The 47,833-nt window shown below is 61.6% G+C and carries 42 protein-coding genes, 2 tRNA genes and 1 other RNA gene; 16 read left to right on the top strand and 29 right to left on the bottom strand.

Annotated elements, in window-relative coordinates:
• Nucleotides 1-94 precede the first annotated feature (94 nt).
• Nucleotides 95-637: an RNA polymerase sigma factor gene (locus QP908_RS07175; RefSeq protein ID WP_023025019.1), complete on the top strand. Its 543-nt coding sequence runs from the start codon at nt 95-97 to the stop codon at nt 635-637.
• A 260-nt stretch (nt 638-897) separates the two neighbouring features.
• Nucleotides 898-2,256: a YkvI family membrane protein gene (locus QP908_RS07180; protein WP_284771987.1), complete on the top strand. Its 1,359-nt coding sequence runs from the start codon at nt 898-900 to the stop codon at nt 2,254-2,256.
• 101 nt (nt 2,257-2,357) lie between these two features.
• On the opposite strand, the gene QP908_RS07185 is transcribed toward QP908_RS07180, so the two are convergent.
• Together QP908_RS07185 and QP908_RS07190 are read right to left on the bottom strand one after the other, a co-directional pair.
• Complete coding sequence (locus QP908_RS07185; protein WP_284771988.1) at nt 2,358-3,389, bottom strand: aspartate-semialdehyde dehydrogenase; 1,032 nt, start codon at nt 3,387-3,389, stop codon at nt 2,358-2,360.
• A gap of 25 nt (nt 3,390-3,414) precedes the next feature.
• Nucleotides 3,415-4,680 (bottom strand): aspartate kinase, encoded by a 1,266-nt coding sequence (locus QP908_RS07190; RefSeq protein ID WP_023016575.1) that lies wholly within the window; start codon nt 4,678-4,680, stop codon nt 3,415-3,417.
• Nucleotides 4,681-4,920: 240 nt separating this feature from the next.
• On the opposite strand from QP908_RS07190, the gene QP908_RS07195 reads away from it, so the two are divergent.
• Nucleotides 4,921-5,763 carry a DMT family transporter gene (locus QP908_RS07195; RefSeq protein WP_284771989.1) on the top strand — a complete coding sequence of 281 codons (843 nt, stop codon included), beginning with the start codon at nt 4,921-4,923 and terminating at the stop codon, nt 5,761-5,763.
• On the opposite strand, the gene QP908_RS07200 is transcribed toward QP908_RS07195, so the two are convergent.
• Nucleotides 5,760-6,845 (bottom strand): mannosyltransferase family protein, encoded by a 1,086-nt coding sequence (locus QP908_RS07200; protein WP_284771990.1) that lies wholly within the window; start codon nt 6,843-6,845, stop codon nt 5,760-5,762. The genes QP908_RS07195 and QP908_RS07200 overlap by 4 nt on opposite strands.
• Nucleotides 6,846-7,079: 234 nt before the next feature.
• Between QP908_RS07200 and leuA the strand changes: the two genes are divergently transcribed.
• From leuA to QP908_RS07230, 6 genes are all read left to right on the top strand, one after another.
• Entirely contained in the window at nt 7,080-8,897 is a 1,818-nt protein-coding gene (gene leuA / locus QP908_RS07205; protein WP_005276465.1) for a 2-isopropylmalate synthase, read from the top strand.
• Between the two features lie 34 nt (nt 8,898-8,931).
• Nucleotides 8,932-9,714 (top strand): hypothetical protein, encoded by a 783-nt coding sequence (locus QP908_RS07210; RefSeq protein WP_239268963.1) that lies wholly within the window; start codon nt 8,932-8,934, stop codon nt 9,712-9,714.
• A gap of 423 nt (nt 9,715-10,137) precedes the next feature.
• Nucleotides 10,138-11,250, top strand: coding sequence for an exonuclease domain-containing protein (locus tag QP908_RS07215; RefSeq protein WP_370657788.1), 1,113 nt, complete (start codon nt 10,138-10,140; stop codon nt 11,248-11,250).
• Between the two features lie 27 nt (nt 11,251-11,277).
• On the top strand, nt 11,278-12,555 hold the full coding sequence (locus QP908_RS07220) for a Mur ligase family protein (RefSeq protein WP_284771991.1): 1,278 nt from the start codon (nt 11,278-11,280) through the stop codon (nt 12,553-12,555).
• Nucleotides 12,548-13,321 (top strand): type 1 glutamine amidotransferase, encoded by a 774-nt coding sequence (locus QP908_RS07225; RefSeq protein WP_239268969.1) that lies wholly within the window; start codon nt 12,548-12,550, stop codon nt 13,319-13,321. The genes QP908_RS07220 and QP908_RS07225 overlap by 8 nt, the downstream gene beginning before the upstream one ends.
• A gap of 124 nt (nt 13,322-13,445) precedes the next feature.
• Nucleotides 13,446-14,528: an HNH endonuclease signature motif containing protein gene (locus tag QP908_RS07230; protein ID WP_239268971.1), complete on the top strand. Its 1,083-nt coding sequence runs from the start codon at nt 13,446-13,448 to the stop codon at nt 14,526-14,528.
• A gap of 4 nt (nt 14,529-14,532) precedes the next feature.
• Here QP908_RS07230 and QP908_RS07235 read toward each other — a convergent pair whose 3' ends face one another.
• The 6 genes from QP908_RS07235 to ffs all read right to left on the bottom strand — a co-directional run bounded on the left by QP908_RS07235 (nt 14,533) and on the right by ffs (nt 20,213).
• Entirely contained in the window at nt 14,533-15,189 is a 657-nt protein-coding gene (locus QP908_RS07235) for a recombination mediator RecR (protein ID WP_239268973.1), read from the bottom strand.
• 72 nt (nt 15,190-15,261) lie between these two features.
• Nucleotides 15,262-15,630, bottom strand: a complete 369-nt coding sequence (locus QP908_RS07240; protein WP_005276451.1) for a YbaB/EbfC family nucleoid-associated protein — start codon at nt 15,628-15,630, stop codon at nt 15,262-15,264.
• A gap of 56 nt (nt 15,631-15,686) precedes the next feature.
• Entirely contained in the window at nt 15,687-18,215 is a 2,529-nt protein-coding gene (locus QP908_RS07245; protein ID WP_239268975.1) for a DNA polymerase III subunit gamma and tau, read from the bottom strand.
• An 18-nt stretch (nt 18,216-18,233) separates the two neighbouring features.
• Entirely contained in the window at nt 18,234-18,827 is a 594-nt protein-coding gene (locus QP908_RS07250) for a suppressor of fused domain protein (RefSeq protein ID WP_239268977.1), read from the bottom strand.
• On the bottom strand, nt 18,781-20,052 hold the full coding sequence (locus QP908_RS07255) for an aspartate aminotransferase type Ic (protein ID WP_239268979.1): 1,272 nt from the start codon (nt 20,050-20,052) through the stop codon (nt 18,781-18,783). The genes QP908_RS07250 and QP908_RS07255 overlap by 47 nt, the downstream gene beginning before the upstream one ends.
• A 64-nt stretch (nt 20,053-20,116) precedes the next feature.
• Nucleotides 20,117-20,213, bottom strand: an RNA gene (gene ffs / locus QP908_RS07260) — signal recognition particle sRNA small type.
• A gap of 198 nt (nt 20,214-20,411) precedes the next feature.
• On the opposite strand from ffs, the gene QP908_RS07265 reads away from it, so the two are divergent.
• The 3 genes from QP908_RS07265 to QP908_RS07275 all read left to right on the top strand — a co-directional run bounded on the left by QP908_RS07265 (nt 20,412) and on the right by QP908_RS07275 (nt 22,444).
• Nucleotides 20,412-20,500: transfer RNA gene (locus QP908_RS07265), tRNA-Ser, on the top strand.
• Between the two features lie 128 nt (nt 20,501-20,628).
• Nucleotides 20,629-22,170: a molybdopterin-dependent oxidoreductase gene (locus QP908_RS07270; protein WP_284771992.1), complete on the top strand. Its 1,542-nt coding sequence runs from the start codon at nt 20,629-20,631 to the stop codon at nt 22,168-22,170.
• Nucleotides 22,171-22,195: 25 nt separating this feature from the next.
• Nucleotides 22,196-22,444, top strand: a complete 249-nt coding sequence (locus QP908_RS07275; RefSeq protein ID WP_284771993.1) for a hypothetical protein — start codon at nt 22,196-22,198, stop codon at nt 22,442-22,444.
• Here the strand turns inward: QP908_RS07275 and QP908_RS07280 are convergent.
• From QP908_RS07280 to gluQRS, 3 genes are read right to left on the bottom strand one after another with little or no spacing between them, the layout of a single operon-like run.
• Nucleotides 22,441-22,776, bottom strand: a complete 336-nt coding sequence (locus QP908_RS07280; RefSeq protein ID WP_023029973.1) for a hypothetical protein — start codon at nt 22,774-22,776, stop codon at nt 22,441-22,443. The two genes, QP908_RS07275 and QP908_RS07280, sit on opposite strands and share 4 nt — an antisense overlap.
• A 3-nt stretch (nt 22,777-22,779) precedes the next feature.
• Nucleotides 22,780-24,372: a cation:proton antiporter gene (locus tag QP908_RS07285; protein ID WP_284771994.1), complete on the bottom strand. Its 1,593-nt coding sequence runs from the start codon at nt 24,370-24,372 to the stop codon at nt 22,780-22,782.
• Nucleotides 24,373-24,385: 13 nt separating this feature from the next.
• Entirely contained in the window at nt 24,386-25,279 is an 894-nt protein-coding gene (gene gluQRS, locus QP908_RS07290; protein WP_239270017.1) for a tRNA glutamyl-Q(34) synthetase GluQRS, read from the bottom strand.
• A 24-nt stretch (nt 25,280-25,303) separates the two neighbouring features.
• Here gluQRS and QP908_RS07295 point away from each other — a divergent pair, with 24 nt between their 5' ends.
• Nucleotides 25,304-25,996: a queuosine precursor transporter gene (locus tag QP908_RS07295; protein ID WP_239270018.1), complete on the top strand. Its 693-nt coding sequence runs from the start codon at nt 25,304-25,306 to the stop codon at nt 25,994-25,996.
• Here QP908_RS07295 and tgt read toward each other — a convergent pair.
• The 9 genes from tgt to QP908_RS07340 form a co-directional block, all read right to left on the bottom strand.
• Entirely contained in the window at nt 25,972-27,228 is a 1,257-nt protein-coding gene (tgt, locus tag QP908_RS07300; protein ID WP_023029970.1) for a tRNA guanosine(34) transglycosylase Tgt, read from the bottom strand. The two genes, QP908_RS07295 and tgt, sit on opposite strands and share 25 nt — an antisense overlap.
• A complete protein-coding gene (locus QP908_RS07305; RefSeq protein ID WP_239270019.1) occupies nt 27,225-29,882 on the bottom strand; it encodes an MMPL family transporter in 2,658 nt (885 codons plus the stop codon). The genes tgt and QP908_RS07305 overlap by 4 nt, the downstream gene beginning before the upstream one ends.
• A gap of 228 nt (nt 29,883-30,110) precedes the next feature.
• On the bottom strand, nt 30,111-30,971 hold the full coding sequence (locus QP908_RS07310) for an HtaA domain-containing protein (RefSeq protein ID WP_239275837.1): 861 nt from the start codon (nt 30,969-30,971) through the stop codon (nt 30,111-30,113).
• A gap of 87 nt (nt 30,972-31,058) precedes the next feature.
• Nucleotides 31,059-31,700 (bottom strand): biliverdin-producing heme oxygenase, encoded by a 642-nt coding sequence (locus tag QP908_RS07315; RefSeq protein WP_239270021.1) that lies wholly within the window; start codon nt 31,698-31,700, stop codon nt 31,059-31,061.
• Nucleotides 31,701-31,932: 232 nt separating this feature from the next.
• Complete coding sequence (locus QP908_RS07320) at nt 31,933-32,991, bottom strand: HtaA domain-containing protein (protein ID WP_284771995.1); 1,059 nt, start codon at nt 32,989-32,991, stop codon at nt 31,933-31,935.
• A complete protein-coding gene (locus QP908_RS07325; RefSeq protein WP_239270023.1) occupies nt 32,984-33,778 on the bottom strand; it encodes a heme ABC transporter ATP-binding protein in 795 nt (264 codons plus the stop codon). The genes QP908_RS07320 and QP908_RS07325 overlap by 8 nt, the downstream gene beginning before the upstream one ends.
• On the bottom strand, nt 33,778-34,827 hold the full coding sequence (locus QP908_RS07330) for a FecCD family ABC transporter permease (RefSeq protein WP_239270024.1): 1,050 nt from the start codon (nt 34,825-34,827) through the stop codon (nt 33,778-33,780). Before QP908_RS07330 ends, QP908_RS07325 begins: the two co-directional genes overlap by 1 nt.
• Nucleotides 34,808-35,854, bottom strand: coding sequence for a heme/hemin ABC transporter substrate-binding protein (locus QP908_RS07335; protein WP_239270025.1), 1,047 nt, complete (start codon nt 35,852-35,854; stop codon nt 34,808-34,810). Before QP908_RS07335 ends, QP908_RS07330 begins: the two co-directional genes overlap by 20 nt.
• Before the next feature lie 10 nt (nt 35,855-35,864).
• On the bottom strand, nt 35,865-37,745 hold the full coding sequence (locus tag QP908_RS07340; RefSeq protein WP_239270026.1) for an HtaA domain-containing protein: 1,881 nt from the start codon (nt 37,743-37,745) through the stop codon (nt 35,865-35,867).
• A gap of 120 nt (nt 37,746-37,865) precedes the next feature.
• Here QP908_RS07340 and QP908_RS07345 point away from each other — a divergent pair, with 120 nt between their 5' ends.
• Nucleotides 37,866-38,327, top strand: a complete 462-nt coding sequence (locus tag QP908_RS07345; protein WP_239270027.1) for a hypothetical protein — start codon at nt 37,866-37,868, stop codon at nt 38,325-38,327.
• A gap of 72 nt (nt 38,328-38,399) precedes the next feature.
• Here the strand turns inward: QP908_RS07345 and QP908_RS07350 are convergent.
• From QP908_RS07350 to QP908_RS07365, 4 genes are all read right to left on the bottom strand, one after another.
• Nucleotides 38,400-38,487, bottom strand: a tRNA-Ser gene (locus QP908_RS07350).
• A gap of 93 nt (nt 38,488-38,580) precedes the next feature.
• Nucleotides 38,581-38,781 carry a CsbD family protein gene (locus QP908_RS07355; RefSeq protein WP_239270028.1) on the bottom strand — a complete coding sequence of 67 codons (201 nt, stop codon included), beginning with the start codon at nt 38,779-38,781 and terminating at the stop codon, nt 38,581-38,583.
• 41 nt (nt 38,782-38,822) lie between these two features.
• The gene (locus tag QP908_RS07360; protein ID WP_370657800.1) at nt 38,823-39,287 is read right to left on the bottom strand and encodes a nucleoside deaminase; all 465 of its coding nucleotides are present in this window, start codon (nt 39,285-39,287) and stop codon (nt 38,823-38,825) included.
• A 4-nt stretch (nt 39,288-39,291) separates the two neighbouring features.
• Entirely contained in the window at nt 39,292-39,771 is a 480-nt protein-coding gene (locus QP908_RS07365; protein ID WP_239270030.1) for a tRNA adenosine deaminase-associated protein, read from the bottom strand.
• A gap of 39 nt (nt 39,772-39,810) precedes the next feature.
• Between QP908_RS07365 and QP908_RS07370 the strand changes: the two genes are divergently transcribed.
• Nucleotides 39,811-40,839 carry a prephenate dehydrogenase gene (locus tag QP908_RS07370; protein ID WP_239270031.1) on the top strand — a complete coding sequence of 343 codons (1,029 nt, stop codon included), beginning with the start codon at nt 39,811-39,813 and terminating at the stop codon, nt 40,837-40,839.
• Here the strand turns inward: QP908_RS07370 and QP908_RS07375 are convergent.
• The 4 genes from QP908_RS07375 to istA all read right to left on the bottom strand — a co-directional run bounded on the left by QP908_RS07375 (nt 40,836) and on the right by istA (nt 46,900).
• Nucleotides 40,836-41,951 (bottom strand): trypsin-like serine protease, encoded by a 1,116-nt coding sequence (locus QP908_RS07375; RefSeq protein ID WP_239270032.1) that lies wholly within the window; start codon nt 41,949-41,951, stop codon nt 40,836-40,838. The genes QP908_RS07370 and QP908_RS07375 overlap by 4 nt on opposite strands.
• A 1-nt stretch (nt 41,952) precedes the next feature.
• Entirely contained in the window at nt 41,953-42,882 is a 930-nt protein-coding gene (locus tag QP908_RS07380; RefSeq protein WP_239270033.1) for a DUF418 domain-containing protein, read from the bottom strand.
• Between the two features lie 1,675 nt (nt 42,883-44,557).
• Nucleotides 44,558-45,325 carry an ATP-binding protein gene (locus tag QP908_RS07385; RefSeq protein WP_239270034.1) on the bottom strand — a complete coding sequence of 256 codons (768 nt, stop codon included), beginning with the start codon at nt 45,323-45,325 and terminating at the stop codon, nt 44,558-44,560.
• Nucleotides 45,326-46,900 (bottom strand): IS21 family transposase, encoded by a 1,575-nt coding sequence (gene istA, locus QP908_RS07390; protein ID WP_284771996.1) that lies wholly within the window; start codon nt 46,898-46,900, stop codon nt 45,326-45,328. It lies immediately after the preceding gene.
• Nucleotides 46,901-47,068: 168 nt separating this feature from the next.
• On the opposite strand from istA, the gene QP908_RS07395 reads away from it, so the two are divergent.
• Nucleotides 47,069-47,488 (top strand): helix-turn-helix domain-containing protein, encoded by a 420-nt coding sequence (locus tag QP908_RS07395; protein WP_349819922.1) that lies wholly within the window; start codon nt 47,069-47,071, stop codon nt 47,486-47,488.
• The last annotated feature ends 345 nt before the right edge of the window (nt 47,489-47,833 follow it).

A 47,833-nucleotide genomic window follows, 5' to 3' on the forward strand; every position in this document is an offset into this window, starting at 1 on the left:
TGCGCTACCTTTTCCGCACATTTGCCGCTTGCCGATGCCCCAGTCACCGCAACCTTGGATAAGAAATGCAGGAGCTACTGGTAGATTCATTCAGGTGACACACCACTCCGCAGCAGACGACGCCCGCGTCACCGAGCTCGCCCTCCGGGCTGGGCGCGGCGACCGAGCAGCGCTTACGGAGTTCATCAAGGCCACCCAGGATGATGTCTGGCGCCTCCTCGCCCACCTGGGCGGCCCCGAAATCGCCGACGATCTCACCCAAGAGACCTACCTGCGCGTCATCGGCGCCTTGCCGCGCTTTGCCGCCCGCTCTTCCGCACGCACGTGGTTGCTCTCGCTGGCCCGGCGCGTCTGGGTGGATAATATCCGCCACGACATGGCCCGACCCCGCAAATCCGCCACGCAATACGAGGACGCCATGGGCTCCGCCGCGGAAAACTCCGGTTCCTGGAGCGATTGGATCGATGCCCGTGCGCTTATCGATGCCCTGCCCGCCGACCGCCGCGAAGCCCTTATCCTCACCCAGGTGCTGGGCTATACCTATGAGGAAGCGGCCAAGATCGCCGGGGTGCGCGTTGGCACCATCCGCTCCCGCGTGGCGCGCGCCCGCAAGGACCTCATCGAGGGCGCAAATTAATACCCCCGAATGTTCGAGCGCTTGGACACATACTTTCGCCGCAATACTTATCAAAGTGCAGGTACTTAGGGCAGCGCAGCGGGCGCATGCGGCCTGAGGTCGGGGTAGAAAAATACTAAAGTGACACGATTTCAGCTGTGAAGTCACGGGTGAAATGTGATTCTATTAGATACACACACGTGATAAATCGACCGTCGATCCGGGCCCGCGCGTTCCCAAAGTCGGGCCCGGCGAGTGTGAGTAAGAGAGTTTCTCCCCTCATGATTAAACGCGCAATCGGAATCTCCATGGCGTTTATTGGCATCGTTGTGGGCGCAGGCTTTGCTTCGGGCCAAGAAGCCATGCAGTACTTCGTAGCTTTCGGTGAATGGGGCCTGTGGGGCATCGCCCTCGCCGCCGCCCTCATGATGGTCACCGGCGTGTCCATCCTGCAGCTGGGCTCCTATTTCCAAGCGGTGGAACACACCGCTGTTTATAACAAGATCGCTTCGCCAATCACCGCCAAGATCTTGGACTGGTCCACGCTTATTACGCTGTTTTCCATCGGTTTCGTCATGTTCGCCGGTGGTGGCTCCAATATCAACCAGCAATTCCCCAGCATCCCCGTGTGGGTCGGCGGCACCGTCATGCTGATCCTCGTGCTGCTGGTGGGCCTTATGGATGTGGACCGCGTTACCCGCGTCATCGGTACCATCACCCCATTCATCATCTTCTTCGTGGTGCTGGCCACCGGCTATACCATCCTCACGGCCGATGTTGACTTTGCGTCCCTGAATACCTGGGCCATCGATAACGTCAATACCTCGCTGCCTAACTGGTGGCTTTCCGCCCTGAACTACACCGGCCTGAACGTTATGACGGCCGTGTCCATGTCCATCGTCATCGGCGGTAACTTCCTGGATAACCGCGCCGTGGGCATCGGCGGCCTCATCGGTGGTTTCCTCTACCTCATCCTGCTGGCCCTGCTCGTCTTCGCCCTCTTCTTCGAGGCCAAGGACGTCAACGGCGAGGACATGCCGGTGCTGAAGCTGATTACCGGCATCCACCCGGTTCTCGGTATCTTGATGACCTTCGTCATCTACGGCATGGTCTTTAACACGGCCATCGGTATGTTCTACGCCCTGGGCAAGCGCCTGACCCGCAATAACCCGAAGCGCTTCTACCCCGTCTATGCCGCATCCTGCATCATCGGCTTCATCCTGTCCTTCATCGGCTTCCAGTCCCTAGTCAGCAACGTCTACCCCATCCTGGGTTACCTTGGCCTGCTGATGATTGTCGTGATGGTTTATAACCGCATTAAGAACCGCGGCATGCTTGCCGATGAATCCGATCGCCGCATGCGCGCCCACGATCTCGTCGCCCGCAAGCTGGACCCGCGCGAGCGCTTTACCAAGAAGAACGAGCGCGAGCTGCGCATGCTAGCCGCAGCCTCCAATATGCACACGCAAGAATTCATCGATCACCTCGCCGAGGATATCCACGAGGAACTCGAAGAGGACGATGAACTCGACTACGACCGTTCGGAGCCCGCGCCTTCTGTCACCTACGTCCAGCACACGAAGCCGGAAGTACCTTCCGTCGATAGCGACCTGGACTTTGGCAAGAAAGACGAAGACTAAGGCTTAAGCCTTAGTGAAGCCAAACGCAATTCGGCTCCTCACTTCCTACTACAGGAAGGAGGAGCCGAATTTTTATGCGCCGGCGCGGTGGTGCCTTGCGGCTATACCAACAGTTCTGCGATCTGAATGGTATTGAGCGCAGCGCCCTTGCGCAGGTTATCGCCGGAGACGACGAGCACAAGGCCCTTATTGTCATCTACCGTCTGATCCTGGCGGATGCGCCCAACCAAGGAATCGTCCTTGCCGGCGGCGGCGAGGGGGGTGGGGACAGCGGCAAGCGTCACGCCTGGGGCATCGCTCAGAAGCTCGGTGGCCTGCTCCGGGGTGATGGGCTTGTCGAACTCCGCGTGGATGGTCAGGGTGTGGCCGGTGAAGACGGGGATGCGCACGCAGGTGCCGGCAACCTTGAGGTCCGGTAGGCCGAGAATCTTGCGGGATTCGTTGCGCAGCTTCTGCTCTTCGTTGGTCTCGTTGCTGCCGTCATCGACGAGGTTGCCGGCAAAGGGCAGCGCGTTATAGGCGATGGGCGCGACGAAGGGCCCCAGGTCCTCATCATCGAGCGCAGAACCATCGTGGACCAGATCCACGTTGTGATCGCCCAGGCTGTAGACCTGCGCGGCCAGTGTCTGCACGCCGGCCAGGCCGGAGCCGGATACCGCCTGGTAGGACGATACGTGCAGCTTGTTAAGCCCAGCGGCATCGTGCAGCACCTTCAGCACCGGCATGGCGGCCATGGTGGTGCAGTTCGGGTTGGCGATGATGCCCTTCGGCGGGTTCTTCGCCTCCTCGGGGTTTACCTCCGATACCACGAGCGGAACCTCCGGGTCCTTGCGGTAGGCCGAAGAATTATCCACCACGGTAGCGCCCGCGGCGGCGAAGACCGGGGCCCACTTCTCAGAGGTGGAACCGCCTGCGGAAAATACCGCGATATCGACATCGGCCACGGATTCTTCGGTGACCTCGGCCAAGTCCTCTACTTCGATCTGCTCGCCGCGGAATTCCAGCTCGGTGCCGGCGGAGCGGGCGGAGGCGAAAAAGCGCACCTTATCCGCCGGGAAATTGCGTTCTTCCAAAATGGAGCGCATCACGCGGCCGACCTGGCCGGTGGCGCCGACGACTGCAACGGTAGTCATTGTCTTCCTCTTTATTTGTTCTGGTTTAGCGTCCGGTTCCAGCATAGACGGTGGCTTCTTCCTCGCCGCCGAGCTGGAACTTATCGTGCAGGGCGCGCGCCGCCTTCTCTAGGTCCGCCTCGCGCGTCAGCATGGAGATGCGGATTTCGGAGGTGGAGATAAGCTCCATATTCACTCCCACATCGCGCAGGGCCTCGGTGAAGTCCGCCGTCACGCCTGGGTGAGACTTCATGCCGGCGCCGACGAGGGAGACCTTGCCCACCTGGTCATCGTAAAGCACATTGGACCAGCCACCCTCAGACTGCAGCTTGCTCAATAGCTCCATCGCGCGGGGACCATCGGCACGCGGGCAGGTGAAGGTGATGTCGGTGGTGCCATCCTCCAAGGAGGAGACGTTTTGCAGCACCATATCGATATTGATCTCTGCATCGGCGATGACGCGGAAAAGCTTCGCGGCCTCGCCCGGGCGATCTGGGATGCCCAGCACGGTTACCTTCGCCTCGGATTTATCAGTTGCTACACCAGTAAGTACTGCTTCTTCCACGGGGATATCCTCCATCGAGCCGGTCACCAACGTGCCGGGGTCATTTGAATAAGACGAGCGAACTCGCAACGGAACATTGAAAGCGCGGGCGTATTCCACGCTGCGCAGGACCAGAATCTTGGATCCTACGGCGGCCATTTCCAGCATCTCTTCAAAAGAGAGCTTTTCTAGCTTTTGCGCATCCGGAACGATGCGCGGATCGGCGGTATAGACGCCATCGACATCGGAGTAAATCTCACACACATCCGCCTTCAGCGCCGCCGCCAAGGCGACCGCGGTGGTATCGGACCCGCCGCGACCCAGGGTGGTCACATCGCGCGAGTCCTTATTCACGCCCTGGAAGCCGGCGACGATGCAGATCTGCCCATCCTCTAGGGCCTCGGTCAGGCGGCCGGGGGTGACGTCAACGATGCGCGCATTGCCGTGGCGCTCGGTCGTCAGCACGCCCGCCTGGGAGCCGGTAAAAGACTGGGCCTTCGCGCCCAGGGATTCCACCGCCATGGCCACTAGCGCATTAGAGATGCGCTCGCCCGCGGTAAGGAGCATATCCATTTCGCGCTGCGGGGGAACGGGATTGACTTGCGCTGCAAGGTCAAGAAGCTCATCGGTGGTATCCCCCATTGCGGAACACACCACGACGACATCATTGCCCTGCTTTTTAGTGGCCACAATCCGCTCCGCTACCGCGCGGATGCGATCTGCGGATTCGAGGGAGGAGCCGCCGTATTTTTGAACGATCAGGGCCACGGTGTGGTTGCCACCTTTCGTTTTAAAAGGCACTCCTGGGCGCAGGCGCGCCACAGAAATACCTGTCGGACACTAGTCAAATTCCTATGCTACCCCGCAAGGCGCTACACCTCATCATAATTCCGAAACAATACTTTTATTTTATTCACACCCACCCCCGTGCACGCGCGAGGCGGCGGGGCGGGGGCGGCATCGCCAAGCAAAATGCATCTCCGGGACTTTTTTACTAGCGTTGAGCGGGTGTTAAGCAACTTCCTGGCCGCATTCTTCGCGCTCGCCTCCGCGCTTACGGTTGCTTGGGGCACGGTGGTTCGCCACCGCATCGCCCTTGAAGCAGACGATTCAGTCATGCGCTCCGCTATGACCAATCCACTGTGGTGGGTCGGCACCGGCGCGGCCATCCTTGCCTATGGCCTCCAGGTCGTTGCCCTGGGCTTTGGTACTTTGCTGGTGGTCCAGCCCATTTTGGTGCTCTCGCTCATGTTTACCCTGCCGCTTTCGGCCTGGTATGCCAAGCGCCCCATGCCCGTGCACGAGACCTTCTGGTCCATTGCGCTCACGATTGCGGTCGGCGTGATGGTGGTCTACGGCCGCCCCGTTGCCGGTAACCCCCGGCCCGAGTGGAGCCAGTGGTGGCCCGCCCTGCTATTGGGCCTGGCCACCTTGGTCGCGTTGGGCGTTGCCGGCCATAAATTCCGCGAGCAGCGCCCGCTCGCCCTGGGCACCGCCTGCGGCGTCATCTACGGCTTCGTCGCCCTGCTATCCAAGGCCGTGGTCGATATCTTCACCCACGAGGGCCTGAGCGTCCTGGTGGGCAGCTGGCAGTTCTACGGCCTCATCGGCCTCGCCCTGACCGGCACCGTGGTGCAGCAGTACTCCTTCAACGCCGGCCCGCTGGCGCAGTCGCTGCCGGCCATGACCATCTTCGAGCCCATCGTCGCCTTCGGCTTGGGCTACATGGTCTTGGGCGAGAAATTCCTCATCGATTCCACCGCTGGCTGGCTGGTCATGATAGCCGCGCTCGGCGTCATGATTGCCGCGACCATCATTTTGTCCCGCAATCCTGTCAGCCAGCGCAGCTAGATGGCCCACTCGAATACGGCCAGCATATAGGCCGAAAACCAGGCCCCGAAGAGCACCCAGGCGCCCACGCTTGCCGATGCCCCCTTCTTGCCCACCCACGGCAGCAAGACCACCGCTGCGGGCAGTAAGAGGCGGGGGCGGGAGTGCATAATGCCATCGGAAAGCAGCACATTTGCCATCAGCACCGCGGCAAACAGCCAGGCAGGAAGCGGCAGGCGCCCCCAAGCCAGCAGCAGGCAGATGGGGGCGGCGATGATCACCGCGGCGCTGAGCAGATACCCGCCGTTCGTGGCGCTAGACAGCGTCTCCGCCACCCAGGTCACCGTCGCCCGGCCGCCGTCGAAACCGGAATTCCAGTGCTTTTCCTGCAGGCCAAAGTACCCACCGGCGCCGGATAAATGGCGATTCGCCCACCAGATATAGCCGGCTAAGGGCAGCGCCGATACCGCCACGCTCAGCCAAGCCCACCAAGTGCGCCGCGCCTTGAAGAGCACCATGAGCGCGAAGACCACGATGAGATCCACCGCGGTCAGGCGGACGAAGGAGGCAAGGAAAATGAGCACCCCAGCCGCGATCCAGCGCTTATCATGCAACATCACCACGGCCCAGATCGCGAGCGCGCCGAAGAGCGCCTCCGTATAGGGCATGACAAAAACGATGCTCATAGGCGCGCTGGTGACCACCGTCGCGCCGAGCACCTGGCCGCGCGTGCCCAGCCCCATCTGCCTAGCCAGCGCCATAACGCCCGCCGCCAAGGCGATGGTGAAAAAGAGGTTGAGGACCATTGCCGTGCCCGCAATATCCGCGCCCAGCAGGTTACTGACCGCCCGCACCGCCAGTGGGAAGCCGGGAAAGAACGCGAGGGCGGTTTCCCCGCCATAGCCCGCGCGGGCGATGTCGACATAGTAGTGGGCGTCCCATTTATTCAGCAGCCCCCAGAGGGAATCGCCCTGCGCCGCGGCCAGCGCCGCGAGCACGCTGAGGCGAATCGCCGTTCCCGCAACCGCCACCAGTGCAGCATAAAACCAGCAGCGCAGCGCGGGCGCGGCTGCGGGGCGGCGGGTGGTAGGAACAGTAGGCACATCAGCATGGTACGCCACGCGCCCGGGTGTCCCGCTGAATGAAATATGTTGCCACACCGTGAGATCCTCTGTAGTGTGACCGGTATGACATTGCGGAACGACCTACTCCTTATCTGCCGCGGCGGGATTTCGGCCTGAACCTACGGCCAGCGCCCCGTCGCGGAGTCTGGCAATCCTTAGCCCAGCTGGCCGTCGCACTTCCCGACACCAAACATATTAAGGACACCGCACCCCATGTCTCCCAACGATTCCTTCATTAGCGCACCCCGCGAAATCACCACCCCTGCAGGCCCTCCCCGCGAGGGACAGCCCGCTTGGAATAAACAGCGCGGCTCCTCCATGCCCTTCGACCGCTACCAGCCCTTCGCAGTAGAGGTCGAGGACATCGACCTGCCGGACCGCACCTGGCCGGGCAAGAAGATCACCCACGCCCCGCAGTGGTGCGCCGTAGACCTGCGCGATGGCAACCAGGCGCTGATCGACCCCATGAGCCCCGAGCGCAAGCACCGCATGTTCGACCTGCTGGTGCAGATGGGCTACAAGGAAATCGAGGTGGGCTTCCCTTCCGCCTCCCAGACGGACTTCAACTTCGTCCGCGAAATCATCGAGGGTGATAAGATTCCAGAAGACGTCACCATCCAGGTCCTCGTCCAGGCCCGCGAGCACCTGATCCGCCGCACCTTCGAGGCCTGCGCCGGCGCAAAAAACGTCATCGTGCACTTTTATAACTCCACCTCGAAGCTGCAGCGCCGCGTGGTCTTCCGCAAGGACAAACCGGCCATCAAGAAGCTGGCTACCGATGCCGCCGAGCTCATCAAATCCATTGCCGCCGACTACCCCGATACCAACTGGCGCTGGGAATACTCCCCCGAGTCCTTCACCGGCACCGAGCTGGATTTCGCCCGCGAGGTCTGCGATGACGTGGTCGCCATCATGGATCCCAGCCCCGAGAACCCGATGATCATCAACCTGCCGTCCACGGTGGAGATGATTTCGCCGAATGTCTACGCCGATTCCATCGAGTGGATGGACCGCAACCTGGCCCGGCGCGATTCCATCTTGATTTCGCTGCACCCCCACAATGACCGCGGCGAGGGCGTTGCCGCAGCCGAGCTGGGCTATATGGCCGGCGCCGACCGCATCGAGGGCTGCCTGTTTGGCAATGGCGAGCGCACCGGCAACGTGGACCTAGTGACCTTGGGTCTGAACATGCTCACCCAGGGCGTTGACCCCCAGATCGACTTCACCGATCTGCCCAAGATCCGCGAAACCGTGGAGTACTGCAACCAGCTGCGCGTTCCGGAGCGCCACCCCTACGGCGGCGAACTGGTCTTTACCGCGTTCTCCGGCTCGCACCAGGACGCGATTAATAAGGGCTTGGACGCGCTGGCTGCAACGGTGCGCCCAGAGGCCAATTCCACCGACGTCAGCTGGGAAGAGCTGCGCGATGCCATCTGGGAGGTGCCTTACCTGCCCATCGACCCGAAGGACGTGGGCCGCGATTACCAGGCCGTTATCCGCGTCAATTCCCAGTCCGGCAAGGGCGGCGTTGCCTACATCATGAAGACCGACCACGGCATCAATATGCCCCGCGCCATGCAGGCAGAATTCTCCACCGTCGTGCAGGAAATCACCGATACCGAAGGCGGCGAGGTCAATTCCAAGAATATGTGGGACATCTTCGCCACCGAATTCCTGGACCGCACCACCCCGCTGCAGCTGGAATCGTTCGAAATCGACAATATTTCCGCCGAAGATACCGATGCCACCGTCACCGCCACCGTGACCTACAACGGCAAGGAATCCGAGGTCACCGGCACCGGCAATGGTCCCATCGCCGCCTACGCCAATGCGCTGGAGTCCTTGGGCATCGATTTCGATGTCATCGACTACTCCCAGCAATCGCGCTCGGCCGGCGATGATGCCGAGGCCGCCTGCTACATTGCCGCCGACGTCAACCAGAACAAGGTCTGGGGCGCGGGCATCGCCGCTTCCACGACCCGCGCCTCCATCAACGCGATTACCTCCGCAGTAAACCGCGCGTTGGCATAACGCGGGCGCGGCCGGGCATGGTAGAAGATCGACTATGCCTTCTTCTACCTACCTCATCCCCCACCGCGGCCTCGGCGCGGTGCAGACCTTGCCCATTCACGGCGCATCGGTGAAGGGCACGGAGGAATTTACCGTCACCCTGGCTCCCAGCCAGGAGGGCGGTTTAAGCGTGGAAGCACAGGGCCAGATCGGCACCATCAGCGCCGCGGACCGCGCGGAATACCCTGAGATCGACCTGCTTTTCCGCGCCGGTCTCACCCCGGCCGCCACGGCCCAGCCGCATGCCGATGGCCACGTCACCCTCCTGCTTCCCCGCCCCGGGCTCTGCCTGCCGGCGAATAATCCGCCCGGCGGGCCCTATACGATGCTGGGCTACGCCCCGCCCATCGATATCACCGATCTCCCCGCGGATCTCGATATCCCTGCCCAAGCCCGGATGCACGTGCTGGTCAACCTGGTGCCTTCTACCGACGCCGTCGATGTCTTCTTCGGCCCCACATTCCTCACCACCCTATCCCCGGGCCCCTCGCTGCCCCCGCTTGCCGATGCCCCCATCCTCGCCCACGCCTACCATGCCCCGCGCGGCAACGATCGCGTGCTGAGTATCTACGCCGGCGATCCGCGGCCCGCTTCCAACGAGGATTCCGTGGCCGTTGCCACCCCGACCACGCAGGCGGCGACCGAGACCTTCGAAACCAGCAGCTTTCGCGCCGTAACGGCTACCCCGGAACCCACGCGCCACACTGGGTGGTGGGTCACGGCCATAGCCGTGGTCGCCGTCGTGGCGCTGGTGACCGTACTCATCGTCGCGGTTTAGTTTCCACTAAACCGGATTAGGCACCGAAAAGGCACGGCGCGCCCTGTCCCGCCACAGGAATTCCGGGATACTAGACTAAGGTTGATGAATAACACACCTGGCCCCTCCCCACGGTCGCCGCAGGCTCCCTCGCCGGCGACTATGGCGTCCCAGCATGCGGCTAGGACCCACGCCCAGGCGTCCCCTCACTCCGCAGCCGACTCCGCCAATCCTGACGCCGACCCCGCGCAGCCGGGCCCGCGCCGGTCTCGGCCGCGCCGCGCCGTCCGCCCCTCCGGCGGGCCGGCGAAGCCGAAAACCCCGGCCGATACAGCTGCTTCGGCCGCTCCAAGCCCCACAGCATCCGAGGCCTCCGCATCCAGCGCGGACAGCGCGCCGCAAAAGCAGCCGGACAAAACCGAGACCGTCACCAAGCACCCCTACGTGGCCCTCACGCTGCAGACCACGGGCATCCACCCCTCGACCGGGCGCATCGTCACCATCGATGCGGTGGCCTTTGATAATGCCGGCGATATTGGCCAGCGCTTCCACGCCGTGCTCAAGCCGGATATCGACGCCGGCCCGCACCACCTCCACGGGCTGACCGTCGCGGATATCGAGCAGGCACCGGCCTTTAGCAGAGTCCTCAAGTCGCTGGATAAGCTTATCGATGGCCGCACCCTCGTCGTCCACGATATCCCCTATACCTGGGGCTTTATCGTCGCCGAGGCCCGCCGCGCGATGATGACCGCCGCCCGCCAAAACCGCGCGCGCAACCGCGGGCGCAATAAGGGCAAGCGGCGCCGCCAGAAGGTGGGCCACATGCCCGCGCCCGTGCGCATCATCGATACCTTGGCCACCTCGTATGCGCAGGGGGTGCGGTCGAATGATGTGCGGCTGAGGGGCGTCGCTAAGCAGAATGGCCTGGATGCCGATCCAAAGGCAACAGTGGAACGCGCCCGCCGCCCGGAGCAGGAGACCTCGCGCGAGGAGACGGAGCTGCTCATCCAGCTCTACCAGCACCAGCAGCGCGGCCCGGTGCGCAGCTATGCCCCGGACGAGGTCCGCGCCGACCGCTTTGGCCTACAGCGCTCGCACGTGCGCGTCGATGCCGCCGAAGCTCCCGTGCAGCACCACAACCCCGGCAAGTACGAGCCCGGCAAGGAACTGCGCCGCGGCATGGAAATCGTCGTGGCCCCCGAAATCCTGGAGGACCCGGATACCATCATCTCCGCCCTCATGCGCGAGGAGCTGAACTATTCGGAAAAGCTCACCCGCGAGGCATCGCTTGTCGTGTGCAACGTCACCACGGATCTCGTGGGCAAGGCCATGCACGCCCAGCGCAAGGGCATCCCGCTGATGTCTGATGCCGCGTTTCTCGATGCCCTCACCCGCATCGAAGACCCCACTACCGCCCAGCCGCCGGCGCGGCGCCAGCCCCCGCAAAAGAGCGGCGGAAATAACCAGAGCAAGAGCCAGAAACGGCGGCGCAGGCGCGGCGGGCGCGGCCGGGGCCGGCGAAATTCTGGCGGCTCGGCGCCCAAGAACAACGCCTAGGCCACTTCCCCGGCTACCCTAGAGGGCATGAGTTTTTCAGTCCCGGGTGCCTTTAAGAAGTTGCGCACCACCGCCGCGACATCCGCCGCGAATCTGGCCACCACCGCTTCCCGCGCCACCGGCCGGGGCGCCGGCGGAATGATCGGCGGCCTTATCGCCAATGCCATTGATCCCTCCATCATGACCAACCTCGGCGGCGGGCGCCCAGCCGTGCTGGTCACCGGCACCAACGGCAAGTCCACCACCACCCGCATGCTCGCCGCCGCGGTCCGCGCCGAGCACCGCGTCGCCACCAACGACGGCGGCGATAACATGGACGCCGGCATCATCTCCGCGCTCATGGCGGGCAAGGACGCCTCGCACCTGGTCCTCGAGGTCGACGAGCTGCACGTGCCGCACGTTGCCGATAACCTCAACCCGCAGGCGCTCGTCCTGCTCAACCTCACCCGCGATCAGCTCGACCGCGTCGGCGAGATCAACAAGATCGAGCGCGCCCTCCGCGGCGCCGTGGAGGCCCACCCGGACATGCTGGTCATCGCCAATTGCGATGACGTGCTCATGACCTCGGTGGCCTATGACGCCAAGAACGTCATTTGGGTCTCCGCCGGCGCCGGCTGGCTCGGCGATTCCGTCACCTGCCCGCGCACCGGCGGCCACGTCGTGCGCACCGAGGATGACTGGTACGCGGTCAAGCCGCTTGCCGATGGCCGCGAGTTCCGCCGCCCGCAGCCGACGTGGGGCATCGACAAGCATGGCGTTATCACCCCCACCGCGAAGCGCCCGCTCAACCTCGCGCTGCCGGGCCGCGCCAATCGCGGTAACGCGGCACAGGCCATCGCCGCGGCCGTCGAGGGCTTCGGCGTGGACTTGGACCGCGCTATTGCCGCGGCGGAAAGCATCGATGACGTCGCCGGCCGGTATTCCACCATCCACTGGAAGGGCCGCGAGATTCGCCTGCTGTTGGCCAAGAACCCCGCCGGCTGGCAAGAGGCCCTGTCCATGGTGGACCGCAGCGCCGATGGGTTGGTCATCGCCACCAACGGGCAGGTTGCCGATGGCATCGACATGTCCTGGCTCTGGGACGTGAAATTCGAGGGCTTTAACGGGCTCAGCGTCAAGGCCGCCGGCGAGCGCGGCACCGACCTTGCCGTCCGCCTCGTCTACGCGGATATCACCCACGAGCTCATCCCGGACCCCATGGATGCGCTCGCCGCCTGCCCCGAGGGCCGCATCGAGGTCCTTGCCAATTACACCGCCTTCCGCGATCTGAAAAAGGCCCTGTCCAAGGAGGCTAATAATGCTTAATATCGGCCTAGTGCTTCCCGATGTCCTCGGCACCTACGGCGATGACGGCAACGCCCTCGTGCTGCGCCAGCGCGCCCGCATGCGCGGCCTCGACGCCGAGATCCACCCCATCCGGCTGGGCGAGCCGGTGCCCGAAACGCTGGATATTTATACTATCGGCGGCGGCGAAGACACCGCACAGATTCTTGCCGCAGAACACCTCATTGCCGATGGCGGGCTGACCCGCGCCGCCACCGCTGGCCGCCCCATCTTGGCCATTTGCGCCGGCTTGCAGGTCCTCGGCGAATCCTTCCGCGCTTCCGGCCGGGTTATCGATGGCGTCGGGCTTATCGATGCCACCACCGCCGGCATGCAAGACCGCGCCATCGGCGAGGTATCCTCCACCCCTACCGGCGCCGGCGTGACCGCAGACCTCACCGAGCCGCTCACCGGCTTCGAAAACCACTTAGGCGCGACCATCCTCGGCCCATCCGCCCAACCGCTGGGAACCCTCACCCGCGGAAACGGCAACGCCGACCAAGCCGCCACCGCGGATCTCGCCGACGGCTCCAGCCAGCGCACCTACGAAGGCGCCGTGCAGGGCAGCGTCATCGCCACCTATATGCACGGCCCGGCGCTTGCCCGCAACCCGCAGCTCGCGGATCTGCTCCTCGCCCAAGCCATGGGCGTCTCGCTCGCGGATCTCGATCCGCTGGACATTCCCGCGGTCGACCGCCTGCGCACCGAGCGCTTCAACGCCGCCGAGCCGCCGCGCTCCCAGCGCTAAATCTGTGGATAACTTCCCCAATTCGCGGCCTTCACAACCAAAAAGAGCCGAATTGAGCCAAGTTATCCACAGGCTGGCCGCGGTCGCCTTGTAGCTCCCCGGCCCCAACCCTAGGCTGCGGGGCATGACGTTATTGGAGCAGCTGGGGGACATCGCCAAGCGCGGCGTAGACCTGATCGAAGAGGCCTACGCCGCCGCTGACCTGCCCCTGCCTGCGGACCAAGCGCGCGAGCTGCGCCGCACCGCCGAGGCTTTCCTCGCGCCCACAAGCCACTCGCGCTATCAACGCCGCGCCCTTGCCGCCGCGCGCCGCAACCAGCACAGTCTGGCCACGCTCGCGCTCATCGCGCGCCGCTCCCGGCGGGTGAAGAATCCCACCGAGCGCTGGCGCTTCCGCGAAACCCTGTGTGCTACCGCCGGGACCACCGCCGAAGTGTCCCGGGCCGCCACCCGCCTGCTGCGCGAAATCGCCCCGCCGCCCGAGCGCGAAGACGGCGGGCGCCGCATCCTGCACGGCGAGAAAACCACGCTGAGCTTTACCGGCCCCGCCGCCGAAATGGCCGATATCTGGGCCACCGCGAAGGATAATCCCCTCGCCTGGCTCACCGGTTCCCGCGCCGTCGCGCCGGCCAGCGTGACCACCAATGTCATCATCGAGCTGCCGGATTACCTGAAAGTTCTGCGCGGCGAGGGCTCCGAAGTCCGCCTCGCCATGACTAACGGTGCCACCATCACTGGCGCCGACCTCATCCGCCGCACGCTCGCCGGCGCCGGCCTTTTCACCCTCATCCACCCCGAAGAAGGCCCCGTCAATCTCTACCGCGCCCGCCACGCCTCCGCCAAGCAGCGCCGCATGCTCGAGGCCGAAGGCGCGCGCTGCGCGTGGCCCGCTTGCCGACGTCCCGCCGCCGAATGCCAAGCCCACCACATCTTCGAATATGCCCGCGGTGGCCACACCCATCCGGCGAATATGTGCCTCTTGTGTCCATACCACAATTCCATCAACGGCCTTCCGGGGCGCGGGCGGATGGCGCGCATCAACGGGCGCATCGCCTGGCTGCCGCCGCATCCTCGCCACGCGAATCAACCAGCCGCCCCGCCGAATTCAGCGTCACCGCCGCACTCTGCCTCGCCGCCGGAGCCGAATTCGCCTCCCCCAGTCTTCACTGGCCGCGCCCCACGCGGGCCAACCGCCGACGTGCCCTAAACGCCTAAATGGTCAAGCGCCCCGAAAGCGCACGGGACAAGGTCAGCTCGTCCACGAACTCCAAATCGCCTCCGAGCGGCATGCCGGAGGCCAATCTGGTGATCTTTAAATCGGGAAAGTCCCGCAATAACCGCACCAGGTACGCCGCGGTGGCCTCGCCCTCCGTATTTGGATCGGTGGCGAGGATGACTTCGCGGATGGTGGGGGTGTCGTCGTAAAGCGGGACCTCTGGCGTGGAATCCGCCAACTCCCTATCCGGTAGCACCCCGCCGAGGCGCTGGAGGAGCGTGGAAATATTCAAATCCTTCGGCCCAACATTGGCCAGCGGATCCAGCGCACCGCCGAGCACGTGGTAGCGGCCCTCGTACTCACCCGTGCGCTCGATAACCTGGATGTCCTTCGGCTCCTCCACGACGCAAATGGTGGAGGCGTCGCGCTGCGAATTGATGCAAATCCGGCAGACGTCCTCGCGCGAAATATTGCAACAAATGCGGCAAAAAGTAACGCCGTCCCGCACCCCGCCTAAGGCATTTTGCAGGCGCTCAATATCCTCCGGTTCCATGTGCAACACATGAAACGCGATACGCTGCGCCGACTTCGGGCCGATGCCCGGCAGGCGCGAAAACTCATCAATGAGGTCCTGCAGAGGTCCTTCAAACACCACAACTCCCAAAATTACGTCAAGGCCGCGGCCCCACTATCGGGACAACGGCCTTTTTAGAATATCGCGCAGCTAGAAATTGCCGCCGAACATGTCATCCATCGACGGTCCACCCTGGCCGCCCATGCCCTGCGAGAGGGGACCAATCTTTTCCTGTGCCAGCTTGCCCGCAGCGGCGTGGGCATCCTTAAACGCGCCCATGACCAGGTCTTGCAGCGTGTCGATGTCCTCAGGATCAACCACAGACTTATCAATCTGCAGGTCTACTAGCTCGGCGCCGCCGGTCATGGTCACCTTAACCAGGCCATTGCCCGCGCTGCCCTCAACGTTGGTAGCCAGGATCTCTTCCTGCGCCTTCTGCAGCTCGGCCTGCACCTGCGCGGCCTGCGCGATGAGGTCGTTCATGTCATTGGGTTGTGGGGTGGAATCTTGTTCAGCCATAGCTTTCGTCCTTTCTCAATAGCTTTGCTACCGCCCGAGTCTACCGTGCCACAGTCCTATACACGGCGTGCGCCTAGTTCCTTTTCCACGAGCTCTATCGCAATCTCGGTGGCGCTGCGATGGTCCATTTCGCCTGCGGACTGCGCGGCTTCGACCATGTCGCGTTCTTCGTCATCGCGCGTATAGGCCGGTTCCGGCGGCGGCTCGTCCGCGGGGCCCTCCGGCTCGGGCGGCAGCGGCACCCCGTTGCTAAATTGCGGCGTGCGCGCGAATTCTTCATCGCGTTGCTTCGCCACCTCGCTTGCCTTGGCAATGCGCGAGCGCCACCCGGGCTTACTCTCCGCCTCCTTGTCGTCGCTCGGCTCCCGCTCGGGCGCGTTGGGGTTCCATTCGGGTTTGGCCTGCGGAGCCCGCGGCGCATCGAACCCGGCGCTCTTAGGATCCGTGCCCACCACGCAGTTGACCTGAATATCGCGCTGGAATTCCTCCCGCAGCACGTCCACAATGACGGAATTATTCGCCGGCGCATTGATGCGTTCTGCCAGCGCACCGGTGGTATGCCCCAGCGTCAGCGTATTATCGCGGAATCCGAGCACGCGGGCTTCGGCAAGCATGATTTCGGCGACCTTATTACGCTTGCCGACGCTCCCCCTCAGCTCCACCCATTTCCTCTTCACCGCATCCACGAAGTCATCACCGCTTACCGATGCCCCCTGCGCAGGCGCCGCCGGCACCGGCTTCTCCAGCGGTTCCGCCTGGCCGTTGCCGCGGGCTGGCGCATTCTGTGGAATCTGCCGCTCCTGGCCCCATGGATCCGCGCCATCGTCAGTTTCTACGTCGCCGCCTGCCGCGGTAGCCGAAGCATCCTTTTCAGGCACATCGCTAGACTGCGAATCCGTGGACTGCTGCTCAGGCTGCCCAGCCTGTTGCTGCTGCCCCGACTGCGCATATTCCGCGCTCGGTTGCGCAGGCTGCGACGCAGATCGCTCCTGATTCTCAGCTGCTGCCGGCCCCGTTTGTGCCGGCTGTGCCGACTGCGCTGAACCCTCATGCTCGCCACGCGATTGCTGCGCAGTTGTCTCCGGTTGCTCAGGCCGAGACAATGGTGATGTCGATTGCGTCCCCTGTGCCTCGGTGCCCGCGGCCGCTTGATTCCGTTGTTGTCCAGGCGCCTCTGATGCAGTAGGGCCCGTGGCGGCCTGGTTTTGCTGGGCCTGGGACTTTGCGCGGCGCCGCGCGATGATGGCGGCCGCTGCCGACTGCGGGTCTTGGGCACCCGAAAAGGCTGGCCCGTTTCCCGCAGAGGGTGCCGCCTGCCCCGATTGTCCTGGCTGCCCTGCCTGCGCTGCCTGCGCCAGTTGTGCCCCTTGGCCGGCCTGGTTGTGCTGGCCAGACTGTGCGGATTGCGGTGCGCCGCTGGGTTGGGTGGCCTGAGGCAACTGCCCCGGCTGGCTCACGGCGCCGACAGCTGCACCCGGCGCCGCGCCGGCCGAGGTACCGATGAGCAGGTGCGCGCACATGATTTCGAGCAGCAGGCGCGGCGAGGTGGCCCCGGTCAGATCGCTGATGCGGTCATTGACGGTGGAGGCAAGGTAGGTCAGCTGCGGTCCGGAAAAGCGCTGCGCTTGGGCGGTGAGCACCTCGGCGCGGTCGGTAGGCGCGGAGACCAAGCCGGCATCGATGGCGCCCGGCACGGCCTGCAGGATCATCAGGTCGCGCAAGCGGTCGAGCAGATCCACGGCAAAGCGGCGCGGGTCGTGGCCAGCCTCGATGACGTTGTCGATCTGCGCGAAGAGGCCGGCCTTGTCGTTCTCGGCGAGGGTGGCGATGGTGTCATCGAGAAGCGTGACATCCGTAACCCCCAGCAGCGGGCGCGCAAGGTTATAGGTCAGGCCATCGGGACCCGCACCGGCCAAAAGCTGGTCCAGTAGCGACAAGGTATCGCGCGGGGAACCGCCGCCGGCCTCGATGACCATGGGATAGACGGAGTCTTCAACCTGCACGCCCTCAGAGGCGACGGTCCTTTGCAGCAGCCCCTTCATCGCGGGCGGGGTAAGCAGGCGGAAGGGATAGTGGTGCGTCCGGGAGCGAATGGTGCCGATGATCTTTTCCGGCTCCGTCGTCGCAAAGATGAAAATCACGTGCTCCGGCGGCTCCTCAACCACCTTGAGCAACGCATTGGCACCGGACGGGGAAATCATATGCGCCTCATCGATGATGAAGATGCGATAGCGCGATTCCGCCGGCGCATAGTAGGCGCGGTCGCGCAGCTCGCGCATGTCCTCCACGCCATTGTGCGAGGCGGCGTCGAGCTCCGTCACGTCCAGGTTGCCCGGGCCGCCGGGCGCGAGCGACACGCACGAATCGCACTTGCCGCACGGCGTCGAGGTGGGCCCGTGCTCGCAGTTGAGCGAGCGGGCCATAATCCGCGCCGAAGACGTCTTACCGCAGCCGCGCGGGCCGGAAAAGAGGTAGGCGTGGTTGATGCGCCCCGCGTCGAGGGCGGCAGATAGCGGCGTGGTGACCTGCTCTTGCCCCACGACCTCGGCAAACGTTGCTGGACGGTATTTCCGGTATAAAGCCACGGTTAGCCAGTTTACCGGCTAACCCTCGCGCGACCAGTCCAGCAGGTCAATGCCCTGCTCGGCCACAGCTTCCTGCAGCTTGCCGACGCCCTCTTCCACCCCAAACGCATATTCCGCATCCGTCAGCATGACCAGCTGCAGCACGAGCGTCAGGCGGTCATCCTCGCGGTACTGCGGTGTCTGCCCGCCCCAGAGGTACGGGGCAATAAGCAGCCCGTGGTGCACGGTCGGCTCGCCGGGCAGATCAAGAAGCGATGGCAGCAAGACGCCGGGTTGCGCGGGCAAGAGGCCGCCCGCCTTCTCGAGCTTCGCGGCGGCGGCCCCCACAGCGGCGGCGACTTCGGGCTGGCCCACGCGCGCCACCGTCACCAGTTCGCAGCGCACATCCAGACCTTCGGCATCGCTGCGCAGGCCGGTATCGACGGCGTTGAAGGTGGTGGTGAGGGCGAGGGATTGGGCATCGGCAAGCGTGGCTAAACCCAGCCTGCGCCCGTCGACGTACCGGAACTCCAGCGGGGCCGGGATGACCTCGCTGAGCCACACGGCGGATTCGGCGGCGTTGATTTTAGCCCTCCGCCTTTTCGATGGCCGCCAGGAGCACGCAGGTGGCAACGCCGTCGATGGCTTCCTCGATTTCCTCCTGCGGCGGCAGCGACACCGCAAGTCGGATATTGCGGTCATTCTCATCGCGGCCGTGGGGGTAGGCCGCGCCCGCCTTGGTGAGCACGATGCCGGCGTCCTTGGCCAGCTCCCACACGCGGGTGGCGGTGCCGTCCACGACGTCCATGGAAATGAAGTAACCGCCCTCCGGGTCGGTCCATTCCGCGACGCCGTACTCGCCCAGGCGCTCGTCCAAGATGCGGCGAGCGGCGGCGAACTTCGGCGCCAGCAGCTCGGCGTGGCGGCGCATCAGCTCACGCACGCCGTCCGCGGACCCGAAGAACTCGGCGTGGGCGAACTGGTTGATCTTATTGGGCCCAATGCCGCGGATGCCTGCGTGCTCCAGGTACCAATCGAGGTTCTCCGCCGAGGAGCCGAAGAAGCTCACGCCGGAGCCCGCGAAGGTGACCTTGGAGCTCGAGGACATGGCCCAGAAGCGGTTGGGGTGCCCGCCCTGCTTGGCGATGTCCAGCACTGGCAAGACTTCCGGAAATTCGTCTGTCAGCGTGTGCACGGCATAGGCGTTATCCCACACGATGCGGAAGTCGGGCGCCGCGGTATCCATTTCCGCCAGGCGGCGGGTCTTTTCCTCCGAGATGAGTACGCCGGTGGGGTTGGAGAACATGGGAATGAGCCACATGCCCTTGACCTGTGGGTCCTGGGCGAGCTTAGCGATGGCCTCGACATCCGGGCCGTCGTCTTCCATCGACACCGTCACCAACTCGAATCCGAAGAGCTCCGTGATGGCGAAGTGGCGGTCATAGCCGGGCACGGGGCAGATCCACTTGACGGTTTCTTCCTCGCTCCACGGGCGCGGCGAATCATTGGTGCCAAAGGTATAAGCCCAAGAAATGAGGTCGAACATGATGTTGAGCGAGGAGCTATCGCCGGCCAGCAAGAGCTCTGGGTCAATATTGGTAAGCTCGCCCCACAGCTCGCGCAGCTTCTTGACGCCCTTCAGGTTGCCGTAGTTGCGCAGGTCAGCGCCTTCAGAATCGGTGTAGTTTCCCTCACCCGGCAGCGACAACAGCGCATTGGAGAGATCGAGCTGCGCCTTCGAAGGCTTGCCACGGGTCAAATCCAGCTTGAGGCCCTTTGCTTTCAGGTCTGCGTATTCTTCGCGGACTTTCGCGGCAAGTTCTGCCAAGGCGGACGATTCCAGAGTGAGAAGCGACATTAGTATGTCTTACCTTCCATAGTGTGGTGCGACGTTTAGCCACCAATACTAACGCACCCTGCACAAAAAAGGGACCCCGCGCACCCGTCAGAGCCTCCTGACCCTTGCTGCATTCCTGCCCTGGGGGAGTTCAGAGGATGGACGCCACGCGGAATCCTGCCCTTACTTTAACGCCCGCAACCCGCATTAGCCAAATACGCGTCTCTCGGGGCGAGACGGAAGGCTACGGGGGCATCGGCAAGCGGCGGCAGCACAGCGATCGCCGGCCCCTGCCCCACCGAAACCCAATAATTGCCCAGAAATTACGTCTGACCAGGCGATTGGCATTCTAATTGCTACGGCTGCTAATGTTTCTTCTCGGAGGATTCGACTAGCGGCCTATGTCACACGCCTGGAACGCGTGCGGGGTTCACGCCCCTCGTGGGTTCAAATCCCACATCCTCCGCCACTGCGAATCCCGGCTCGAAAGAGTCGGGATTCTTCGCATATCTGCAGCCCGCTTGTTTAATCCGTGAAAAGCCGTCAAAATAGGGATAGCCTCTTGTCCCCATAAACTATCTCCCTAGGACGCTCCTCATGGACTATGTCTTGGCTCTCGGCGAAAATCCCGATTTCCCTCTGTGGCTTCGCGCGACGCACCTCATCAACTTTGTACTCATCGGCATGCTCCTGCGCTCCGGGCTGGAAATGCTTTCCTCCATGCCGCGGCTATGGTGGCGCAATGACTGCGCCCCAGGCACCGAATGGCTGCGTTTTACCAAGCGCAAGCTGCCGAAGGAAGAGGGCGTATATACCTCTTTGATGGACGAACTTTCGTGGTCGCCGCTGGTGACCCTGCCGGGCCGCGAAAACGTGGGCCTCGGCCGCCACTGGCACGGCCTTTCGGTCATGCTGTGGGTCCTCAATGGCTTGGTGTATGTCGTGCTGCTCTTTGCCACGGGCCTGTGGCAGCGCATCATCCCTACGTCCTGGGATATCTTCCCGGAGGCCTGGGATACCTTCAAGGTCTATATCAGCCTCAGCGCGCCCGGCATCGAGCATTTCACGCCCTACGATGCCCTCCAGCAGCTTGCCTACGCCTTCGTCATCTTCATCGTCGCACCCTTCATGATGGTGACCGGCCTGGGCATGTCGCCGGCCATCCGCGTGCGTTTCCCGTGGTTCGTGAAGATGCTGGGCGGCCACCAGGGCGCGCGCTCGCTGCACTTTATCGGCATGGTCTTGATGTCCGCGTTCATCCTGGTCCACGTGGTCCTGGTCTTCTTCGTGCACCGCGAGTACAACATGGTCCACATCGTCTTCGGCGACGTCTCCACCGAGCGCTATGTACAGGCCTTTACCACCGTCGTCATCACCATCGTGGCGGTCATCATCTTCTGGATTGCCCTGTCCTATTGGACCTTGGCGGACCGCGCCCGGGCGCATAACTTCTTGGTCTCGTTCACCGAAATCGGCCGCAAGCTTTCGCTCAACCACTTCCACCCGCGCAAGCCCAAGGAGACCAAGGACTCTCCACTGCCCATTTCCTCCTTCCACTGGACCAACGGCCTGCCGCCGACGGAGAAGGAGTCCCCGGAGTGGACCGAGTACAAGCGCAATGGCTGGGAGAATTACGCCATTACCGTGGCCGATGACGTCAACGGCACCGAAAAGACCGTCACCCTTGAGGAATTGCGAGAGCTGCCGCAGACGTCCTACATCGCCACCCATACCTGCATGCAGGGGTGGTCGGCGACCTCGAAGTGGGGTGGGCCCAAGCTTGCCGATGTCCTCGAGCTACTCTGCCCCCGCCCCGAAGGCGCCAACTACGTGCTCATCGAGTCCTATGGTCTAGCGCAAAAGATGTACGATAACCGCCCGCGCGAGCCCTTCTACGCGGCCTTCGATATCGAGACCGCCATGGAGGATCAGTCCATTTTGGCAATTTCGCGCAATGACCAGGACATCGATCTGCACTTGGGCGCCCCAGTGCGCGCCCGCGTGGAATCGAACCATGGGTATAAGGCCGTGAAGTGGGTATCGCGGATTGCCTGGATTGGTGATTACGCCGACTACGGCGATGGCCGCGGCGGCACCCGCGAGGATTCCGCGCTCCAGGCCTTCAACGGCCGCATCTAACACCGAAGGATTAGAATCTGTTTCTATGACCGATCAATCTTCTGTCACCGAAACCCGCATCGCCATCGAAGGCATCCGCAATGACAACGACGTGCGCAAGTGCCTGCAAAAACTCTACGGTATCTTTGCCGATACGGGAATGGGCCAAGCCACCTTCGAGATGACCGGGGAGGCCACCGCGGATGTCGTCATCAAGCACTCCGAGTCCGTCACGGTGGACCCAGAGGTCATCGATGCGGCGGTGCGCAAGGCGGGGCCGTACCGCCTCGCCTAGTCGATGCGCGGTGGCTCGTAGCCGTCCTCTTTGAGCCACGCGATATGCGGCGGGGTATTCATACCCCACTCGCTGCGCGCCCAGGCAAAGGTCTGGCGCACCTCGGCCTCGGAATAACCGCCGTCGCGCAGGTACTGCCGGAAACCGTTCGGCCCGGAATCCTTGATCCAGAGCCAGACGTAGTCGTCGAGGGAGTCATCGGCAAGCAAGCTTTCTAAGCCCGCCGGAACGAACTCACGCTCGGCGCGCACGCGGTCCGCCAAGTCCTCGTCGAGGAAATCGTAGAGGTAATCCATCGCGTCCTCGAGCTCGGCATAGTGTCGTGGGTCCATGAGCTAAATCTCCCGGTGATTGGTGCCGATGACCATGCGGTCGATCTCTTCCAGTATCTCATCCACGATGGCCGGACTGAAGGCCTTATCCTTGCGCAGGGCTAGGAGCTCGCTCTGCGCGGCGTTGAGCGCGGTGCGCCGGGCCTCCAGCGCGACGCGGCGGGCCTCCTCAGCGCGCTGCTTGCGCTCGTCGTTGTTCTCGGCGGGGTTTTCACCATCGCCCAAGCGGTCCTCGAACCACTGGATGACGTTGGCGGAAATTTCCGGATCGACCGTTTCGGCCTCGCCGGTGGCATCGTCCTCGGGGCGGAATCGCGATAGCGCATCGATGCTGGCGGCGCGCGCCCGCGAAACCACCGCGGCTCGCATCTTATCGTTGGCGGCCTGCGAAGCCTCCGTGAGATCGAGCTGCCTCATCAGCCACGGCAGCAGCAGGCCGGGCAGCACCATGGTGACCAGCAAGACGGTCAGGGCGATAACGGCCAGCTCGTGGTGGAAGGCGAAGACGCCGGTGGGGATGGACAGCACCAGCGCCAGCGTCACCAGGCCGCGCATGCCGGACCAAGTCATCAGCAGCACCTCCTGCATCCGCAGCGGGGCAACGTGCGGGCGCCCGCGCGAGACGTTGAGGCGGTAGTAGAAGAACATCCACACAAAACGCACCACGAAGGCCACGAGCGATAGGATCACGCCGACCATAACGGAGTGCCACAAATCCGAGCCCACCTCCGCGATGGCGGTATTAACCGTCAGCCCGATAAGGCCGAAGGCGACACCGGTAAACAGCAGCTCCATGGTCTCCCAGAAAGACTGGCCGGAAAGCCGGTCCTCGGCCTGGATATCGGCGCGCGAGTTGAGCTCGACGGCGGCGATGACCACGGCGATAACGCCAGAGGCCTCCAGCTCCTCAGCCACGAGGAAGGTGGCGAAGGGAACCACCCAGGTCAGGGCGTTGCGCGCTACCACATCGTGGACGTGGGTAATAAACAGCGCCGTCAGCCGCCCGATGAGCCAGCCAATGGCAAGCGCGACGACGGAAGAATAGAGGAAGCTCAGCACGCCGCTGCCAAAGGAAATATCGCCGCCCTGGGTCACGGCGGCGAGCGCGAGGTGGAAGGCGACGATGGAGGCGGCATCGTTAAACAGCCCCTCTGTTTGCAGGGTGGTGATGATGCGGCGCGGGATGCCGGCGGGCTCGGCCACCGCATCCACGGCCACGGGGTCTGGCGGGGCGATGGCCGCGCCGATGAGGATGGCGGCGGCGATGCTAATTCCCGGCAGGAATGCGTAAGCGGTCGCGCCCACGGCGAGGGTGGTGGCGACGACGAGGAGCACGGACAGGCTCAGGATGGTCACCCACTGCCCGCGAATCACGCCCCAGGACGTGCGCCGCGCCAGCGCCCACAGCAGCGGCGGCAAGAAGATGGGAAGGATGAGCTCGGTGGGGATGTCGAATTGCGGCAGCCCCGGCACGAAAACGGCGCAGGCGGTAATAATCGTCAGCAGCGCGGGCCACGGCAGCCCGACCCTATCGCCGATCGCAACGACGAAGACGGTCAGCAGCATGAGCCCGATGAGAACCAGTAAAACTTCCATGGGCTCGATAGTATTACGCGCGCCAAATATACGGCTCGCGGCTCAATTCCTCTGGCCGGAATTGCGCCAAGAGCTCGGCGGCGGTTTCCGCCTCATAGCCCAAAGACTGCGCCAGCTGCTTGACGATGCCCCTCTGCTCCCCCATATCCCGCATCGTCACCGCGCCATCGCGCTTGGCCAGTCGCTTGCCCGCGGAATTCAGGACCAGCGGCACGTGCACGTAGGTCGGCGGTGTGGTCCCCAAAAGGGAAGCCAGGTAGGCCTGGCGCGGGGCGGAGGATAAGAGATCGTCGCCGCGGACGACTTGGTCGATGCCCTGGTAGGCATCATCCACAACCACCGCCAGGTTATAGGCCCAGCCACCATCCTGCCCGCCGCGGCGGAGGATGAAATCATCGACGTCGCCGGTGTAGTCGCCGTGCAGGGCGTCGTGGATGGTGAAGGTGGAGACATCGGCGCGCAGGCGCAGCGCCGGCTGGCGGTTATCGGCGGCGAGCTGGGCGCGTTTGGTGGCACGTTGGGCATCGGATAGCGCACGGCAGGTGCCCGGATACTGGCCGGGGATGGCGTGCGGGGCGCGGGAGGCTTCGCGGATATCCTTGCGCGAGCAGTAACACTCGTAGACCGGCAGCTTCTCGAGCGCCGCGGCGTAGGCGGCCTCGCGATCCTGCTGGTAGATGACCTCGCCGTCCCACTCCAGCCCCAGGGCTGCAAGGTCCGCGAGCTGTCGCTCGGCCGCCGCGCGGGAGGAGCGCTGCTTATCGATGTCCTCCACCCGCACCACAAACCTGCGCCCCGTCGAGCGCGCGTAGAGCCACGCGAGAAGCGCCGTGCGGAGGTTGCCAAAGTGCAGATCGCCGGAAGGGCTCGGGGCGTAGCGGCCCGCCCCGGTGGTCGCGGAATTCATATTCCCAGCATACGGTTTGGCACAATGGTGGGCATGGAAAAATCCCCCTCCTCTCAAGTGCGCTTTATCCCCGTTCATTCCACTCTGTATCCGTGGCTCGTCACGATCTTCGTCGTGACGTTTTTGATTTCTAATATCAACGCCACCAAGGGCGTCCAGCTTGGGCCGCTCGTGACCGACGGCGCCTTCTTCCTCTTCCCGCTGGCCTATATCGTCGGCGACGTTTTATCCGAGTGCTACGGCTTCAAGTCCACCCGGCGCGCCATCTACATCGGCTTTGCGATGGCCCTGCTCGCCGTCGTGTGTTTCTATATCGCCATCTGGCTGCCTGCGGCGGATTTCTATGAGGGCCAAGAGGCCTTCGCCGCCACGCTGGGCCTGGTGCCCCGCATCGTTTTGGCTTCCCTGGCCGGTTACTTGGTGGGCCAGCTGCTCAACGCGTGGACGCTGACTGCGATGAAGAAGCGCAGCGGCGAAAAGGGCCTTTTCTCCCGGCTGATCGCCTCCACCGTGGTGGGCGAGTTTGGCGATACCTTGCTGTTTTGCGCCATCGCCGCGCCCGTCATCGGCATCGACACCACGAGCGGATTCATCAACTACGTGGTGGTGGGCTTTGTGTGGAAGACACTGATTGAGGTCGTCCTCTTGCCCATTACCTCCGCGGTTATCAAGCTGGTGAAAAAGCGCGAGGATTACCGCGCCTTCGACGCCGCGTAGTAACGGCCCAGGAACTCATCGCGGTAGTCCTCGTAGTAGCCGCCATTGATGGCGGCGCGGATATTGTCCACTAACCGCACCATGAATTCCACGTTGTGGATGGTGCACAGCGTGCCGGCCAAAAATTCCTTCGCCTTGAGCAGGTGGTGCAGGTAGGCGCGCGAGTAATTCTCCGTGACGTAGCCGCCGAACTCCTCGTCTACACCCTTAAAGTCCCGCTTGAACCGCGCATTGGTGAGGTTCAGGCGGCCATCGAGCGTGTAGACGCCGCCGCGGCGGGCTAGGCGGGTTGGCGCGACGCAGTCGAAGGTATCGGCGCCGGCCTCGACCGCGGTAAAGATGTCATCTGGCTCGGAGATGCCGAGCAGGTGGCGCGGTTTATCGTCCGGCAGTTCATCGCAGACCCAGCCCACGATGGTGCCGAGGTTCTGCTTTTCCAGCGCACCGCCGATGCCGAAGCCGCCGAAACCGCGCTGGCCCTTCTCCCGCGCGGCGCGGTCCAGGTCCAAGAGGCCGCGGGTGGCCTGGCGGCGCAAGTCCTCGTATTGCGCGCCCTGCACCACGCCCCACAGCGATTGCTTCGGGCGGTGGTAGCGCTCGCGGGTAAGCCGGTCGTGTTCTTCCAGGCAGCGCTGCGCCCACCGGTGCGTGCGGGCGACAGATTCTTCCTGGTAAGTGCGCGAATCAATGAGCGTGGTCAGCTCGTCGAAGGCGAACATGATATCCGCGCCCAGCCCGTGCTGAATCTGCATGGACTTTTCGGGCGTAAAGCGGTGCTTGGAGCCATCGATAATCGAGCGGAAGTCCACGCCTTCCTCATCCACCTTGGCCATGCGCTCCCTTTTCGCGGCGCGAATATCCTTTTCGGTGAGATCCGCCAAGTCCATGGCGATGACCTTTTTAAAGCCCACGCCCAAAGACATCACCTGGAATCCGCCGGAATCGGTGTAGGTCGGCCCGTGCCAGTTCTCAAATTTCGCCACGCCGCCGGCCTCGTCCACGATGTCGTGGCCCGGCTGCAGGTAGAGGTGATAGGCATTGGACAAAATCGCCTGCGTTCCAGTCGCGCGAATCTGCTCCGGCGTCAGGGTCTTTACCGTGGCCTTGGTCGCCACCGGGATAAACGCCGGCGTGGCGATATCGCCGTGCGGAGTGTGGATAACACCACTGCGGCCATGCTTGCCGGGGCCTTCGGGCAGGCGCTTATCGATGTCGAAACTTAAGTCCTTCATTCCTTATCTTCCTCTTCCCTGGTCTTCTGGCCATCATCCGCGTGTTGTGCTTCCCATTCTTCCTCAAGCGCGGTGCCTTCGATGTCTACGGTAGGCAGGATCTTATCCAGCCACTTGGGCATCCACCACGTAGCGCGGCCCATGAGGAACATGGAGGCGGGGACGAGGGTCATGCGGACAAAGAAGGCATCGAAAAGCACGCCCGCCGCCAAGGCAAAGCCGAAGATCTGGATGAACGGCAGCGGCTGGTTGATAAAGGCCACGAAGACCGAAATCATGATGATCGCCGCGGCCGTCACCACGCGCGCGCCCTGGGTAAAGCCAGTGATGGTGGCCTCGTCGACGGCATTATAGGGCCCCGACGTGCCCTTCGGATGCCGCGCGATGTGCTCGCGCATGCGGGTGACCAGGAAGACCTGGTAGTCCATGGCCAGGCCGAAAGTCACGCCGATGAGGAAGATCGGCATGAACGACAGCAGCGGGCCGGGGCCCGGGACGAGGCCCCACAGGCCGTCTTGCCATACCAGCACCGTCAGGCCGAAGGCGCCGCCAACCGAAAGCAGGAAGCCCAGGCCCGCCACCAGTGGCACCAGGAGGGAGCGGAAGACAACGAGCAGTAGCACGATCGCCAGCCCCACAACGATGCTGAGGTACGGTGCCATGGCATCGCGGAGGCGCTCGGTGATGTCCAGCTGCACGGCGGTCAGGCCCGTCAGGCCGATCTCGGTGCCGGTGGTGCCTTCGATCTGCTTTGTGGCAGAGCGCAGGGCGTGCGCGACATTAATGGTTGCGGCTTCCGTTGGCGAGGTTTCCGGGGTCACCATAATTTGTGCCGCGCGCTGGTCTTCGCTGACCGAAACAATTTGCGCGTGCTTTACTCCGCCAAGCGTCTTCAGTTGATCCGCGGTGTAGAGGAAGGACGCCAGTGCCGCCTTGTCCTCGGCGCTGGTCGGCGCAGCGGCCTCTTCCTTGTCCTCGACCTCTGCGACGGGGGCGATATCCGGCTCAGCAGGTTGCTCGCTGGGCTGGTCAGCAGGGTGTTCTGCCAGTTGTTCGCCGGGCTGGTCCGCTGGCTGCTCACCTGGCTGGTCGGGGGCTTCGTTGGGCGCGGGCTCAGGCGCAGGGCCAGTTGCGTCGCCGGGCGAGTCAGCGGGCGAATCGGCGGGTGCTTCGCCGGAGCCTTCTTCGGCGTCGTCGTTTCCGTCCTGGGCCGCCACCAATGGGGCGAGAGCGGCGGAATTGGCGTTGATGGTGTGGGCATCGACAACCGCGAGGAATGGCCCGTTGACGCCGGGGCCGAAGCCCTCGGCCATCAGGTCGGCGGCCTTGCGCTGAGTGGTATCGGGATTCGAGGTGGTATCGGCAGGCAGCGCCAAATCCATGTGGAGCACGGGGGCGGTCATGGCGCCGAGGGAGAGGACGACGAGGGCCATCGCCAAGCCGGGCACCTTTTGTACCAGCCGTACCCAGCGATTGCCCATGGTCGGGCCGCGGCGCACCTTGCCCTTGCGGGAGGGGTTGCCGGCCACGCCGGGGATGCGGCCGGCAAATGCCTTGTCCCCCAGAAGCCCCAGCATCGCGGGGATGAGCGTGAGGGAGACGAGGACGGCGATGGCCACGGTTGCGGCGGCGGAAAGCCCCATGGCGGTGAGGAATTCGATGCGCGCAATGAGCAGGGCAAACAGCGCGGTAAAGACGGTGGTGCCGGCAAAGACCACGGACGAGCCCGCCGTTCCTGCCGCCATGCCGGCGGCTTCTGGGGCGGACATGCGGGCGCGCTCGGCTCGGTAGCGGGACAGGATAAACAGCGCATAGTCGATGCCCACCGCCAGGCCAATCATGATGGCCAGCACCGGCGTCATGTTGTTGAGCTCTATCCAGTGCGTGGTAATCAGCATGCCGCAAGCGCCCAGGCCGACCCCGATGACGGCCGAAATCAGCGGCATTCCAGAAGCGACCAGGGAGCCGAAGGTAAAGATGAGCACGAGGAAGGCCACGCCAAGGCCGATAACCTCGGAGGTGGAATTGACCCGAATCTCATCGCCAAACCCGGCGCCGCCGGCCTCAACGGTAAGCCCCTGCTGCCTGCCGATGTCCATCGCTTCCGTCACGATGTCCTTATCGTCCTGGTCCACGCTATAGGGCGATTCGGCGTCGAAGTCGAAGGTGGTATAGGCAATGGTCTCATCCTCATTGACCATCGCGAGGTTATCGGCATCGGCACGCGCGGACGATTCCGGCAGCCCCATCTCCGTGAACTGGTGGATAACCTCATCTTGTAGCCGCGGCGAGACCTCAAGCGGATTGCCAAAGCGCATGGTATCGCCCATCTCCAGGTTGTCCTCGAGGTGGGAAATGACCGCGTTGATGGCCTTTTCATTGGCGGGATCCGAGAGCTTTTGGCCTTCCGGGGCCTGGAAGACCAGGTTCACTGACGGCGAGTTGGCGGGATTGCCGCCTTCCGGGAAGAGGTCCATCGTCTTGTAGGTGGCATCGATGGATGGGGTGCCTTTGATAGCGAACTCGCTCGTCATCGGTTTCATCAACAAGGCGGTAGCGCCGCCGGCGGCAGCAAGCAGGACCACCCAGGTAACGATGACTTTCCATTTATTAAGGAAAGACCAACGTCCGAGCCGGTAGAGGAGTTTAGCCACGGGAAATGTACCTTCGCATTCGCGTAGTCGGACGGATTTAACTTCGCCCTAGTGTAGTTGCCGTGCCCCTTATTCCCTATTACTTAGCCACCGTGCGGCCCTTATTCACAGACGATGCCAAGGCGGCGGGCCAAAAAGAACCGTGGCCGCCCAATGCAGTCAAAGACTAGATCGGGTGGCCACGGCGGAGCGGCTTAGACGATGCAGCCGCGAGAGAGCGCGCGCTATTTAAACGAACTTCGACAAGCTCAGGCCGGGAAGAACGAGGTCAGAGAAGAAGGCGCTGATTTTCTTTACCCGCGCGATAATAGCAGCGATGGTCTCGCCTAGGTTGCCTGAGGAAGAACCGTGGAAAGAAGAGCCGTCGTCTGCAGCGTCGTCGCCCGAAGGCTTCTTTTCTGGGGTTACCTGGTCAGATGGTTTAGGGTTTTCGGAGGCGCCGTCGAATGCCACGGTGAGATCCGTGTTGGCATCGTCAAGCGGTTGCCCCACCGGGTACTTGCCCAAAAAGATGTCGGAGCCCGTCTGGGTCAGCGAGGTGGGGGCATCAGTTGTGGCGTGAGTCTTGCCGGTTTCCGGTACCAAGGGCTCAGTGAGCGTGAAGGTAGAGATTGCGGCGTCATCACCGGACATTTCAACCGGCTCGTTCTTCAGCGGGCCCGAGGCGCCCGTAAGCTTATAGTCCGCAGTGATAGTGGCGTTGTGGCCTTCTACCTCCACCTTGATATCTGAGAACGTGAGGTCGACGCCGTAGGAACCATTAGGCCCAAAGCCTGGATAGCCTTGAATCTGCACGGATCCCTGAGTGCCTATAGTGCCGTTTCCCTCTGCATCCACCGTGGTGTGGGCCGCATCGACGGGGAAGGTGAAGTCCTTTCCTACCTTCTCCGCACCTCCGGTGGTATTGACTACGCCTTTGGCGAGAGGGCTGGTGTCCACGTGGTGAATGAAGGATTCCTTGATGGGCCAGTTCAATTGGCCGGATTCCACGGCGGGGACAGTGGCTGGAGCCTCATCGGCAGAGGCTACTGGGGCGGTGACGGCGCCGAGCGCAACCGCGCCAATAGCGATGACGGATGTTGTTTTCATGAATTTCTCCTCTTGAGAGCAGTGGTAAAGCTTCGCCTTAGTGAATTAGGCGAGCCTTACCTTAATTAATAAATTGGAAAAAGTAAATCAGTGGCGTTTATCAAGCTCGGCGAATATCCCCGAGTTGAAGGCGAATGCGCGCTGCGCCTCCGAGAGCAAAGACTCGCGCTGTTCCTCGGTTAGCATGAGGCTGTCAAGGCGTTCGCGGTAGCCCTTGCGGTACGGCGGAATCTTGCCAATGGCGCTGAAGTCATAAAAGTTCAGCGCATCCGGTTCGATGTCATAGAGGGTGCCGAGGCGCGCGGCAATCACCTGGCCGCCGGAGACGTCACCGAGATACCGGACATAGTGATGGGCCACCACTTCTACCGCACTGCCGGATACTTCTTCTAGGCGGGCAACGTAGGATGCTGTGGCCGGCAGGATCCGGATCTTTTCGCGCCAGTCGCCGCCGACGAGCGCCGCCAAATCCGCCTCTAGAGCGAAGCGCCGCTCCAAGCGTGGATCGGCCACCGCACCGGCGATTGAAGTTTGCGCCACGCCGCGGACGGCGCGCTCCAAAGACTCATAGACAAACCACAATTGGCCACTCAGATCGGCAGCGGCCTCAGCGCTCAGCCGACCTGACATAAGTCGCTGCATAAACGCCGAGCCCTCCGCGTTCTCATGGGCGTGAGCGGTCTCCTCGCGCAATGCGACGGATAATGGTTTCTTGAGTGTCACAGTCACTGACTTCCTCCAAAGTAACGCTTACCTAACTTCTAAATATAAATTTAAGGTTAGGCAACCCTTATTTACAAGACTTGTGGGGAGAAATCAACCAAAAGGACTAACTCCCTACCCCACCGCCTGCGGTACGCACGGCGCGGCACCGTCCTTAAAAGGGTTTTGCGCGCGGCGTTGAGATGGCTGCCGGCACAGCGTGCTTAGCTGACCCCCTATTCCTGGATCAGCGGTGCTTTTATCGGTGGAGAAGGGCACGCACGCTATCAAGGGCGCCCGACTTTATAAACGCCTGCCCAAGGATGGCAAACATGCTGCCAATGGTTACCACGCCCAAGATGTAGTTCCACACCTTGGCAAAGCTAGAACCTGAGGGAGCGTCCTCCTCTGGTTGCTGGGTTCCCGGCTTCTTAGACTCCGAAGTCTCGGGGCTCTTTGGGGTCTCCGGCTTCTTCGGCGGTGCCGGGATCTGCGAGGTCGCTGGTGACTGCGGAGCTGGATTGCCCTTCGGTGGCTGACTCTGTGGCTTCTCTTCCTTTTCCGGCGCAGCTACCGGCGGCTGCGGAGCAGGTTCGTTCTGCGGAGTTTCTTCCTTCTTCTGGCCACAGCCCGGGGAAACCCTGAGGGTTAAGTGGGCATCATCAAGCTCAGGCTTGCTCTCTGAGCTATACATGCCCATGAAAAGTTGGTCTACGCCCTCGATTTTTCCATCTTTTGTTCCCTGCTGCTCCTTGTACCGCACATCGCTGGCGGAAAGGGTGAGTGTATCGCCCTCCTTGGTCCATTGCGCCGTGCCGTGGCCAAAGATCCCGTCCCCGGTGCGCTTATTGGCGTCGATGCGGTCGTCCTCGGTGTATTGAAACATATTCTTACCCTCTACGTGATAGACCTCGTAGCCGGAACCGAGCTGGGCTTCATTTCCGGAGGTCTTGATGAAAGGTGCCACTACCGTGGAATGTAGAGCGCCGTGGTGACCGGTGAACGTGATCGAAGAGTCTTTGCTCTCGATGTTGGACGACACCACATTGCCGTCCTCATCTACCGTTACCGTAGAGGTTGCAGGATCGACGTCGAAGCCGAAAGAGAAATCCTTCCCCTTAGGATCACCGGTTTGCGTCACTGGACCACTAGTGGACCAATCACCAGCAGCGAAACCGGATTTGAGGTAGGAACGCCACGAGTGCTTAATGCCCCAATTCAAGGAACCGGATTCGATGGTGCAGGTTTCTTCCGCAGAAGCGTGTGGCACGGTAAGGGCGGTCGCCGCGAGAGCGGTGAACAGTGCTTTTTTAAACATGGAAATCCTCCAATTTATGTGAAAAGAGTGGGTTGATGGTGGGCGTGGCACGCTGTGGATGTACCCGCAGTCCATCGACGGATATTGGCCAGCCATACACTTGAGACAATGTGGGACTGGTAAAGACCTCATCTACGCGCCCTTGGGCTGCTAATCCCCCGCACGACAGGCATACGACGCGATCGCAATATGCAGCTGCAGCGTTGAGGTCATGGAGCACCACGAGGACGGCAACACCGGCCTCGCGGGCGAGGGCTTTGACTGAACCCAGCAGTTGTTCTTGGTGCCGAATATCGAGCGCGGCCGTTGGCTCATCGAGCAAGATAACCGGGGTATTTTGGGCAAGCACGCGTGCGAAGGCCGCGCGGGCGCGCTCACCGCCAGACAACGTGCTGATGTCTCGGCCAGCTAGGTGCGCAACGCCGGCGGCATCGAGGGCGGCGTGAATAAAGTCATCGTCAAGGTCTGCATAGGCAGTTCCTTCCCACGGGCGGCGCCCCATCGCAACGACATCGCGGACGAGGAATTCAAACGACACCGAGACATCCTGGAGCATCACCGCACGCGTGCGGGCGAGCTCTCGCGCTGGTGCCTTGGGCGAAAGCCCACCCACGGTGATCTCACCGGAATAATCAATGTCTCCGGCCACGGCGGCAAGTACCGTGGATTTACCGGCACCGTTCGGACCGATAAGCCCGGTAACTTCGCCCGCTTGGGCAGCAAAGGACACTTGATCCACAAGGGTATGTTCCCCCACCCGGACGGTTAAGTCTTTGACGTTTATCATCAGTGCACTCCTTTGCGCATCATGCGGCGCAGCAAGATGAAAAACGTTGGACCGCCCACCAGAGCGGTAAAAATTCCGATGGGAAGATCCGCAAAAGGAATCATCGTGCGCGCTGCCACGTCGGCGAAACCAATAAGCACAGCGCCGCCCAGGGCGGAGGCGGGCAGTAGGATGCGGTTTTCTGGCCCGACGATGCTGCGCAGCAGGTGGGGAACGATGAGCCCCACAAAGCCAATGAGGCCGGCGAAGGAGACGGCCGCTGCAGTCAGCACTGCCGATGCCACGATCGCCACGATGCGCAGACGCGGCACGTTCACGCCGGTATGCGCGGCGGCGCGCTCGCCGAGCGCGAGGACGTCTAGCTGCTTGCCTAAGCGCAGGGCCACTGCGAGGCCTACCACCACGATGGGAAGTACCGCCCACACGTGTTTCCACTGCGAGCCGTTGAGGGAGCCCATCTGCCAGAAGACGATCGCTTCGCGGTTGGCGGTCGGCGCCAGGTACACCATGAAGGAGATGATGGCGTTGCATACCGCATTGATGGCGATGCCGGTGAGAATCAGGTGCACTACGGCCACGCGCCCGTTGTACCGCGCCAGCTGATAAATAATGAAGGTAACCAGTAACGCGGTCAGGAAGGCTGCCGCGGGAACAGTAAAGGTACCGAAGAACTCGATATTGAAGACAATGACCACGGCCGCACCAACGCCCGCACCAGAGGTAACGCCGATGATGGAAGGTTCTGCAAGGGGGTTGGCAAATACCGCCTGCATCAGCGTGCCGGCCACCCCCAAGGCCGCGCCCACCACGAGCCCTAAGACCAAGCGTGGCAGGCGGATGTCCCACACCACGCTTGCGGTCAAGGAATCCTGCGCGTGCCCGGCTGCCAAAATGGGGAAGAGATCAGACAGGGGTACGTAGTATTGCCCCAGCACGACGGAAATGAGCGCCGCGAGAACGGTGAGGATCCCCAGCAGTACGAATACCCAGGCGCGCTGAGTGCGGCGGCGCGCGAAGGTATCCGTCTCCTTACTCATTGTCTGGGTCATACACAGCCTTTGCTAGCTTCACCAGCGTCTGACCGGTCATGGGACCGAATGCCAGCGATTGACCGTCCGGAATGGTCACGATGCGCTTCTTCTGGCCGGCGGTGGTCTGAGCAACACCAGGCCTCTCCAGCAAGCCATCAATTCCGCCGGTGGATTCCAGGCCATTGGTCATCATGATGATCACCTCCGGGTTGATGCGCGCCAATGCCTCCGCGTTAGCGGGTTCTGCATGAGAAAGGTTGTTTTCTGCCGCCAGATCCACGCCGCCGATGCCTTCAATCAGGTCTTGTGCACCGGTGCCGTCACCCATGATGAAGAAGACGCCGCCGTTTCCGCGCGCATAGAGGAACGCCATCCGCATCGGATCATCGGGAACGAGTTCCTTGATGGCTTCCTTTGCCTCGTCGATTTCTTTGGTGGAACGATCCGCCAGCTCGCGTGCTTCGTCGGGCAAGCCGAGGGCATCGCCAAGCGCGGTGATGTCCTCGCCCACGGAATCAATGGTGCGCTCAGGTTCCATCACCACGGTGGTGACGCCCGCCGCGCGGATTTGATCGATGGCATCGCGCGGGCCAATGGAATGATCCACAATGACGAGCGTCGGCTGGAGCTCCAGCACCGCCTCCACGTTGATGTTGTGGCCGCCTTCGGTCACTACTGGGAGATCCGCCAAGTTGGGCTCGGTAGAAGAAATCGTGCGGCCGACGATATTATCCGCAAGCCCCAAGCCGCTCAGGGTCTTGGTATAGGTGCCATAGATATCCAACGCGAGGATGCGGGAAGTATCGGTGACGGTGACGTCATTACCATCGGCATCGGTAAGTTCCACCGGAAGCGCCGGCTCTGCTTTTTCAGTAACCGGCTCGATATCGTCAAAATCTTTGACGTCACTGACACCTTCAAAGGACCTGGGATCGGAGACATCTGCAGGATCCGGTAGCTGATCGGTATAGCTTCCCTGCACACCGCACGCGGTAAGGCTGAAGATGCACAGGAGTGGTACGAGGAAACGAAGAACGAGTTTCACGGCGATCCTTCTAAGAGTTGTTCATGACAAGGCGGCTGGTGGAACCGCCGGCAATGATCAATCCGACGATGAATAGCAGGAGATAGGTAGTCGGGTTATCCATGTTTCCGCTGGGAGAAGTCGCGGACTTGACCTTGAACTTGTTCGAGCCGTCCTCGTATCCCTGCGAGGAATCACCAGCATGCGCTGGGTCCCCGGCTGCGGCATGAGCTCCGCCCTTGGAAGCAGAGCCGCCCTTTCCGTTTCCGCCCGCGCCGGCGCCACCAGATCCAGAACCGGAGCTTGCTCCGCCGCCACCGGATACGGCGCCGCAATCAGCGCTTCCGCCCAAGGTGGCGTGGAAGCTCAATGGATCCAGCTGGGTGCCCGGTTCATAGAACTCAGCGAGGGCTTGGGAGCCGGTTTCAGAAAGCGATACCTCAGCTTCACCGGACACGGCGTCCGTGCCGACGTCGAGAGAAGTAAAGCTCAAGGTGCCAATAACAGCGTGCCCAAAGTCTTTCTTCTTTCCTTCCATATTGGAAGATCGCACGTCAGCGATAAGCTCGCCGGAATTGCCGTTGAAGGTGATTTCCAGGTTGGAGATGTTGAGGTCCAACTTGCCGTGGTGCCCGGTGAACTGCATGCTCCCGCCATACTGCACGGAGCCCGCGCCATCTTTTACGGCACCAGAGTTACCAGTGAATTGGAAACGGCCATTGTCATAGCCAACACCAGAGAGATCCCACCGGCCTTGGGCAATGGATCCGGTGATATAGGATTGGAAGGATTTCTTTAAGCCCCACTGAGCGGTGGCTTGCGTAACCCCAGTAGCCTCACAGACGGCATCGCCCCCGCCAGGTGCTCCCGCGCCCGAATTACCTGAGCCCGGGGCGCCGGAGTTCGCAGATTCGGAGTGCGCAGGACCAGTTCCCGCTGCTTTGCCAGCTCCTGAGGCGCCGCCGCCTCCGCCCGAACCAGAGTTGCTCGGTGATGAATTTCCCGCTGCAGAGTTAGTAGAAGCCGAGTTTCCTCCAGCGGAGTTCGACGTACCCGAAGCAGAACCATCCGAATTCGAGTTTGATCCACCCCGGTTGTTGAAAGACTCCAACTCATCCAGAAACGCCTGGGTATTGCCCATGAACGTAGTAATCCCGTTCATCGTGTCATTGGTTTCAGACAGGATGTCCATGGCTTCCTTGTTAAAGCCCGTGAAGGAACCTGTAATGGACGTCAATGGACGCTTCTCACCCGAACCGGAACCGGAGCCAGATCCGGATCCAGAGCATGATCCGTCGAGAGCAATGCTGCCGGAGGACGGATCTAAGGCTTCACCTGGCTGGTAGAAGCCGGTGAAAAGCTTGGCCCCGCCGGAAGTCAGAGTGGTAGATCCAGACAAATCAACCTTCCCGGCACCATCGTTGACGGGGTTGGCCAGATTAATGGTGGCGATTACCTCATCATTGCCTTGGATCTTTTTACCGCGGCTGAGGTCTTGGCGGTTCATCTCATAGGAGACGTAGTCCACGGAAATCTGCGCCTGCTTACCAGAGGCCTTGACCTTGAAGTCAGACATAGTCATATCCAAGATCCCATCGTGGCCAGTAAAATTCAGCGTTCCATTGAACGGAATCGTGATGTTTCCACCGGATGCATCGGGCTTTCCTGCAGTAAAGACAAACGCGCCTTCGCCCCGTTCATCGCCCGTGAAGCCAATGCCGTTGGCCCCCCAACCACCGTGGGCGATATTGCCTTTGACGTAGCTGCGGAATGACTGCTTGATGCCCCATTTCCATGTGCAGGATTCATCTGCGTGGGCAACCGGGGCAGAAGACAAAAGTGGGGCGAATGCTGCGACGAGGAAAGCCGCGACGATGATGCCGAACGCCGACTTCCACAGTTTTCCAATCATATTGAGAACCTTGTTTTCGTGCCTAAAAATGATATAGGCTAAGCTTGCCTTAGTGAAGTAAGTGTATCCTGACCTAACTTCTTTTGATTGTCAATAAACCACCCCCTATAAGAAACAAAAATGCACAACGATCCCCGCAAAGACATCTTCAACAGCATCTATCCAGATGTCGATCCCACACAGAACTTCCCACTCACGATCGGTGAACGCTTATCCTTAGCGCTTTCCGTCGGCGTATTCATGTTCGGCGGCGTAAGCGGCAGCCTGCTCATCGCCGGCATTGGCCTGACCTTTGTGGTCGCCTGTTCCTTCGCCCTATCTCAAAAGACCCCGCGCCGCATCCGTGCGGAGGCGCGCAGCCGGTTCCCCCGGGAACCGTGGGCCGAACGGCCCAGTCTCCTCGTCCCCGCAGTATGGGCAGTCATCGCAGTAATCGCGGCCCTGGCGTGGTGGTTCACCCCCGTGAAATACCTCGCGTGGAGCGCGGGCACCATAGCCGTCATCGCCGCCGTTGCGACGTGGTTCCTCCCCACCGTGCAGCGCCGCCGCGCCCGGGCTGAACGCACAAAGCAGGACGCTTAAGTCACCCCAACACTCCTTGCCAGAGAAAACAAAAATAGGCCCCGACCTGCATTAACAGTTCGGGGCCTTGCGCGGTGGCGGCGGGATTTGAACCCGCGGTTGGGGGTTACCCAACAATCGCTTTCGAGGCGATCACCTTCGGCCGCTCGGACACGCCACCGCTTTCCAGACTACGGGAGGACCCCCGATGCAACAAAATCGCTGCGCCGGCACTAAGCCAGCGCAGCGATTTCGCTATGAAGGGACTCTAAAATTAGTCCTTCTTCAGGCCACCGATGATGTCGTTGGCCTTGTCCTTGATGCTGTCAGCAGCGTCGGACAGCTTGTCCTTAGCCTCGGAAGCGACCTGGTCGGCCTTGCCCTCGTTGGCTACGTCTTCGTTACCGGTTGCCTCACCAACAGCTTCCTTTGCCTTGCCTGCGAGGTCGTCCTTCTTGTTTTCCAAATCGCCCATTTTCTCTCTCCTTAAATGAGTCGCTTACAGTGTGACAGCTACTATACCCACTTTTCGCGCAGTGTGGTGAAGAATTTTTCTAGCAACGCCACACAGTCCTCTTCAAGCACGCCGCCGCGGACCTGTGGGGTAAAGGGGGCGGTGGGGGCACGCAGGACATCGATAAGCGAGCCGCACGCACCCGTCTTTGGCTCAAACGCGCCAAATACCAGCGAACTTATCCGCGCGGCTTGCAGGGCGCCGGCGCACATGGCGCAGGGCTCCAAGGTGACCACGAGCTCGCAGCCGGTCAGGCGCCAGCCATCGCCGTGGACGCGCACCGCCTGGCGGATGGCCTCGACCTCGGCGTGGGCGGTGGGATCGCGCAATTGCTCGCGACGGTTGACGCCGGTAGCGAGCTCGCGGCCGGTGGCATCATAAAGCACCGCCCCAACCGGCACGTCGCCGGCGGGGGTCTGGCGCGCCACCGCGAGGGCGCGCTGCATGCGTTCCTGCGCGCGCTGCAGGGGCCTAGGCGTTATCAATGACGTCTTCTAGCTCATCCCCAAAGCCCAGGTCGCCGGCAATGCGCAGGAGCATATCGGAGGGCCAATCGTCCTCATCATCGATGATGTAGCCCACCTGATCCTCGGATAGGCCCAGGTCAGCGAAGATATCGAAGTCGCCCTCGCCGTAGGGCTCGGCCTCTTCCGGGTCCACGTCTGGAATCTCATAGTCATTGAGCTCCATGAAGTCCGCGGCAAAGTCATCGTCAACGCCGTAGGTGGCATCCGAAATTAGCAATTTCACCCCGCCGGGCACGGGCCGCACGGCAATGAAGTAGGCGTCCTCGACGCAGAGAAGGGCGAAAGCTGCGCCTTCAGCGCGCAGGGCGCGCACCGCGGTGATGGAGGTTTGCGGGTCCTCAAAGTCATCATCGAAGCTGCGCACGACCCATTGTCCCTCGTTGCGGGCGACGGTAACCGCGAAAGAGTAATTTTCGTTGCTCATACCTCGTGAGATTAGTCGTGTTGTGCCACAATTGTCACCGTGAGTTCTCAAGATGTTCAACGCCCCATCTGCATTATCGGCCTCGGCCTCATCGGTGGTTCCTTGCTACGCGATCTCGCGGGCTATAACCACGACGTATTTGGATACAACCACTCGACGTCCGCCGCCCGCACCGCAGTCAAACAGGGTTTTGACGTCAATGATGATTTGCCGGCGGTGCTTAACCGCGCCGAGGTTGAAGAGGCGCTCATTGTGATCGCCGTTCCCATGACCGCGGTGGGCAGCGTCTTGGATGCCATTCAGGAACACGCCCCTAGCTGCGGCATTACGGACGTGGTCTCTGTGAAGACCCCCGTGCGTCAGCAGGTCTGTGACCGCGGCATGGAGGATCGCTACGTGGGCGGGCACCCCATGGCGGGTACCTCGAAATCGGGGTGGGATCACTCCCAGGCGGGGCTTTTCCGCCGCGCCGCGTGGGGCATTACCTACGATTACGCCGCCGAGTATGAGGCGCGCGGGGAAAAGGTTCCTAAGAAATGGATTGAGACTTTTACGGACGTCGTGCGCATGACCCAGATGGTGCATGCAGAGGCCGTGCCCATCCGCGTGGCCAACCACGATGCGGCGGTCGCCCGCATTTCCCACCTGCCGCATATCTTTGCGGAGACCCTGGCCACGGTGGGCGATAATGGCGGCATTTTGGCGCAGTCCTTGGCCGCCGGTTCCTTCAAGGATGCGACCCGGGTGGCAAGCACCCGCCCGGATCTCGTGCGGCAGATGTGCGAGACCAATGCCCCGGCCTTGGTGGAGGCCTTGGATGAGGCGCTGGAGCTGCTTCACGATGCCCGGGAGAAGCTCGCCGCCCCCAAGCCTTCCATCGCTGAGCTTGCCGATGCCGGCTACCGCGCCCGCACCCGCATCGAAGCTAGGTCGGGCGCGCGCAAGGAATCGGTCTCCCCGGTCAAGATTTCCTCCCGCCCGGTGCTGCGCCTGCACCCCGGCGGCCCGAAGTGGGTGGCGCAGCTGCGCCAGACCGAATCCTTGGGCGGGCGCATCGAGATTTTTTAGCGGCGCGACGTGCGGGCGACACCGTTGCCAGCACCGCTAGCGAAGGTGCGCGCGGCCGCCGCGGCACCGATAAGGCCAATGGCCGCTACCGTGAAGTAGATCCACGGGCGGTCGCCGCTGGTCTGTGGCGTTGCCTGCGGAGTAGGCGTGGTCTCCGCGGTCAAGATGGCGTCCTTATCCTTGCCGCTGATTACGCCGTCTACCCAGTCCTTGGCGCCTGCGAGCGTGGTGATAGCCGCGCTTGGGGAGGGCAGATCCGGGTCCGCATTGGAGGTACCCGCGGTAGCAAGGCCCGCAAGCTTTCCGCCCACGAAGAACGGTCCGCCAGAATCGCCACCCTGCATGCCGGCATTACCGGTGGAGTGGACATCGAGGATTGGGCTGCTGATCATCGGGGCCATGCCGCCTTGGCTAGGCTGCATTACTTCCCCACCGTTGCCGTCAGGCTTGACAATCTGCGGCTGCTCGGCGCCCGGCTTGGTGGCACCTGGCGAGACCACCTTGGGCTTATCCGATCCCGAACCAGATCCTGGCATCTTGACGCCCGGCATGGCTTCCTCAGCGGGCACGGACTCGTAGCCTTCTGGGGCTTCCTTGTCGGCGCCTGGCTTCTGTGCGGAGTCATCGCTTGGCCCGCCGCCCAGGATTTCGGAGACCTTCATCTCTGCCATCGGCAGCTGGCCCTTGCGCGCCATGGAGGAGCTGCTGCTCCAGCCATACAGGGTGCCAAGGTCGCCGGTCTCTGGAATATCGGTGGAGATCTTGGCTGGTTTGATATCGGTGACGGGCTCGGTGAGGTGGAGGAGTCCGGCATCGGAAAGCGGGGATAGCGCCCACGAATCCGCGTCATAGACCTTGCCTCCCAGGCGGGCCTGGGTGCCTTCGTTATTGACAGACTGCAGGCAGTGGCGGGCGGTAAGCACCCACTGCTTATCCACCAGCGTGCCGGTGCAGTCGCCGAAGTTGCCTATGCGGCCCATCTTGAGCGCAGCGACGGTCTGGGACTCGGCGTTATCGGGGGCGGGTTCGCCGTGCTCAAGGGCGCTGGCGGGGGCCGCCAGCATCCCGATGATGCCAGCGGTGGTCAAGGCGGTAGCAAATTTACGCGACATGTTAGTCCTTCTTTCCAGCAGGAACGGCGAGTTTAACGGCGATGGAGACGGCCTTTTCAAGCGGGCCTTGGCCCAGGAATTTCCGCCAGATGGTGGCAAGCACGAGGAATAGGCCAATAAATGCCCACGCCCACGCGGTGTTGTGCAGTGAGATGTGGCTTTGCCAGTAATAAGCGGAAAGCACGTGCAAGACATAGACGGTCAGGGACATCGTGCCCATTGCGGCCAAGGGGTAGACGAGCTTGGGTACTGCGCTGCCGATGAGCAGACACAGGTGCAGCACCACGGCTGCCACTGCAACGGAGAGCAGGATTTCGCCCGCGACACCGGTGTGGCCGGTAAAGCGCAGCCAGCTGGGAATATCCGGCTCGAAGCGGAAGTAGGTGCCAACCGCGGCAATCACCGCGCTGACCGCGGTAACAATCCACTGCAGCACCGTCCGGAAGCTACCTGGGCGGATGTAGACCTCAAAGAGCAGCATGCCGGCGATGAAATACGCGATCCATGCCAGCAGCGGATAGACCTGCGGCAGGGTAAACGGCGCGTAGTGCACGGTTGAGGCGATGGCGGCGACGAAGAAGAGGGCCAGCTTCCACCACACGTTCAGCGGTGGCACCCAGGAGACCACCATCATGGTGATACCCATGGCAACGAGCACGACCTGAATCTGCCCGCCAACCGGCAGCAGCGCCAGTCCGATAAGCGTAATGATGGCGCCACGGGCAATCAGGCGCAGCAGCGTCTGTACGGAATAGTTCTTGCCGATGAGCATCATCGTCACGCCGGCGACAATGGCAAATAGGGCGGCCGGAAGGCCCGACAATATGACCTTGGTGCTCCATACCAACGAGGCCATGTGCAAAATAATCATGCCAATAATGGCAAGTGAACGAGCCAAATCCAGCCCAACGATGCGCGATGATGTACTCACCTAGCACTCTCCTTCACGATGTGATGGGACGCAGCGGTCTTCACTACGGCCCATGTTTTTAACGACTCTCTTTTTCTACAACGCGAGTCTGGTAGGTTGCTGTATCAACACTTTACATGCCCTGTACCTTATAAATGCCGTTATTGGCCTGGTCAATCCTGCAATCCCACTTTCCCGCAACCGCACACGATCGCACCCAATTTCGCGGCGGCAACACACTCCGGAGAGCCCACCGCAGCGCGCATCATTGCCAACTGCGCGCATTTAATTCACCCCAGAAACCCGCACCTACCTGCCATTTTGCTATAGATAGCCTATTGCCCTCTCCATACCTAAACCCTGATAATTTCTTTCCTGCCAGAACGCTTCCTGGCACCTATGAAAAGCGCTCAAACTGCCTGGCAAATGGTCACGAAGTTGGGTCACTCTTCGTTTCTCCTCCCTAAATCAGCCGAGGTTGCGTCCACTAGTGTGGTGTATCTGTAACCCGTGGTAGGGCCTGACCCCAGAAAGTGGAGACACCACGCTTTCGGACGCAACCTACAGGGAGAGGAGCTTGAGGTTTGGAAAATTAAGACCTCAAAAATCGGGCCCCCAATAAACAACCGAGCCAAAAACAACTAACCGGATTACTCTCGCTTACGGAAGTTATGGGCCCTGCGCCAGACTGCGTAAGTTCCCGCAAGAAAAATAACCGCAAAAACTCCGGCAACCTTAAAATAAAATAAGCCGTTTTCTAGCCTGCGGAAGATGTCTGACGATGAGGTAGAATCCGTCTCGGCCAAGGTCTTAGCAACATATATCGCATTCAACCCGCCGATAACATAACCGAGACAGAGCAACAGTGATACACAAATCGCAATCTTTAACAGAACCCCTAAGGATGAATTGCGTGACACTGTTCTCCTTTATATTCTCCCATTACAAATAGACGTGCACATTCGGCATTGCCCTTAACTTCAAAATTTGAAATCCTCCATCGTGCGCATGACCGAAGGAGCAATCGTTGTGAGTTTTACCTTTGCGCGTCACATGGATCCCGTTTTCGTCCCTGTTTTGGCAGTTTCCACCAAAGACGGTTTTGAGCCCTTCTTGTCCCCCTATACTGTTTCCGCTTGAGCCATTCCGGACGAGGCAGGAAGTAGCAGCCGAGAAGACAAAAGAGAAGCGGCAGTTTTTAATGTTTTGTTTATAACTTTCCTTTCCGTACGCGACGACTTACTTAAAGTAACATAAATTGACACTCTTGGTAACGATTGTCATCATCCCGATCCTGGCACCCATTACTGGTGTTAGCAGTTCGGGCCCGACCCCAGATGATGGACACTGCGAGACTCGGGCCTTTTGCCGTTTAACCCGCCTCTTGAGTTCAGAGGGTCGTTGCAACACTTTCCCTTAGGAGGGTGTTGTTGTGCCTGGAGTTGTTGGCCCGTTTCATTCGTTGTCTGAGTCGGATCGTCGTAGCTTGGTGGCCATGGTTGGCAGTGGACGTAGCGTTCGCTCGGCTGCTGGTGAGCTTGGTGTTAGCGGACATGAAAAACTGACCGGAGGCGGACATGAAAAAGTCCGCCTATGGCCATGAGAAACTGACCAGTGGCGGACACGACGGGGGTGGGGCGTGTTCGAAGGGTTGTCTTAGCCGGACGGGGTGTGTATGCGAACTATGCCCTATGGGTTAGCGCTTTGTTGTGGCGTCGATGTAGCGCTGGGATTCTCCTTCGGTTTGGATGACGATGGCGTGGTGCATTAGCCGGTCGATGGCGGCGTTGATCTGTGTGGGGCGTACCTGCGGCATGAGGTCGGCGAACCGTGACGGATGCGAGTTCGAGGTAATCGCCAGCGAGGTGTGCTGGTAGGTCGCTTCAATAAGCGCGAGGAATCCGTTGGCTTCAGCGACGGTAACGTCGAAGTATCCCACGTCGTCAAGGATGACTAAGTCCAGTTTGGCGAGTTTCGAAAAGCCTTTATGCGGGTCCAAGTCCGCAGCGTGCCGGTTAATGAGCTGGCCGAGGTTCTTCATTGTGAGCCACTTGACCTTCTTGCCGCGTTTAATCAGCTCGACTGCAAGTGCTTCGGTGAGCATGGATTTGCCAGTGCCTTGTGGCCCGCACAAAACGAGGTTGTCGTGGCGGTCCACCCAGTCTAGGGCTTTGAGGTGTTCTTGGCGTTCTACTGGGATGGTAGACCTGGCTGGGTCCCACGCGGCGAAACTTACCCCGGTAGGAAGTCCAGCATTTTTACGCCTGGTGACTAGCGCTGACTTGGCCCTGCTGAGTGCTTCTGCTTCGACAATGGTGCCTAGAAATTCTTCCAGGCGCCGGCGGTGAGCGTCATTGTCACATGATTGAAGGTAGTCAATGGCGGCACTTTTAAGCCCGGGTACTCGAAGCCTGGTTAGTTGTGCGGCAAGCCCTGCGGGAAGCTGGTAGTTGGGTGCGCTCATTTAGAACCATGCCTCCTCGTGCTCGTCGGCCTCGTGGTGTGAGGTCTCAGGTGGTGTGGGTGTGTAGAACCCGTCCCAGGAGTTCGAGGCATGTTCGATGGTTTCAGGTTCTGGGCCCTCGATATTAAAGGCCGTGCCGATTTTGGCAGCTAGGGCGTTGACTGGGTAGTTATCTGCCATGGCTTCGATATCGGTGCTGGTGATAAGGCCCGCGTCGATCGCGGCGCGAGCGATGTCATCAGCGAACCACTTCCCGCGCGTAGCGGCCAGCGTGACGAACAAACTCATGGTGTGTTTGATTTGCGGTGCGTGGTGGGCAACCCCGAAGCGCAGCCACGCTTCGGCACCGGGTCCGATGGCAAGGAAGTCTTTTTCTAGTTTCGAGCGAGGATTGACCTTGTAGTGGCCAGGCTCAGGCCGCTGGAAGGAGAAATGGTTCGGGTCAATCCGGCTGTCGCCGCGGACTCCTTTGACATGGCGTGCGACTTCTTCCACCCCGTCGATGTCGTGGAAGTAGATTACGACCTCATTGACGTCTGGGCTGGATTGTTCTGTGATGTAGACTTGCCGGCCCATGAGTTCTTCAGGCACTGAGTACACCGCGTGCTGGTAGGTGATCATGGGCGTATTCGCCGGCACTTTCCGCAGTTCACCGAAGACACTAGGATGCGTGTCCACAGGCAGTGGGCCGAGGTGTTTAGCTTCGACTTCACGCAGTACTTCTGCAGGAACAAGCCCGGTTGTACGGTGTGGTCGGGCGTTGATCTTGTCCATAAATGCCTGGCATGCTGCTTCGAGCTGGCCGAAGGTCTCGTAGGCGTCCACGAGATTCGTATCGCGGGGAAGGATGTCGTCTTTGGCTAGGCGTACGGCGTATTCGACTCCGCCTTTCGTGGCAGGGTCTGCCGGTGCACAGAATTGGATACTAACGCGGTAGTGCGACATGAACGATTCCATTGTCGGATTGAACTCCGGCAGGCTTGCGTGACGGCCTACAACTACGGTTTTCTCATTATCCGTGAGCACAAAGTCGGGTACTCCGCCGATAGCCCGAAAGCACCGGTCTAAGGCAGCGAGTACGGTAGTCATCTTTCGGTTACGCAGGGCAAAGACGACGCGGAATCGCGAGTAGGCAACCCAGGCAACAAACAGCACGGTCTTCTTGCCATCGACTACTGGGCCGTCGCCGAAGTCGTACTGGAGCCATTTGCCTGGTGCGGTTACCCAAGGCTGGTGTGCGCGCCGCGATGACGAGAGGCGGTATTCCTGTCTGAGTGTCGCGACGATGCGACGCGTGGTGCGCTGGCTTCCTTCAAAACCACGGTCCAGCAAAGCCTCGTGGACCACGTCGGCGCGGATCTTTCCGCCCGAGTTGGTGATCAGTTCCTTGATGAATCCACGGTGCGCATCCGTAATCGACGGACGTGGCCCACGCGCTGGCGGTGCGTCAGCGTGAGCGCGCACCACGCGTAGAACCGTGTTGTGCGAGACGTTGAGCTCGTCGGCGACAGCACGCGCATTTTTTAAAATGGCGTAGCGAGCCAGAATTTTCTGGCTTCTTCTGGAAGACTGCATAAAGGGTCTTCATCCTTTCGATAGATATGTCCGGCTAGACACTTCTATCGAACACTGGATGAAGACCCCCTTTGTTTTCTACCCCCGGATAAAAACTCCCCAAACCCCTAAATCCCGTGTCCGCCACTGGTCAACTTTTCATGTCCGCCAACACTTGGCTGTCATTACGTGCATGCTTTGAATTTTTGCCATGCTCACGGAGTGCCAGTCATATATAAAGCCAAACGAGTTGATCGCCGCGGTAGCCAGGCTTTACAGCTTGTAGAACTAGTTCAAGGCGGACTTTCGGTACACCAAGCCGCCAAAACGTGTGGAATGCATCCCACCGCTGCGTATGCTGTTGCTATAGAAGCCGGGTGCATATCCGGCAGTGTGGCGGAGTTTGAGCGTTCGATTATTCGTGAGCGTCAGGCCGAAGGTATTGCCAAGGCGAAAGCCCGCGGTGTCTATAAGGGGTGTGCGAAAGTCCTCGACGAGGAACAAGTAGCGCTGGCGCGCACGTGGGTGAGGGAGGGGATTCCGAAAGCAGAGGTTGCCCGCCGCCTCGACATTGGGCGCACCACACTGTATAAGTACCTCAACCAGTAAGGCCTGACGCACCCCGCAATACCGGTTGCTATAGGTATTGCTATGCCGGTTGCTATTTGTAGGGAACGGCCTACGACGTCAGGGAGGTGACCGATGGGTAGACACTCATTGGATACGTCCGGTCGCAAAAGAAAAGACCTTGACGTCACGAAGCTTAAGCGGCTCGATGTGGCAATCAAGGTCATAGCACTTGTGACCGTAACGGTGAAGCTAGTTAACGCCTTGCTTCACTTGGGTCTTTAGGTCCGATAACCTCAACCAACTTGGACTGAGGTTACCCTCGTTTAGTGGACACCCGATTAGTGCGGATCTTGTGTCCGTAAGAGAGGATGTTCATTGTGAGTC

This window comes from Corynebacterium sp. MSK204, assembly GCF_030229885.1.
Taxonomy (GTDB): domain Bacteria; phylum Actinomycetota; class Actinomycetes; order Mycobacteriales; family Mycobacteriaceae; genus Corynebacterium.

What these genes read in the sequence shown, in the direction of transcription:
- QP908_RS07275 (WP_284771993.1), top strand. Translation starts at nt 22,196, where the DNA reads ATGACCGATCAATCTTCTGTCACCGAAACCCGCATCGCCATCGAAGGC.
- QP908_RS07355 (WP_239270028.1), bottom strand. Translation starts at nt 38,781, where the DNA reads ATGGGCGATTTGGAAAACAAGAAGGACGACCTCGCAGGCAAGGCAAAG.
- QP908_RS07225 (WP_239268969.1), top strand. Translation starts at nt 12,548, where the DNA reads ATGCTTAATATCGGCCTAGTGCTTCCCGATGTCCTCGGCACCTACGGC.
- QP908_RS07210 (WP_239268963.1), top strand. Translation starts at nt 8,932, where the DNA reads ATGCCTTCTTCTACCTACCTCATCCCCCACCGCGGCCTCGGCGCGGTG.
- QP908_RS07230 (WP_239268971.1), top strand. Translation starts at nt 13,446, where the DNA reads ATGACGTTATTGGAGCAGCTGGGGGACATCGCCAAGCGCGGCGTAGAC.
- istA (WP_284771996.1), bottom strand. Translation starts at nt 46,900, where the DNA reads ATGCAGTCTTCCAGAAGAAGCCAGAAAATTCTGGCTCGCTACGCCATT.
- QP908_RS07375 (WP_239270032.1), bottom strand. Translation starts at nt 41,951, where the DNA reads ATGTCGCGTAAATTTGCTACCGCCTTGACCACCGCTGGCATCATCGGG.
- QP908_RS07295 (WP_239270018.1), top strand. Translation starts at nt 25,304, where the DNA reads ATGGTGGGCATGGAAAAATCCCCCTCCTCTCAAGTGCGCTTTATCCCC.
- QP908_RS07270 (WP_284771992.1), top strand. Translation starts at nt 20,629, where the DNA reads ATGGACTATGTCTTGGCTCTCGGCGAAAATCCCGATTTCCCTCTGTGG.
- QP908_RS07220 (WP_284771991.1), top strand. Translation starts at nt 11,278, where the DNA reads ATGAGTTTTTCAGTCCCGGGTGCCTTTAAGAAGTTGCGCACCACCGCC.
- QP908_RS07240 (WP_005276451.1), bottom strand. Translation starts at nt 15,630, where the DNA reads ATGGCTGAACAAGATTCCACCCCACAACCCAATGACATGAACGACCTC.
- QP908_RS07320 (WP_284771995.1), bottom strand. Translation starts at nt 32,991, where the DNA reads ATGTTTAAAAAAGCACTGTTCACCGCTCTCGCGGCGACCGCCCTTACC.
- leuA (WP_005276465.1), top strand. Translation starts at nt 7,080, where the DNA reads ATGTCTCCCAACGATTCCTTCATTAGCGCACCCCGCGAAATCACCACC.
- QP908_RS07255 (WP_239268979.1), bottom strand. Translation starts at nt 20,052, where the DNA reads ATGTCGCTTCTCACTCTGGAATCGTCCGCCTTGGCAGAACTTGCCGCG.
- QP908_RS07180 (WP_284771987.1), top strand. Translation starts at nt 898, where the DNA reads ATGATTAAACGCGCAATCGGAATCTCCATGGCGTTTATTGGCATCGTT.
- QP908_RS07385 (WP_239270034.1), bottom strand. Translation starts at nt 45,325, where the DNA reads ATGAGCGCACCCAACTACCAGCTTCCCGCAGGGCTTGCCGCACAACTA.
- QP908_RS07330 (WP_239270024.1), bottom strand. Translation starts at nt 34,827, where the DNA reads ATGACCCAGACAATGAGTAAGGAGACGGATACCTTCGCGCGCCGCCGC.
- QP908_RS07280 (WP_023029973.1), bottom strand. Translation starts at nt 22,776, where the DNA reads ATGGACCCACGACACTATGCCGAGCTCGAGGACGCGATGGATTACCTC.
- QP908_RS07310 (WP_239275837.1), bottom strand. Translation starts at nt 30,971, where the DNA reads ATGAAAACAACATCCGTCATCGCTATTGGCGCGGTTGCGCTCGGCGCC.
- tgt (WP_023029970.1), bottom strand. Translation starts at nt 27,228, where the DNA reads ATGAAGGACTTAAGTTTCGACATCGATAAGCGCCTGCCCGAAGGCCCC.
- QP908_RS07340 (WP_239270026.1), bottom strand. Translation starts at nt 37,745, where the DNA reads ATGATTGGAAAACTGTGGAAGTCGGCGTTCGGCATCATCGTCGCGGCT.
- QP908_RS07185 (WP_284771988.1), bottom strand. Translation starts at nt 3,389, where the DNA reads ATGACTACCGTTGCAGTCGTCGGCGCCACCGGCCAGGTCGGCCGCGTG.
- QP908_RS07325 (WP_239270023.1), bottom strand. Translation starts at nt 33,778, where the DNA reads ATGATAAACGTCAAAGACTTAACCGTCCGGGTGGGGGAACATACCCTT.
- QP908_RS07285 (WP_284771994.1), bottom strand. Translation starts at nt 24,372, where the DNA reads ATGGAAGTTTTACTGGTTCTCATCGGGCTCATGCTGCTGACCGTCTTC.
- gluQRS (WP_239270017.1), bottom strand. Translation starts at nt 25,279, where the DNA reads ATGAATTCCGCGACCACCGGGGCGGGCCGCTACGCCCCGAGCCCTTCC.
- QP908_RS07345 (WP_239270027.1), top strand. Translation starts at nt 37,866, where the DNA reads ATGCACAACGATCCCCGCAAAGACATCTTCAACAGCATCTATCCAGAT.
- QP908_RS07365 (WP_239270030.1), bottom strand. Translation starts at nt 39,771, where the DNA reads ATGAGCAACGAAAATTACTCTTTCGCGGTTACCGTCGCCCGCAACGAG.